At 64.8% G+C, this 51,063-nt stretch carries 47 protein-coding genes and 1 other RNA gene (1 of these 48 only partly in view); 28 read left to right on the top strand and 20 right to left on the bottom strand.

Features of this window, described 5'->3' with window-relative positions:
* From D2N39_RS23680 to lexA, 8 genes are all read left to right on the top strand, one after another.
* Positions 1-158: integrase core domain-containing protein (locus D2N39_RS23680; protein WP_147373464.1), on the top strand; the 158-nt coding region annotated here is incomplete at its 5' end.
* A 299-nt stretch (positions 159-457) separates the two neighbouring features.
* Positions 458-1,039, top strand: coding sequence for an anthranilate synthase component II (locus D2N39_RS10275; protein ID WP_119134705.1), 582 nt, complete (start codon positions 458-460; stop codon positions 1,037-1,039).
* The gene (gene trpD, locus D2N39_RS10270; protein ID WP_119134671.1) at positions 1,036-2,049 is read left to right on the top strand and encodes an anthranilate phosphoribosyltransferase; all 1,014 of its coding nucleotides are present in this window, start codon (positions 1,036-1,038) and stop codon (positions 2,047-2,049) included. Before D2N39_RS10275 ends, trpD begins: the two co-directional genes overlap by 4 nt.
* Positions 2,046-2,687 (top strand): uracil-DNA glycosylase, encoded by a 642-nt coding sequence (locus D2N39_RS10265; protein WP_119134670.1) that lies wholly within the window; start codon positions 2,046-2,048, stop codon positions 2,685-2,687. Before trpD ends, D2N39_RS10265 begins: the two co-directional genes overlap by 4 nt.
* 53 nt (positions 2,688-2,740) lie before the next feature.
* Entirely contained in the window at positions 2,741-3,553 is an 813-nt protein-coding gene (gene trpC / locus D2N39_RS10260; RefSeq protein ID WP_119134669.1) for an indole-3-glycerol phosphate synthase TrpC, read from the top strand.
* Position 3,554: 1 nt separating this feature from the next.
* On the top strand, positions 3,555-4,034 hold the full coding sequence (moaC, locus tag D2N39_RS10255) for a cyclic pyranopterin monophosphate synthase MoaC (protein ID WP_119134668.1): 480 nt from the start codon (positions 3,555-3,557) through the stop codon (positions 4,032-4,034).
* A complete protein-coding gene (locus D2N39_RS10250; protein WP_119134667.1) occupies positions 4,031-5,194 on the top strand; it encodes a molybdopterin molybdotransferase MoeA in 1,164 nt (387 codons plus the stop codon). The genes moaC and D2N39_RS10250 overlap by 4 nt, the downstream gene beginning before the upstream one ends.
* 79 nt (positions 5,195-5,273) lie before the next feature.
* A complete protein-coding gene (gene lexA / locus D2N39_RS10245) occupies positions 5,274-5,966 on the top strand; it encodes a transcriptional repressor LexA (RefSeq protein ID WP_119134666.1) in 693 nt (230 codons plus the stop codon).
* On the opposite strand, the gene D2N39_RS10240 is transcribed toward lexA, so the two are convergent.
* Positions 5,960-8,134: a ComEC/Rec2 family competence protein gene (locus tag D2N39_RS10240; RefSeq protein WP_119134665.1), complete on the bottom strand. Its 2,175-nt coding sequence runs from the start codon at positions 8,132-8,134 to the stop codon at positions 5,960-5,962. The two genes, lexA and D2N39_RS10240, sit on opposite strands and share 7 nt — an antisense overlap.
* Between D2N39_RS10240 and gltX the strand changes: the two genes are divergently transcribed.
* From gltX to D2N39_RS10225, 3 genes are all read left to right on the top strand, one after another.
* Positions 8,133-9,533, top strand: coding sequence for a glutamate--tRNA ligase (gltX, locus tag D2N39_RS10235; protein ID WP_119134664.1), 1,401 nt, complete (start codon positions 8,133-8,135; stop codon positions 9,531-9,533). The genes D2N39_RS10240 and gltX overlap by 2 nt on opposite strands.
* A 77-nt stretch (positions 9,534-9,610) precedes the next feature.
* On the top strand, positions 9,611-10,906 hold the full coding sequence (gene gltA, locus D2N39_RS10230; protein ID WP_119134663.1) for a citrate synthase: 1,296 nt from the start codon (positions 9,611-9,613) through the stop codon (positions 10,904-10,906).
* Between the two features lie 82 nt (positions 10,907-10,988).
* Positions 10,989-11,708, top strand: coding sequence for a heparan-alpha-glucosaminide N-acetyltransferase (locus tag D2N39_RS10225; RefSeq protein WP_158589803.1), 720 nt, complete (start codon positions 10,989-10,991; stop codon positions 11,706-11,708).
* On the opposite strand, the gene aguB is transcribed toward D2N39_RS10225, so the two are convergent.
* Positions 11,705-12,577, bottom strand: a complete 873-nt coding sequence (aguB, locus tag D2N39_RS10220; RefSeq protein ID WP_119134661.1) for an N-carbamoylputrescine amidase — start codon at positions 12,575-12,577, stop codon at positions 11,705-11,707. The two genes, D2N39_RS10225 and aguB, sit on opposite strands and share 4 nt — an antisense overlap.
* A 107-nt stretch (positions 12,578-12,684) precedes the next feature.
* On the opposite strand from aguB, the gene D2N39_RS10215 reads away from it, so the two are divergent.
* On the top strand, positions 12,685-13,161 hold the full coding sequence (locus D2N39_RS10215) for a PaaI family thioesterase (RefSeq protein WP_119134704.1): 477 nt from the start codon (positions 12,685-12,687) through the stop codon (positions 13,159-13,161).
* On the opposite strand, the gene D2N39_RS10210 is transcribed toward D2N39_RS10215, so the two are convergent.
* The 3 genes from D2N39_RS10210 to D2N39_RS10200 form a co-directional block, all read right to left on the bottom strand.
* Positions 13,151-14,230: a DUF2235 domain-containing protein gene (locus tag D2N39_RS10210; protein ID WP_119134660.1), complete on the bottom strand. Its 1,080-nt coding sequence runs from the start codon at positions 14,228-14,230 to the stop codon at positions 13,151-13,153. The genes D2N39_RS10215 and D2N39_RS10210 overlap by 11 nt on opposite strands.
* Entirely contained in the window at positions 14,217-16,484 is a 2,268-nt protein-coding gene (locus D2N39_RS10205) for a xanthine dehydrogenase family protein molybdopterin-binding subunit (RefSeq protein WP_119134659.1), read from the bottom strand. Before D2N39_RS10205 ends, D2N39_RS10210 begins: the two co-directional genes overlap by 14 nt.
* 98 nt (positions 16,485-16,582) lie before the next feature.
* Entirely contained in the window at positions 16,583-17,728 is a 1,146-nt protein-coding gene (locus tag D2N39_RS10200) for a type III PLP-dependent enzyme (RefSeq protein WP_119134658.1), read from the bottom strand.
* A 214-nt stretch (positions 17,729-17,942) separates the two neighbouring features.
* Between D2N39_RS10200 and D2N39_RS10195 the strand changes: the two genes are divergently transcribed.
* Positions 17,943-18,374 (top strand): Lrp/AsnC family transcriptional regulator, encoded by a 432-nt coding sequence (locus D2N39_RS10195; protein ID WP_054301830.1) that lies wholly within the window; start codon positions 17,943-17,945, stop codon positions 18,372-18,374.
* 75 nt (positions 18,375-18,449) lie between these two features.
* Here the strand turns inward: D2N39_RS10195 and D2N39_RS10190 are convergent, their stop codons facing one another.
* Positions 18,450-19,085, bottom strand: a complete 636-nt coding sequence (locus D2N39_RS10190; RefSeq protein ID WP_119134657.1) for a winged helix-turn-helix transcriptional regulator — start codon at positions 19,083-19,085, stop codon at positions 18,450-18,452.
* Positions 19,086-19,176: 91 nt separating this feature from the next.
* Between D2N39_RS10190 and D2N39_RS10185 the strand changes: the two genes are divergently transcribed.
* The 3 genes from D2N39_RS10185 to D2N39_RS10175 all read left to right on the top strand — a co-directional run bounded on the left by D2N39_RS10185 (position 19,177) and on the right by D2N39_RS10175 (position 23,506).
* Positions 19,177-19,545: a DUF1428 domain-containing protein gene (locus tag D2N39_RS10185; protein WP_119134656.1), complete on the top strand. Its 369-nt coding sequence runs from the start codon at positions 19,177-19,179 to the stop codon at positions 19,543-19,545.
* Positions 19,542-20,294 (top strand): VOC family protein, encoded by a 753-nt coding sequence (locus tag D2N39_RS10180; RefSeq protein ID WP_119134655.1) that lies wholly within the window; start codon positions 19,542-19,544, stop codon positions 20,292-20,294. The genes D2N39_RS10185 and D2N39_RS10180 overlap by 4 nt, the downstream gene beginning before the upstream one ends.
* Positions 20,295-20,398: 104 nt before the next feature.
* Positions 20,399-23,506, top strand: a complete 3,108-nt coding sequence (locus D2N39_RS10175) for a valine--tRNA ligase (RefSeq protein ID WP_119134654.1) — start codon at positions 20,399-20,401, stop codon at positions 23,504-23,506.
* A gap of 107 nt (positions 23,507-23,613) precedes the next feature.
* On the opposite strand, the gene D2N39_RS10170 is transcribed toward D2N39_RS10175, so the two are convergent.
* The gene (locus tag D2N39_RS10170) at positions 23,614-25,242 is read right to left on the bottom strand and encodes an MFS transporter (protein WP_407645551.1); all 1,629 of its coding nucleotides are present in this window, start codon (positions 25,240-25,242) and stop codon (positions 23,614-23,616) included.
* A 118-nt stretch (positions 25,243-25,360) separates the two neighbouring features.
* Between D2N39_RS10170 and D2N39_RS10165 the strand changes: the two genes are divergently transcribed.
* The gene (locus tag D2N39_RS10165; RefSeq protein WP_119134652.1) at positions 25,361-25,693 is read left to right on the top strand and encodes a DnaJ family domain-containing protein; all 333 of its coding nucleotides are present in this window, start codon (positions 25,361-25,363) and stop codon (positions 25,691-25,693) included.
* Positions 25,694-25,730: 37 nt separating this feature from the next.
* Entirely contained in the window at positions 25,731-26,840 is a 1,110-nt protein-coding gene (locus D2N39_RS10160) for a pyridoxal phosphate-dependent aminotransferase (RefSeq protein WP_119134651.1), read from the top strand.
* Here the strand turns inward: D2N39_RS10160 and D2N39_RS10155 are convergent, their stop codons facing one another.
* A complete protein-coding gene (locus tag D2N39_RS10155) occupies positions 26,841-27,230 on the bottom strand; it encodes a DUF4177 domain-containing protein (protein ID WP_119134650.1) in 390 nt (129 codons plus the stop codon).
* 155 nt (positions 27,231-27,385) lie between these two features.
* A complete protein-coding gene (gene gatB, locus D2N39_RS10150) occupies positions 27,386-28,897 on the bottom strand; it encodes an Asp-tRNA(Asn)/Glu-tRNA(Gln) amidotransferase subunit GatB (RefSeq protein WP_119134649.1) in 1,512 nt (503 codons plus the stop codon).
* Between the two features lie 167 nt (positions 28,898-29,064).
* On the opposite strand from gatB, the gene D2N39_RS10145 reads away from it, so the two are divergent.
* A complete protein-coding gene (locus D2N39_RS10145; RefSeq protein ID WP_233557107.1) occupies positions 29,065-29,676 on the top strand; it encodes a transglycosylase SLT domain-containing protein in 612 nt (203 codons plus the stop codon).
* Between the two features lie 78 nt (positions 29,677-29,754).
* Here the strand turns inward: D2N39_RS10145 and pepN are convergent, their stop codons facing one another.
* The 7 genes from pepN to D2N39_RS10110 form a co-directional block, all read right to left on the bottom strand.
* Complete coding sequence (gene pepN / locus D2N39_RS10140) at positions 29,755-32,310, bottom strand: aminopeptidase N (protein ID WP_119134648.1); 2,556 nt, start codon at positions 32,308-32,310, stop codon at positions 29,755-29,757.
* Between the two features lie 51 nt (positions 32,311-32,361).
* Positions 32,362-32,583, bottom strand: coding sequence for a ribbon-helix-helix domain-containing protein (locus D2N39_RS10135; RefSeq protein ID WP_119134647.1), 222 nt, complete (start codon positions 32,581-32,583; stop codon positions 32,362-32,364).
* Between the two features lie 86 nt (positions 32,584-32,669).
* The gene (locus tag D2N39_RS10130; RefSeq protein WP_119134646.1) at positions 32,670-32,900 is read right to left on the bottom strand and encodes an N-(5'-phosphoribosyl)anthranilate isomerase; all 231 of its coding nucleotides are present in this window, start codon (positions 32,898-32,900) and stop codon (positions 32,670-32,672) included.
* 46 nt (positions 32,901-32,946) lie between these two features.
* A complete protein-coding gene (locus tag D2N39_RS10125) occupies positions 32,947-33,132 on the bottom strand; it encodes a DUF4169 family protein (RefSeq protein ID WP_119134702.1) in 186 nt (61 codons plus the stop codon).
* A gap of 166 nt (positions 33,133-33,298) precedes the next feature.
* Entirely contained in the window at positions 33,299-34,693 is a 1,395-nt protein-coding gene (gene fumC, locus D2N39_RS10120) for a class II fumarate hydratase (protein ID WP_108128293.1), read from the bottom strand.
* Positions 34,694-34,821: 128 nt separating this feature from the next.
* Entirely contained in the window at positions 34,822-35,283 is a 462-nt protein-coding gene (locus D2N39_RS10115; protein WP_119134645.1) for an SspB family protein, read from the bottom strand.
* 83 nt (positions 35,284-35,366) lie between these two features.
* Positions 35,367-36,602, bottom strand: coding sequence for an aminotransferase class V-fold PLP-dependent enzyme (locus D2N39_RS10110; protein WP_119134644.1), 1,236 nt, complete (start codon positions 36,600-36,602; stop codon positions 35,367-35,369).
* Between the two features lie 238 nt (positions 36,603-36,840).
* Here D2N39_RS10110 and D2N39_RS10105 point away from each other — a divergent pair, with 238 nt between their 5' ends.
* From D2N39_RS10105 to D2N39_RS10085, 5 genes are all read left to right on the top strand, one after another.
* Entirely contained in the window at positions 36,841-37,887 is a 1,047-nt protein-coding gene (locus D2N39_RS10105) for an extracellular solute-binding protein (RefSeq protein ID WP_119134643.1), read from the top strand.
* A 70-nt stretch (positions 37,888-37,957) separates the two neighbouring features.
* Positions 37,958-38,311, top strand: a transfer-messenger RNA (tmRNA) gene (gene ssrA, locus D2N39_RS10100).
* 128 nt (positions 38,312-38,439) lie between these two features.
* The gene (gene purQ, locus D2N39_RS10095) at positions 38,440-39,108 is read left to right on the top strand and encodes a phosphoribosylformylglycinamidine synthase subunit PurQ (protein ID WP_119134642.1); all 669 of its coding nucleotides are present in this window, start codon (positions 38,440-38,442) and stop codon (positions 39,106-39,108) included.
* A gap of 50 nt (positions 39,109-39,158) precedes the next feature.
* Positions 39,159-40,922 (top strand): sensor histidine kinase, encoded by a 1,764-nt coding sequence (locus D2N39_RS10090; RefSeq protein ID WP_119134641.1) that lies wholly within the window; start codon positions 39,159-39,161, stop codon positions 40,920-40,922.
* A 7-nt stretch (positions 40,923-40,929) separates the two neighbouring features.
* Positions 40,930-42,255: a sigma-54-dependent transcriptional regulator gene (locus D2N39_RS10085; protein ID WP_119134640.1), complete on the top strand. Its 1,326-nt coding sequence runs from the start codon at positions 40,930-40,932 to the stop codon at positions 42,253-42,255.
* A gap of 3 nt (positions 42,256-42,258) precedes the next feature.
* Here D2N39_RS10085 and D2N39_RS10080 read toward each other — a convergent pair whose 3' ends face one another.
* A complete protein-coding gene (locus D2N39_RS10080) occupies positions 42,259-43,230 on the bottom strand; it encodes a M10 family metallopeptidase C-terminal domain-containing protein (RefSeq protein ID WP_119134639.1) in 972 nt (323 codons plus the stop codon).
* A gap of 438 nt (positions 43,231-43,668) precedes the next feature.
* On the opposite strand from D2N39_RS10080, the gene D2N39_RS10075 reads away from it, so the two are divergent.
* On the top strand, positions 43,669-46,512 hold the full coding sequence (locus D2N39_RS10075; RefSeq protein ID WP_119134701.1) for an Rne/Rng family ribonuclease: 2,844 nt from the start codon (positions 43,669-43,671) through the stop codon (positions 46,510-46,512).
* Between the two features lie 59 nt (positions 46,513-46,571).
* On the opposite strand, the gene D2N39_RS10070 is transcribed toward D2N39_RS10075, so the two are convergent.
* Complete coding sequence (locus tag D2N39_RS10070; protein ID WP_119134700.1) at positions 46,572-46,835, bottom strand: sulfurtransferase TusA family protein; 264 nt, start codon at positions 46,833-46,835, stop codon at positions 46,572-46,574.
* A 136-nt stretch (positions 46,836-46,971) separates the two neighbouring features.
* On the opposite strand from D2N39_RS10070, the gene D2N39_RS10065 reads away from it, so the two are divergent.
* The 3 genes from D2N39_RS10065 to D2N39_RS10055 all read left to right on the top strand — a co-directional run bounded on the left by D2N39_RS10065 (position 46,972) and on the right by D2N39_RS10055 (position 50,453).
* On the top strand, positions 46,972-47,727 hold the full coding sequence (locus tag D2N39_RS10065; RefSeq protein WP_119134638.1) for a cytochrome c biogenesis CcdA family protein: 756 nt from the start codon (positions 46,972-46,974) through the stop codon (positions 47,725-47,727).
* 93 nt (positions 47,728-47,820) lie between these two features.
* The gene (locus D2N39_RS10060; protein WP_233557106.1) at positions 47,821-49,077 is read left to right on the top strand and encodes a hypothetical protein; all 1,257 of its coding nucleotides are present in this window, start codon (positions 47,821-47,823) and stop codon (positions 49,075-49,077) included.
* The gene (locus tag D2N39_RS10055; protein ID WP_119134637.1) at positions 49,074-50,453 is read left to right on the top strand and encodes a cytochrome P450; all 1,380 of its coding nucleotides are present in this window, start codon (positions 49,074-49,076) and stop codon (positions 50,451-50,453) included. The genes D2N39_RS10060 and D2N39_RS10055 overlap by 4 nt, the downstream gene beginning before the upstream one ends.
* A 94-nt stretch (positions 50,454-50,547) precedes the next feature.
* Here D2N39_RS10055 and purS read toward each other — a convergent pair whose 3' ends face one another.
* A complete protein-coding gene (gene purS / locus D2N39_RS10050) occupies positions 50,548-50,787 on the bottom strand; it encodes a phosphoribosylformylglycinamidine synthase subunit PurS (RefSeq protein ID WP_119134636.1) in 240 nt (79 codons plus the stop codon).
* Between the two features lie 12 nt (positions 50,788-50,799).
* Positions 50,800-51,063, bottom strand: partial view of a phosphoribosylaminoimidazolesuccinocarboxamide synthase gene (locus D2N39_RS10045; RefSeq protein ID WP_119134698.1) — the final stretch only. 513 nt of this gene lie beyond the right edge of the window; 264 of the gene's 777 nt are visible here — the last part of the coding sequence; its start codon lies beyond the right edge, outside the window — the gene reads right to left on this strand; the stop codon is at positions 50,800-50,802.

Below are 51,063 nucleotides of genomic sequence, written 5' to 3'. Positions count from 1 at the left end.
GCACCCTCAAGGAGCAATGCGTCCATCGCAAACGCTTCGACAGCATCCAGCACGCAACACGCGCCATCGGCGACTGGATCAGCTTCTACAACAACCGCCGACCTCATCAGGCCCTTGCCATGCGCACGCCTACAGAGGCATTCAGATTAGCGGCTTAACCTGAGCAGATTCCGCTGGGTCATTACATGACAGCGTTTGATGCTGTCGTCAATGCCCGCACTCATTGCGACACTCTCCTTTGTAACATGAGCAGATCCTCTCTCGGTCAATGCGGGCGCTTGACTTCGTGGCAGCCGCCGGTTGCCCTCTGTGGGCAGATGCGCGATAAGCAAGGCAACATTCCACGGGGGCCGAAGTCGGTTAGACAGGGTATCAGCGAAAAAGCGGGTATTTCTGCGGGTATCACGGCAAAAGACCACAGATGGAATCCAAGCACTATCAATGGGTTGCAACCGCCATGCTGCTTCTGATCGACAACTACGACAGCTTTACCTACAACCTCGTGCATTATCTGGGCGAGCTGGGTGCCGATGTGGTGGTGAAGCGCAACGATGCGCTGGATGTGCAGGCCGCCATGGCGCTGCATCCTGATCTGATCGTGCTGAGCCCCGGTCCTTGCGACCCGGCGCAGGCGGGCATCTGCCTTGCCCTGACCACCGCTGCCGCAGAGGCGAAGATCCCGCTGCTGGGTGTCTGCCTTGGACACCAGACCATTGGCGAGGCGTTCGGCGGCAGGGTCGTGCGCTGCCACGAAATCGTGCATGGCAAGATGGGCACCATGCATCACAACGGACAGGGCGTGTTCAGCGGCCTGCCCTCGCCCTTCCTTGCCACCCGCTATCACTCGTTGGTGGTGGAACGCGACAGCCTGCCCGATTGCCTTGAGGTCACCGCCTGGCTGGAGGATGGCACCATCATGGGACTGCGTCACAAGACACTGCCCATCGAGGGCGTGCAATTTCACCCCGAAAGCATCGCCAGCGAGCACGGGCACCAGTTACTGAAGAACTTCCTCGACCGCGCACAGGTGCCGGCATGAGTGACCGGCTGAAGCCGCTGATCGGCACCGCCGCCACCCGCGCCCTGACCCGCGCCGAGGCGGAAACCGCCTTTGCCGCGCTGTTCGAAGGCGAGGCGACACCCGCGCAGATGGGCGGCTTCCTTATGGCGCTGCGCACGCGGGGCGAGACGGTGGATGAATATGCCGCCGCCGCCAGTGTGATGCGCGCCAAATGCCACAAGGTCCGTGCGCCCGAAGGGGCCATGGACATCGTGGGCACCGGCGGCGATGGCAAGGGCACACTGAACATCTCGACCGCGACGGCCTTTGTCGCGGCAGCGGCGGGTGTCGTGGTGGCCAAGCACGGCAACCGCAACCTTTCGTCCAAATCAGGCGCGGCGGATGCGCTGTCGGAAATGGGGCTGAACGTGATGATCGGGCCGGAGGTGGTGGAACGCTGCCTGCATGAGGCCGGGATCGGCTTCATGATGGCGCCGATGCATCATCCGGCGATGCGCCATGTCGGGCCGGTGCGCGCCGAACTTGGCACGCGCACCATCTTCAACATCCTCGGGCCGCTGACCAACCCCGCCGGGGTGAAGCGGCAGTTGACGGGCACGTTCAGCGCCACGCTCTTGCGCCCGATGGCGGAAACCCTGCTGACACTGGGGTCGGAAACGGCCTGGCTGGTCCACGGTTCCGACGGGACCGATGAAATCTCCATCGCCGGGCCGACCTCTGTGGCCGCGCTGGAAAACGGTGCAATCCGCGAATTCGAGGTCAGCCCCGAGGATGCGGGCCTGCCCGTTCATCCGTTCGAGGCGATCCTTGGTGGCACGCCGCAGGAAAACGGCGCGGCCTTCCGCCGTCTGCTGGAGGGCGAGGAAGGCGCTTACCGCGATGCCGTTCTGCTGAACTCTGCCGCTGCGCTGGTGGTGGCTGGGCGCGCGACCGGCCTGCCCGCAGGCGTGGAAATGGCGCGCGAAGCCATCGACAGCGGCCGCGCACTGCAAAAGGTCGAGGCGCTGGTGGCGCTGACCAACGGGTGAGCGGCCTCGACATTCCGGCAAGCTGGGCGGATCTGCCATTCTTCCAGGACGGCTGGCCCGCCCTGGCAGATCGCCTGCGCGCCACGCCCGACTGGCAGCCCCGATCGCCGTTCCGTGCGCTGGACCTGACGCCACGCGACAAGGTGCGCGTGGTGATCCTCGGCCAAGACCCCTACCCCACGCCCGGCCGCGCCACCGGCCTCGCCTTCAGCTTTCCGCCCGGTGCGGCACCACAACATTCGCTGAAGAACATCCTGACCGAGTTGCAGGACGATCTGGGCATCACCAAGCGCGACGGCGATCTGACCGGCTGGGCCGAACAGGGTGTGCTTCTGCTGAACGCGGTGCTGACTGTGCCGCTGGGTCAGGCGAATGGCCACAAGAGATGGGGGTGGGAGGCTCTGGTGGGGCAGGTGCTGGCCGCCACCGCAGCCGACGGGCCGCGCACCTTTGTCCTTTGGGGCGGGCCTGCACAAAAGCTCTGCACGAAACTGCCGCGCGACAAACATCTGTTCGTTGAAAGCGCCCATCCCTCGCCCCTTTCGGCCTATCGCGGCTTTTTCGGCTCGAAACCGTTCAGTCAGGTAAACCGTTGGCTTGTGTCAAACGGCAGCACGCCGATTGACTGGTCGGCCTGAGCCGGGTTTTCAACGCGGGCCCGGCGCGCTAAGTCACAGGGAAGGAGATCGCCATGACCACCATTCTCGACCGTATCAAGGCCTACAAGCTGGAAGATGTTGCCGCGCGCAAGGCGGCGCGCCCGCTGGCCGAGGTGGAAGCCGCCGCCAAGGCCGCCCCGGCCCCGCGCGGCTTCGCCCGCGCCCTGCGCGATGCAGCGACATCCGGCTATGGCCTGATTGCCGAAATCAAGAAGGCCAGCCCCTCCAAAGGGCTGATCCGCGCCGATTTCGACCCGCCCGCCCTTGCCCGCGCCTATGAAGAGGGCGGCGCCACCTGCCTTTCGGTGCTGACCGACGGCCCGTCCTTTCAGGGCGACGACAGCTATCTGACCGCCGCGCGCGAGGCCGTGAAACTGCCCTGCCTGCGCAAGGATTTCCTCTATGACCCTTACAGCGTCGTCGAATCCCGCGCGCTGGGGGCCGATTGCATCCTGATCATCATGGCCTCGCTCGATGATTCCGAAGCGACGGATCTGGAACAGACGGCCTTCGGCCTTGGCATGGATGTCCTGATCGAAGTGCATGACCGGACCGAGCTTGAACGGGCGACGCGGCTGAAATCGCCGCTTCTGGGCATCAACAACCGCAACCTGCATACCTTCGAAACCACGCTGGACACGACGCGCGATCTGGCGCGGCGGGTGCCAGCCGACCGGCTGATCGTGTCGGAAAGCGGCCTTTATACGCCCGAGGATCTGTCCGACATGGCCCGCTACGGCGCACGCTGCTTCCTGATCGGCGAGGCGCTGATGCGGCAGGCCGACGTGACCGCCGCGACACGAGCGCTGCTGGCAAATCCGCTGAAATCCGAAGGGGGGATGTGACATGTCCGGCCTGACGCATTTCGACGCCAAGGGCGACGCACATATGGTCGATGTCTCCGACAAGGCGGTGACTTCGCGCCTTGCGGTGGCCCGCGGCGCGGTGCGGATGACGGCCGAGACCCTTGCGCTCATCACCGAGGGCCGCGCCGCCAAGGGCGACGTTCTGGCGGTGGCACGTCTGGCGGGCATCATGGGGGCAAAGAAAACCGCCGATCTGATCCCGCTCTGCCATCCGCTGCCGGTGACCAAGGTCGCGCTCGATCTGACACCCGACCCCGCGCTACCCGGCATTCAGGTCGAGGCGACGGTCAAGACCACCGGCCAGACCGGGGTGGAGATGGAGGCGCTGACCGCCGTGTCTGTCGCCTGCCTGACCGTCTATGACATGGTAAAGGCAGTCGAAAAGTCCATGCAGATCGAAGGCATACGCCTGATCCTCAAGGAAGGTGGCAAGTCGGGCCGCTTTGAGGCCACGCCATGATTTCGGTCGAGGAGGCGCTCGCCCGCGTTCTGGCCCTTGCCACCCCGACGCCGGCGGAAACCGTGCCGTTGGCGGCCGCGGCAGGTCGTTGGATGGCCGAAGCGGCCGAAGCCCGCCGCACCCAGCCGCCCTTCGCTTCCTCCGCCATGGATGGCTATGCCGTGCAGGGCCCGGCCGCAAAAGGCGCGCGTTTCCGCGTGATCGGGGAATCCGCCGCCGGCCACGGCTTTGCGGGTTCGGTGGGTCCGGGCGAGGCCGCGCGCATTTTCACCGGCGCGCCGGTGCCCGAAGGCGCCTCTCAGGTCGTCTTGCAAGAAGATGTCACCCGCGACGGCGATAGCATCGTGATCGACACCGCCTCGGCCAATGCCAATATCCGGCCCGCCGGCGACGATTTCTCTGCGGGTTTTCGCCTGCCGCCGCGCCGGTTGTCTGCCTCGGACGTGGCGCTTCTCGCCGCAATGAACCTTGCCGAAGTGCCCGTCCGCCGCCGCCCGGTTGTCGCCATCATTGCCACCGGGGACGAACTGGTGATGCCCGGCGAAACTCCTGGCAAAGATCAGATCATCGCCTCGAACTCTTTCGCGATCAAGGCTTTGGCCGAAGGCGCCGGGGCCGAGGCGCGACTTCTGCCCATCGCCCGCGATACCGAGACCAGCCTGCGCGCCGTCTTTGCGCTGGCCGAAGGGGCCGATCTGGTGGTCACCATCGGCGGCGCCTCGGTGGGTGACCATGACCTCGTGGCGAAGGTTGCCGCCGATCTTGGCATGGAGCGCGCTTTCTACAAGATCAGCATGCGCCCCGGCAAACCGCTGATGGCGGGGCAGCTGAACGGCATGCCGATGCTGGGCCTGCCCGGCAATCCGGTTTCGGCCGTGGTCTGCGCGCATCTCTTCCTGCTGCCGCTGCTGCGGGCCATGCAGGGCGATCCTGCACCGGCCCCCGCGCCGCGCCGCGCCGTGCTGGGCGCGGATGTCACCCCGACCGGGCCGCGCACCCACTACATGCGTGCCCGCGTGCAGAATGGCATCATCACCGCCTGCGACCGTCAGGATTCTGCCCTGCTGAGCGTTCTGGCCGACGCCAACGCCCTGTTGATCCGCCCCTTGGGTGATGGGCCGCGCATCGTCGGTGAAGCCGTCGAGTATCTGCCGATCTGACGGAAAGGCTTGACACAAATCGGGAACACGGGCAGAACATAATGCAAACACCCCTGACCCCGGCGGAAGGAATTGCCCGATGCTCACGCGCAAGCAGCTGGAATTGCTGGATTTCATTCGCACCCGCATGGATAGGGACGGCGTCCCCCCTTCCTTCGACGAAATGAAAGAGGCATTGGACCTGCGGTCGAAATCCGGCATCCACCGCCTTATTACGGCGCTTGAGGAACGGGGTTTCATCCGCCGCCTCGCCCATCGCGCCCGCGCCATCGAAATCGTCAAACTGCCCGAGGCGATGGAAAAACCGGGGTTCACACCGCGTGTCATCACGGGCGACAGGCCATCGGCCCCGCCGCCGTCGGCGGCCATTCCGGTGCAGGTTGCACATGCCGTGGAACTGCCCGTCATGGGCCGTATCGCCGCCGGTGTGCCGATCGAGGCGATTTCCGAAGTCTCCCATCATGTTGCCGTGCCCGGTGGGATGCTGGCCGGCAATGCCCAGCATTACGCGCTGGAGGTGAAGGGCGATTCCATGATCGAGGCCGGGATCAACGATGGCGACATCGTGGTGATCCGTGAACAGACCACAGCCGAGAATGGCGATATCGTCGTGGCCTTGGTGGAGGACAGTGAAGCCACGCTGAAACGCTTCCGCCGGAAGGGCAACATGATCGCGCTGGAAGCGGCAAACCCGCTTTACGAAACGCGGGTGTTCCCCGACCATATGGTGAAGGTGCAAGGACGGCTTGTCGGCTTGATCCGCAGCTACTGACCCTTGGCCAGAAGGCGGCGCGGCCTGTCGAGCCACCGCTGTATGGCAGGTTCGGCCCGCCTGCCATGCCAAAGACGCGCCGTGTCGCGGGCCGGTTGCAGATAGAGACGCCCTTTGACGGGTATGATTGCCAATGCGCCATTACGCTGCAATTGGCCGAGGTCGATCAGGTTGCAGCCCTCGGGCGGTGCCCGGACCGTGCTGGATATGATCACCAGATCGGCCGTCGCGCAGGCGGCGCCCAATTTTGCCTCAGCCGTCTTGCCGCGCAGATGCACCCCGTGCCAACCCGCCAGCTCGAAGCGCCTTTCGCTCGCGGGGCCTGAAAACCCCGCCCTTCGTGCAGCTGCTTCCTGTGTGACAAGGTCGCCGTCATTCTCCAGCCAGTTCTGCGCCGCGAAGCTTGCGCCACGCGGCACCGAAAGGGCCCGCCCTTCTGCCCCCATCATCCCGACCAGCAACCCGTCAGGCGAGACCAGCAAATCCGGCCGCGCCGTCTGTGTCCAGAACGCGAGGCCAAGCGCCATCAGCGCCACGCCGGGTAGCCGGAACCAGCGCCGACCGACCGCGAGCCAGATACCGCCCAGCGCGATCAGGGGCAGAACCGCCGGGCCGGGGGACGGAACCGGCGTGACGGCCCCTTCCCACCCCGACACCAGATGTGCCACATGCAAGATCCAGCGTGTTCCCCAACCCATGAGAGTCAGCGGCAAGTCGGCCAACCCGAATGGCGCCAGCAAGGCTGCAATAGCCCCGGCCGGCATCACAACCGCCCCCATGACCGGCACGGTCAGGATATTGGCCAGCAATCCATAATCCGCAATACGGTTGAAATGCGCGGCGGCGAAAGGCGCGGTTGCCACCCCGGCCAAAGCCGACGACAACACCAGCGTCAGCACCGGCATCGCCCAGCGCGGCACCCGGCCACTGGTCAGCGCGCCCTGCATGGCCCCGAAGCCGGCCACAAGTGCCGTGGTTGCGGCAAAGGACATCTGAAACCCCGGTGTCAGCAGGGATTCGGGGCGCAGCACCAGCAGGATGGTCGCTGAAATCGCCACGGACCGCAGTGACAGTGCGCGTCTGTCCAGCAGGACGGCCCCCAGCATTACGCAGATCATGATGCAGGCGCGTTCGGTTGCGACATTCGCGCCCGAGAGCAACAGATAGAATACCGCCACCGGCAGCGACAGCGCCGCCGCGATCTTCTTCGTATTCAGCCGCAACGCGATGGCCGGCACCAGCGCCAGTCCGCTACGGATCAGCGCAAAGACAAAACCGATCAGAAAAGCCATGTGCATCCCTGAAATCGCCAGAAGATGCGCAAGGCTGGAAGCGCGCAGATCCTCCACCGCCTCGCGGCTGAAGCCCGTGCGGTCCCCGGTCATGACCCCGGCGGCGAAGGCCCCCGGATCATCCCTGATCCGGCTTTGGATCGCGCCGGAAAGTTCGGCGCGCAGGCGGTTCAGCCATTGCTCTCTAGGTGCGGGTGGGGCCAGCAACAGCAGGGGATGGCGCGAATACCCCACCGCACCGAGGCGCTGAAACCAGGCCATGCGGCGGAAATCGAAGCCGCCCGGCTCCACCGGGTCGCCGGGCGGAGCAAGATGCGCCGTGATCTGCACCCGTTGCCCCGGCGCAGGATCGAAGCGCGGCGGTCCCTGCAAGGCGATGCGCACCCGATGTGGAATACGCCCCGGTGCCACATCGGACAGCGATACGCGATCCAGCGTCAGACGCAGTGCATCTGATTGTGATCTGTCCAGCGCGACGATCCGGCCTTCCACCGGGCCGTAATAACGAAACTGCAGCACTGGTGCGGCAACCAGATGCGCACGCACACCGGCCGCGATACCGCCCATAGCCAGACAGGCCAGTGCAACCCAGAGCGGTTGCGCCACCTCTGGCCCGAAACGCCAAAGCACCGCCATGACCCCCACGAAGCCCGCCGCAGCAAGGTAGGTCTCTGGCCCCGGTTCGACTGGCAGGGCAAACCACAGGCCGATGCCGGTGCCAAGGAACACTGGCACCCAGGGGAACAGGATGCCCCGCGCCTCCGCCAGCCGCCCGAGGATGCCCCAGCGCACCGCCACCTTGTTTCCGGCCCTCCGCTCGCCTATCAGAAGCCCCAACGCTAGCGCGCCACTGGTTTCCGAAAGGTTAAGACGCATGACCGAACAAGTCGTCACCCGCTTTGCCCCCTCGCCCACGGGCTATCTGCATATCGGCGGCGGGCGGACGGCGCTGTTCAACTGGCTGTTCGCGCGCGGCCGGGGCGGCAAGTTCCTGCTGCGGATCGAGGATACCGACCGCGAACGCTCTACCCCCGAGGCGACAGCGGCGATCCTGCGTGGGCTGGAATGGCTGGGCCTCGACTGGGACGGCGATGTGATCAGCCAGTTTGAACGCCGTGACCGCCATGCCGAGGTTGCCCATGCGATGCTGGACAGGGGCACCGCCTACAAGTGCTTCAGCACCAAGGAAGAAATTGATTCCTTCCGCGCAGAGGCCGAGGCGCGCGGCAGCTATGCCGTGTTTCAAAGCCCGTGGCGCGATGCCGATCCGGCGACTCATCCAGACCGGCCCTTTGCCATCCGCATGAAGGCCCCGCGCGAGGGCGAGACGGTGATCGACGATCAGGTGCAGGGCCGTGTCGTCATCAAGAACGAGACGCTGGACGACATGATCGTGCTGCGCTCGGACGGGACGCCGACCTATATGCTTGCGGTCGTCGTGGACGACCACGACATGGGCGTGACCCATGTGATCCGTGGCGATGACCACCTTGTGAATGCGGCCCGCCAGCAGATGATCTATGACGCGATGGGCTGGCTGGTGCCGGTCTGGGCGCATATCCCGCTGATCCACGGGCCGGACGGCAAGAAATTGTCGAAGCGCCATGGCGCGCTTGGTGTCGAGGAATATCAGGCCATGGGCTACCCCGCCGCCGGCATGCGCAATTACCTGACCCGACTGGGCTGGGCGCATGGCGATGCCGAGTTCTTCACCAGCGAACAGGCAATGGAATGGTTCGACCTGAAGGGAATCGGCCGCGCCCCGGCCCGGCTGGATTTCAAGAAGCTGGAGAATCTGTGTGGCCAGCATATTGCCGCCACACCGGATGCTGCATTGCTGCATGAACTGGAGGCCTATCTGGCAGCCTCGGACCGGCCAGCCCTGACGGAACAGCAGCGTGACCGGATGCTGGCGGGGATGCCCAGCCTGAAGGAACGGGCAAAGACCTTCCAAGAACTCATTGAAAAAGCGAGATATATCCTGACGGATCGGCCCGTCGCGCGCGATGATGCTGCCGAAAAGGCACTGGATGCGGTATCCCGTGGTATACTGAATTCATTGACGCCGCGCCTGCGAAATGCTAGCTGGACGAAGGAAGATCTTGAGGCCATTCTGACCGGGGCTGCCGCCGAACACGGGCTGGGCTTCGGCAAGTTGGCCGCACCGCTGCGCGCGGCGCTTGCCGGGCGCACGGTCAGCCCCAGCGTCTACGACATGATGCTTGTCATCGGTCAGGACGAAACGATTGCGCGGCTGGAGGACGCCGCGGCCTGATCGCCGCACCCTCCGCGCCCGAGGATTTGGCCACGGCGCCGTCACGGTGCCGGGCAGCAACGCAGAGGGACGTAGAGATGGCAGAGACAAACAGGACCGCGACGCTGACATTCGATGACAAGGTCATCGACCTGCCGATCCATTCCGGCACCATCGGCCCCGATGTCATCGACATCCGCAAACTCTATGGTCAGGGCGACGTGTTCACCTATGACCCCGGCTTCACCTCCACCGCCGCCTGCGACAGCGCCATCACCTATATCGACGGCGACAAGGGCGAGCTGCTGCACCGTGGCTATCCGATCGACCAGCTGGCCGACAAATCGCATTACCTTGAAGTCTGCTATCTGCTGCTGAACGGTGAACTGCCGAATGAAGCGCAGATGAAGGATTTCGAGAACCGCATCACCCGCCACACCATGGTGCATGAACAGATGCACTATTTCTTCCGGGGTTTCCGCCGCGACAGTCACCCGATGGCGACCATGGTGGGCGTGGTTGGCGCGATGTCGGCGTTCTACCACGACTCGACCGACATCAATGACCCGTGGCAACGCGAAGTGGCCGCGATGCGGCTGATCGCCAAGCTGCCGACCATCGCGGCGATGGCCTATAAATATTCGATCGGCCAACCCTTCGTCTATCCGAAGAACAGCCTCGATTATGCGTCGAACTTCCTGCACATGTGCTTTGCGGTGCCGTGCGAGGATTATGTGGTCAGCCCGGTTCTGGCGAAGGCCATGGACCGCATCATGATGCTGCATGCCGATCACGAACAGAACGCTTCCACTTCGACGGTGCGTCTGGCCGGGTCGTCAGGGGCCAATCCCTTCGCCTGCATCGCGGCCGGCATCGCCTGCCTCTGGGGCCCGGCCCATGGCGGCGCGAACCAGGCCTGCCTTGAAATGCTGCGTGAAATCGGCACCGTGGATCGCATCCCGGAATTCGTGGCCCGTGCCAAGGACAAGAATGATCCGTTCCGCCTGATGGGCTTCGGTCACCGGGTCTACAAAAACTTCGACCCGCGCGCCAAAGTGATGAAGGAATCCGCCGACGAGGTGCTGGGCCTTCTGGGAATCGAGAACAACCCGACCCTGCAAGTCGCCAAGGAACTGGAGCGCATCGCGCTGGAAGACCCCTATTTCGTGGAAAAGAAGCTCTACCCGAACGTGGACTTCTATTCGGGCATCATCCTCGACGCTATGGGCTTCCCCACCTCGATGTTCACCCCGATCTTCGCGCTGTCGCGCACCGTCGGCTGGATCAGCCAGTGGAAAGAGATGATCTCGGACCCGACCGGCAAGATCGGTCGTCCGCGTCAGCTTTATACCGGCCCGAAACTCCGCGATTATGTGGATGTGCATCACCGCTGACGTCGGCGAAAAGCGAAACAGGGGGCGGCCTTCGGGCCGCCCTTTCGCTTGCGGGAGCGCGCGCGGCGCGCGACAAGGGGGCATGAGACCGACGCCCCGCCTCTGGCTGATCGACAGCGCCCGCACGCTTGCCCTGCTGGGCATGGCGGCCTTTCATCTGGTGTTCGACCTGCAAATGTTCGGCTTCGTGCCGCCCGGCACCGCCGTCACCGGCTTTTTCTACTATCATGCGCGGATCGTGGCGGGGTCTTTCCTGTTCCTTGCGGGAATGGGGCTGTGGCTTGCGCATGGGCAGGGCATCCGTTGGCCCGCCTTCTGGCGCCGCTGGGGCATGATCGTGCTGGCGGCGGCCCTGGTGTCGCTGGCAACCCGCATCGCCATGCCCGACTACTGGATCTTCTTCGGTATCCTGCACAGCATTGCGGCCGCGAGCCTGCTGGGCCTCATGTTCCTGCGCCTGCCGGGGATGGTGAACCTTGCGCTTGGCCTTGTCGTTATCTGGGCCGCGTGGCCGCTGCCCGCACTGCTGGAATGGCAGGCACCCGCGTTGCGCTTTCTGGGCCTGACCACCCTGCCCACCTATACGATGGATTTTGAACCGCTGGTCCCGTGGTTCGGCCCCTTCCTCGCCGGGATGGGCATTGCCCGGCTGATCACCCCTGCGCTGCCCCGGCTGGCACAGATCGCGCCTGCGAGGCTGGGCTGGCTGGCCTGGCCGGGGCGGCACAGTCTGGCGGTCTACCTGATCCATCAGCCCGTGCTGATCAGCCTGGTCTGGCTGGCATCGCAGTTCCTGCGTTAGCCGCGCCCGTCCAGCGACATCAGCGGCGCGTAAAGCCCCGGCCTGCGATCGCGGAACAGCCCCCAACTGGCCCGCAGTGCGGCGATTTCCGCCAGATCTACCGTCGCCGTCAGGATTTCCTCGGTGTCACGGTCGGCCTTGGCCAGCAATTGCCCGCGATGGTCAGAAATGAAGCTTGATCCATAAAAGGTCACATCCACCCCTTCCGGCGCGGTTTCGGTGCCGATGCGGTTAGAGGCGACCAACGGCAAGATATTCGCCGCCGCATGACCGCGCATCACCATTTCCCAATGCGGCTGGCTGTCATAGCCCGGTGCGGGCGGTTCCGACCCGATAGCGGTCGGGTAAAGCAGCACCTCGGCCCCCATCAATGCCATGGCGCGCGCGCATTCGGGGAACCATTGATCCCAGCAGATACCGACACCAAGCCGCCCCGCCGCCGTCTCCCACACCCGGAAGCCGGTATCGCCGGGCGAGAAATAGAACTTCTCCTCATAGCCCGGTCCCTGCGGGATATGGCTTTTGCGATAGATGCCCAGCACCTTGCCATCGGCGTCGATCATCGCCAGCGAATTGAAGAAGGCCTGCCCGGCGCGTTCGAAGAACGACAGTGGCAGCACCACCCCCAACTCGCGCGCAAGCGCCGAAAACCGCGCGATCAGCGGATGTCCCTCAGCCTCGGCGGCGAGGGCGAAATATTCGGGACGTTCGGTGATGCAGAAATAGGGGGCGGCGAATAGCTCTTGTATCAGCACGACGCCAGCGCCCTGCCCGGCCGCCTGCCGCACCAGCGCCTCGGCCCGGTCGGCATTGGCTGGCAGATCCCAGGAACAGGCGAACTGCGTCGCGGCGAGGGTGAGTGTGGTCATCGCAGCCTCTTTGATCAAATTTCACATCAAAGTGACGCAGCGTCGCGCGACACGCAAGCCCCCTCGACAGCCCGGCCGCAGCTTGCCAGAACTTGCGCATGACCGATATGCCCCCCATCGCCCGCACCGCCGCCGATCTTCCCAGCCGCGAAACCCTGCTGTCGATGTCGGGGCTGGACTTCATGCAGAAGATGCTGGCGGGCGAATTGCCGCATCCGACGATCGCCGCCCTGACCGGCTATCGCATCACCCATGTCGAGCAAGGCCGTGTGCTGCTGCGCGGCACAGCCGGGTTCCAGCACACCAACCCGTTTGGCGGGGTGCATGGCGGCTGGTATGGCACGGTTCTGGATACCGTTCTGGGCTGCGCGGTGATGACAGGCGTGCCCAAGGGACGCTGGTATACGACACTGGAATACAAGGTGAATATCACCCGCGCCCTGCCTGTTGGCATGGAAGTGGAGGCCGAGGCTTTGCTGGATCACGCGGGCCGCTCTACCGCCGTCTCGCATGGCACGATCCGCGGGGTTGAGGATGGCCGGGTCTATGCCACCGGATCGACGACCTGCATCATCATGGCGTGAAAGCCCGGCGCCAGAAGCCCGCGCGCTTTGGCACCGATGACAGCGCCGTCGGGTGAACCCTTTCCGATCTGTCGCGCCCGATGATCCGGGGGCGACGCAACAGGAAAGCCCCACCGAAACCGCGCCATGTGCCCACCATCGGTGCTGCCGGATCACAGGGAAACCGCGCGCGCCAGTCGAGCGGCAGCGCCAGTCCGCAAGCCTCTGCCCGTTCCAGCATCCAGACCAGCGGGATATTGGCAAGCGGGCGCGCGGCCTCGAAATCGCCGATCTGCCCGCCGATGTCGCCATGGCTGCCGCGAAACCAGACCTGTTCGACATTGCCCTCCCATCCCGGCGGGCAGGTCCAGAGCACCGGCTCGAACACCTCGCGCGTTTCATTCAGCGCCAGCGCGTGAAAGCCGTGACGGACAGAGGCCCCAAGCTGGTGGTTGTGGAAGGCGTGGCGGTGTTCGGTCAGCATCCACAGCCCCGGCAACCGCAGGCCCAGCGCCTTGACCGTATCCCAGACCCCGAGCATCTGGATCGGAGCCGCAGAATGGCAGAAGCGGGTCACGAAGGCGCGTGACGCCGCGCTGTCCGGCCCGCGTTCATAATGGCGATAGGCCAGCGTCACATTGCGCTCGGTCGCGTTGTCATGGGTCAGCAGGCCCACCCGGTCGATCACCCCCGCAAGGCTGCGCACCGCATAGGCGCCGCGGGAATAGCCCATCAGGAAGATACGGTCACCGGGGCGGTAGTGGCTGGCCAGATAGCCATAGGCGCGGCGGATTTGCCGGTTGATACCGCGCCCCTGCATCACATCCAGCGTCTGCCGCCAGTTCTGCCATTGCAGGCCGGGTTCATAATAGACTGATCGGCGATTGCCCGGCGCCGGTTCGCGCAGCAAGAGATAGGCGAAGCCCGCATTGCTGTGTCTGTCCGGCTCCAGCGAGGCGAGCGTGCCGTCAAGGATGATCACATGGTCCACCACCCCACGCCGTGCACCGGGCGGCGGCGGGTCAGGTGGATCGGTCTGCACCACCGGATGACGACGCAGCCAGTGGCGCAGGCGGTCAATCAGACGCATCGCGCGCCTCCGCCAGCGCGGCCCAGATCCGCGCGGGGGTAAACGGCATTTCGACCCGCGCGCCCAGCGGTGCCAGCGCATCGGCCACCGCATTGGCGATCACCGGCAGGGCACCCACCGTCCCTGCCTCGCCACAGCCCTTCATTCCCAACGGGTTGGTGGCCGTTGGTGACGGTTCCGAGACGAAGCGGATGAACGGCAGGTCCGAGGCACGTGGCAGCGCGTAATCCATAAAACTGCCGGTCAGCAACTGCCCCTGCGCGTCGAAAACCGTCTCCTCCATCACCGCCTGACCAAAGCCCTGTGCCACCCCGCCCTGCACCTGCCCCAACACCAGCTCCGGCGTGATCAGTGTGCCGAAATCGTCAACCGCCGTATAACGATCCAGCCGCAGCGCGCCGGTTTCGGGGTCAATCTCCACCTCGGCGGCATGGGCGCCATTGGGAAAGCTGCGCCCCTCCAGCCTGGTCGTCGCGGAATGGCGCAGCAGGTCGGCCCGACCTGCGGCGCGCGCCTGATCGGCAACTTCGATCAGAGTGAAGGCAAGGTTGCGCCCCTCGGCCTTCAGCACGCCATCGGCATAGCGGAACGGCACGCCTTCGCGTTCGGCCAGCCAGGCCGCAAAAGCATCGGTCATGGTGGTGACCGTCGCCCGCATCGCCGTGCCCTGCACGGTGACCGAGCGGGAGCCGCCGGTCCCGCCCCCGCGTGCGATGCGGTCGCTGTCGCCCTGCACCACGGTAATGGCGCTTTCCGGCAGGCCGGTCAGATCGGCCAGCATGCGGGTATAGACCGTTTCGTGCCCCTGCCCATTCGACTGTGTGCCAACGTAAAGGATCACCCCGGTTTCGGTGAATTCCACCATGGCGGTTTCCTCAGGCGCGCCCATGATCGCCTCGACATAAAGCGCCATGCCGCGCCCGCGCAGCAAGCCGCGCGCCGCCGAATCCGCCCGCCGAGCGGCAAACCCGGTGGCATCCGATTCCGCCGCCAGCCGCGCCAGCAAACGCGGGAAATCGCCGCTGTCGATCACCTCGCCATTCCAGAAGCTGTAAGGGAACTGCCGGATCACATTGCGTGCGCGCAGATCCTCGGGTGACAGGCCAAGCTCCCGCGCGGCGGCATCCATGGCGCGTTCCAGCGTCAGGATCGCCTCTGGCCGCCCCGCGCCGCGATAGGCATCGACCGGGGTGGTGTTGGTATAGATCCCCTCCGCCCGCAAATGCACCGCCTGCACGTCGTAGACCCCGCTCAGCACCTTGGCAAACATCTCCGATTGAACGCCCTGCCCGAATTGCGAGTTATAGGCGCCAAGGTTTGACACAAGATTGACGCGGCAGGCCACCAGCCGGAAATCGGCGTCGAAACCCAGTTCCGAGGTCGCCTCCAGATCACGGCCCGCATTGTCGGACAACATGGATTCGCCACGATCCGCCATCCAGCGCACAGGACGGCCCAGTATCCGCGCGGCGGCACCAAGGCAGATATATTCCGGGTAGGGCATGGCCTTCATGCCGAAGCCACCGCCGACATCGGGGTTGGTCACCCGCACGGCATCCGCCGGCAGGCCAAGCTGGCGGGCAAGCTCTGCCTTCTGGCCCCAGACGCCCTGCCCGTTCACCGACAGATGCAGCCGGGTGCCATCCCATTCGGCCCAGGCACCGCGCGGCTCCATCGACGCCGGGGCAATACGGTTGTGGCGGGTGGTAAACCGGATGCGATGCGCGGCGGCAGCCAGTGCCGCCTCGACCGCCCCGCCATCGCCCTGCTCGTGGGTGAAGGCATGGTTGCCCGGTGCCTCAGGGTGGATGGTCGGCCCGCCCTCGGGGAAAAGCGCAACCGGCAGATCGCGCAGGTCGGCCTCGATCATCTCCACCGCGTCGCGCGCCTGATCGGGGGTTTCCGCGACCACCATGGCCAGCGCCTCGCCGACATGCCGCACCCGTCCCAGCGCCAGAACCGGCCGCTCCGGTCCGGCGCCCTTGCTGCCGTCGGGCTGCGCCACGCGATAGCCGCGCATGCCCAGAACGACTCCCGCCCCGGCCAGCCGCTCTGCCGTCAGGACCAGCGCAACCCCCGGCGCCGCCTCTGCCGCCGTTACATCCAGCGACCGGATTTCCGCATGCGCCACCGGGCTGCGCAGGAAGGCCACCCACAACGCGCCTTCGGGCACGATGTCATCGACATAGCGCCCCGCGCCGGTCAGAAACCGTTGATCCTCCAGCCGCCCCTGCGCCTTGCCAAACATCGTCATCCCCTTGTGCTGTCAACGGAATGGTAAACGCCCGGCGGGACAAGTCCAGCCGGGCGCGCGATGTTTTGAAAAACCGTCCTGAAAGACAGCGGCAGCCATCAGACCTTCAGCGACAGCACCGTCGCAATGGTCAGTTCGCCAAAGCCGTTGAAGCGGGTGTTGGTGGCCAGCGAATAGGCACCCATGCCGTGAATAACCAGATAATCGCCCTCGGCGATGTCTTCGGCCAGCATCAGCTCGCCCGGAATCCGGTCCACCGAATCGCAGGTCGGGCCAAAGACGATGCGCGAGGCCAGTTCGCTGTCACGGCGCTTGCCGACGGCATCCACCACCTCGATCCGGTCGATCACGCCCACCAGCGGCAGCTCGGCCAGCGCGCCATAGACCCCGTCGTTCAGGAACACATGCTGCCCGTCGCGCACTGCCTTGACCTTGGCGATATGCGTGAAGGCATCGCCACAGAGGCCCCGGCCCGGCTCGCACACCAGCATCGGGCGCTGGTCGCCGAAAGCCTCGGTCGCCACGCGGTCGATCAGATCAAAGGTTTCCTCGATCTGCGGCACGACAGCTTGCAGACGGTGGTTCGGGAAGCCGCCGCCGACGTTCAGCCGCGCCACGGTCACGCCAGCCTCCTGCGCGATCTCGGCTGCAGAGCGAATATAGGCCTCCCACGCATGCGGATCGGTGCATTGCGTGCCGGGATGGAAGGTCAGCGAGGGGATGAACCCCGCCTCGGCCGCCCGCTTCAGCAGTTCCGCCGCCAGTTCCACCGTCGCGCCGAACTTCGCGCCGAAGTTATAGGCCGCGCCCGCCACGGGCAGCTTGAAGCGCACCGAGATTTCACAGCCTTCGGCCGGAACCATCTCGATCAGCTTCTCCAGCTCCGAGGACGAATCGACGGAATAGCTTTTCACCCCCATCTCGACCGCCACCGCAATCTCGGCGCGGGCGCGCACGGGGTTGTTGTAATGCATCGCCGCATCCGGCGCGATGCGCCGCACCAGCCGCATCTCGTTCGGGCTGGCCACGTCAAAGCCACGCACCCCGGCGGCCGAGAGATTCTCGATCACCACATCGGCGGGGTTGGTCTTGACGGCATAGGTCACCATGCCCGGAAAGCCGTCGATGAACCGGCGTGCTGCCGCCTGCAACACGGCAGGCGAGAAAAACAGCACCGGATTCTCCGGCTGAACGGTGCGGATATATTCGGTCGGGTTGGACCAGATCGTTTTGGAAAGTCCCATCGGCGTGTCCCTTCTGCCAACAGAACGCAAGCGGCCATTGCCCGGTTCCCACCGGGAGCCAGCACCTGCGCGGTCATTACAACCAGGCCAGGTGCGTATGAGCCGCCCTTTTCCTGAAAACGTGGAATGCGCATATGGGGCACAACTTCACCGATGAAAACTACAAAAACTTAGTGTATCGGTGACAGAATGACGAAATAGCCGGGCGAATTGCATGGACGAACTGGATCGCAACATAATCGGGCTGCTGGGGGCGGATGCCCGCATGTCAGTGGCCACACTGGCCCGGCGCATGAAGGTAGCGCGCTCCACCGTGCAGGCCCGGCTGGAGCGGCTGGAGACCACGGGCGTCATCGCCGGATATACCCTGAAACTGGGAGAAGCGGCGCGGCAGGGCCGGTTGCGGGCCAGCGTGCTGCTGACCATCGAACCCCGCGCGCAGGCGGCGATTCTGACCCGGCTGAAGTCGATTGCCGAAATCGAACGGGTCTTTACCACCTCGGGCCGCTATGACCTGTTGTTGCAGGTGGCCGCGCCTTCGACGCAAGTGCTTGATCAGGTGCTCGACCAGATCGGGGCGCTGACCGGTGTGGTCAGTTCCGAAAGCCTGATCCATCTGTCCACAAAATTCGACCGGGCGGTGTGACGACGGCTGTGCCTGACGCAAATTTCTTTCCGAAGAAATTTGCAAAAGTTTTCCTGAAAACTTTTGCACCCAGCCTCAGCGGAGTGCGAACAGGTCGAAGAAGGCCTGTCCTTCCTCCGGGTCGCCCTCGAACCCGATCAGGCCCTGCGCCGTGACAGTCAGTGGCTGCGGGCCATAGACCGCTGCCGCCATCGCATTGGTGCCGCCGCTGAACTGCAAGGTGGCGGGGCCATTACCGCGCTCCACCTTGAAGCGGCCCGGCCCGGTGCGGATGGTGAAGCTCTCCTCCCCCAGACGCATCGCCACCCGGTGCTCGGCCGCCCGCGCCCTTGCGCAGGTGGCGCGCATCGACAGCATCAGCGCGCTCGGGCTGATGAACAGGCGCGGGTCGTGCCCCGGCTGGCGCGCGCCCCAGATGCACAGCGCCCGCAGCACCGGCCAAAGACCAAGCCCCGCCTCGGTCAGCCGGTAAAGCTGCACCTTTGCGGGTTCCGGCATCTGTTCGCGCGCGACCACGCCTGCCGCCTCCAGCCCCTCAAGCCGCTGGGTCAGGACATTGGCGCTGATCCCCGGCAGCCCCTCGCGCAAAGCACCGAAGCGGCGCGGGCCCAGCATCATCTCGCGCACCACAAGCAAGGCCCAGCGATCCCCGATCAGATCCAGCGCATGCGCCGCGATACAGCCTTCCTCATAGCTTCGCCCCGATGACATCGCGCCTCTTGGTTAGTTTATATAACTTTTAGTTGCTTTTCATAACTACACCCGCCACCCTTGGCCCTGCAAGTGTCTGGAGGGTGCACGCATGGCTTACATTGACGGTTTCGTCATTCCGGTCAAAACCGAAGACCGCGAGATCTACCGCGACCACGAAGCGAAATGGTGGCCTTACTTCCGCGATGAAGGCGCGCTGTCGCTGGTCGTCGGCTGGGGGGATGATGTGCCGCCCGGCAAACAGACCGATTTCCTGCGCGCGGTCGAGGCCAAAGAGGATGAAACCGTGGTGCTGTGCTGGATGATCTGGCCCGACAAGGAAACCCGTGGCCGCGCCTACGAGAAGATGATGAAGCTGGCCGAGGAAGATCCGGCCGAATTCGCCAATATGCCCTTTGATGGCAAACGCATGATCTTCGGCGGCTTTACCCCGCTGCTGATGGAAGGAGCCACGAAATGAACACACATGGCGCCCCCTGCTGGTATGAGCTGACCACTGGCGCGGCCGCCCGGTCGCAGGCGTTTTACGGCCCGCTTCTGGGATGGGACTTTCAGGATGCCGGGATGGAAGGGTTTTCCTACATCCTGGCCCTGCGCGACGGTGCCATGGTGGCGGGCATGATGGAACCCGACACGCCGATGCCGGAATTCTGGATGGTCTATTTCGCGGTCAAGGATTGTGCCGCTGCCTGCGACAAGGTGACCGCGCTCGGCGGCAAGGTGTTCCGCGCGCCCGAGCCGATCCCCGGCACCGGCACCTTTGCCATTGTCGTCGATCCGCAGGGCGCCGCCTTCGGCCTGCTGCAACCGCTGGAGGGGCAGCAGGGCGCGGCCTTCGATCAGATGAAGCAAGGCCACGGCAACTGGCACGAATTGCACAGCACGGACCCCGAGGCGGGCCTTGCCTTCTATACCGCACTGCTGGGCTGGACGCCTTCAACCGCCATGCCGATGGGCGAAATGGGCAATTACCAGCTTTTCGCCCGCGAGGGCCGCGACATTGGCGGCATGATGCGGCTGCAAAGCGAGGGGGTGCCCTCGCACTGGCTGCCCTATTTCGGTGCGCCTTCGATCAAGGCCGCGATGACACAGATTACCGAACTGGGCGGCCAAGTGCTGCATGGCCCGCAAGAGGTGCCCGGCGGCGCCTTCATCTGCATGGCGCAGGACAGCCGCGGCGCGCATTTCGCGCTGGTCGGCGGCGCCTGAGCCACAGCCGGAAAACGCGCGCGGCGGCCGGAACCGGCCGTCGCGCCCCTTCCCCTCGGGCGGCGCATTGGCTACATCCCTTGGCAACGAAAAGGGGAACGATCATGCCGATGGAAAAGACCTTCAACGCCACCGAGGCCGAAGCGCGCATTTCAAAGCAATGGATCGACGGCAAGGCCGGACGGGCCGGTGCCAATGCCAAGCCGGGTGCGCCTGCTTTCTCCATCATGATCCCGCCGCCCAACGTGACCGGCAGCCTGCATATGGGTCATGCCTTCAACAACACGTTGCAGGACATCCTGACCCGCTGGCACCGCATGCGTGGCGATGACACGCTCTGGCAACCCGGCACCGATCACGCGGGTATCGCCACCCAGATGGTGACAGAACGCGAAATGGCGAAGAACCAGGAACCCTCGCGCGCCGAAATGGGGCGCGAGAAGTTCCTCGAACGGGTCTGGCAGCAGAAGGTCAAATCGCGCGGCACGATCATCGGTCAGTTGCAGCGGCTTGGCGCCTCGTGCGACTGGGACCGCGAAGCCTTTACCATGTCCGGCGCACCCGGCGCGCCCGAAGGCGAAGCCGGCAATTTCCACGATGCCGTGATCAAGGTCTTTGTCGATATGTATCGCAAGGGCCTGATCTATCGCGGCAAACGCCTCGTGAACTGGGACCCGCATTTTGAAACCGCGATTTCCGACCTTGAGGTCGAGAATATCGAGGTCGCGGGCCATATGTGGCATTTCAAATACGAACTCGCGGGCGGCGAGACCTATGAGTATGTCGAGAAGGACGAAGACGGCAATGTGACCTTCCGCGAGAAGCGGAACTACATTTCCATCGCGACAACCCGTCCCGAAACCATGCTGGGTGATGGCGCGGTGGCGGTGCATCCTTCGGATACGCGCTATGCCCCCATCGTCGGCAAGATGGTGAAACTGCCGCTGTGCGACCGTCTGATCCCGATCATCACCGATGAATACCCCGATCCGAACTTCGGCTCGGGCGCGGTGAAGATCACTGGTGCGCATGATTTCAACGATTATCAGGTCGCAAAGCGCGCGGGCCTGCCCTGCTACCGGCTGATGGATACCCGTGGCCGGATGCGCGCCGACGGGGCGCCCTATGCCGAGGCGGTGATCCGCGCCCGCGAAATCGCGGCCGGTTCGCCCACCAATGAATCCGAAGTGGACAGCCTGAACCTCGTCCCCGAGAAATATCGCGGCATGGATCGGTTCGAGGCGCGCAAGGCGGTGATCGCCGACATCAATGCCATCGGCCTTGCTGTCACCGTGATGATCCGCGAAACCGACCCGGAAACAGGATCGGAGCATCTGCGGCTGGAACCGGTGGTCGAGAACAAACCGATCATGCAGCCTTTCGGAGATCGCTCGAAAGTCGTGATCGAGCCGATGCTGACCGACCAGTGGTTCGTGGATACCGCGAAGATCGTGGAACCCGCGCTGGAGGCGGTGCGCTCGGGCAAGGTCAAGATCATCCCGGAATCGGGCGAAAAGACCTATTACCATTGGCTTGAGAATATCGAACCCTGGTGCATTTCGCGTCAGCTCTGGTGGGGTCACCAGATCCCGGTGTGGTATGGGCTGGATGTCTGGCCGACCGGCTTCCGCGATGACGAGGGCGACAATGCGCTGGACGAGGTGGAGCTGTTCCGCCTGCTCGCCGATGGCGCCTTCAACCATGCCGATCCGGTCTATCACTGCGCCCATGACCTTCAGGCCGTGGCCCAACGCTTCATGGATGACCTTGCCCCCCTGCCCGCGCCGCTGAACCACGCCCGCGTGGTCGAGGTGGAAAACCGCGATGCGGCGGTCGAGGCGCTGGCGAAAGCTTTGGCCGATTACAACCTGACGCAAGACCCGACGCATCTGGTATATCCGGTGTGGCGCGATGCCGATGTGCTTGACACCTGGTTCTCCTCCGGCCTCTGGCCCATCGGCACACTGGGATGGCCCGAACAGACCCCGGAACTGGCGCGCTATTTTCCGACCAGCGTTCTGGTCACCGGCCAGGACATCCTGTTCTTCTGGGTCGCCCGCATGATGATGATGCAATTGGCGGTGGTGGAGGACATCCCCTTCCACACCGTCTATCTGCATGGCCTCGTGCGCGACGCCAAGGGCAAGAAGATGTCCAAATCCTTGGGCAACGTCATCGACCCGCTGGAAATCATCGGCGAATACGGCGCCGATGCGCTGCGCTTTGCCAATGCCGCCATGGCCTCGCTTGGTGGCGTTCTGAAGCTTGATACCCAGCGCATCGCCGGTTACCGCAACTTCGGCACGAAGCTTTGGAACGCCTGCCGCTTCGCCGAGATGAACGGCGTCTGGGATGGCCACGCGACGCAAACCGCCGCCCCGCAGGCCAGTGCCACCGCGAACAAGTGGATCATCGGTGAAACCGCCAAGGCGCTGGCCGAGGTCAACGCGGCGCTGAATGATTTCCGCTTCGATCAGGCGGCAGACGTGCTTTACAAATTCGTCTGGGGCAAGGTCTGCGACTGGTATGTCGAATTCGCCAAACCGCTGTTCGACGGCGATCAGGCGGCCGAGACGCGCGCGACAATGGGCTGGGTGCTGGATCAGTGTATGATCCTCCTGCATCCCTTCATGCCTTTCATCACCGAGGAACTCTGGTCCACCACCGGCCTGCGCGACGGCATGCTGATCCATGCCGACTGGCCGTGCTTCGGCGCCGAACTGATCGACACTGACGCCGACCGCGAAATGACCTGGGTCACCGGGCTGATCGACGACATCCGCTCGGCCCGCACGCAGATGCATGTGCCGGTCGGGCTGAAGCTCGACATGCTGGCACTGACCATGGATGCCGCCGCCCGCGCGGCTTGGAATCGCAACGAAGTGCTGATCAAGCGCCTCGCCCGCATCGAAAGCCTGACGGATGCCGCCACCGCCCCGAAAGGTGCGCTGTCCATCGCGGCCGAGGGCGCCAGCTTTGCCATCCCACTGGAAGGCATCATCGACATCGGCGCCGAAAAGGCGCGGCTGGTGAAGGCGCTTGAGAAACTCCAGAAAGAAATCGCGGGGCTGAAGGCGCGGCTCGACAATCCGAAGTTCATCGCCTCCGCCAAGGAAGAGGTGGTGGACGAGGCCCGCGCCAATCTGGACGCCCGCGAAGACGAGGCCGCCAAGGTCGCCGCCGCCGTCGCCCGTCTGGCTGAGATCGGCTGAGGCATTTTCTGTCGGAAAATATCCTCAGGGGGTGAATGCGCCGCAAGGCGCAGAGGGGGGCAGACAGCCCCCCTTCCCTTTTCACGCAACCAGTTCCCCCACCGCCGTCACGGCAGATCCGGCCCCGGTTTCAACACCATCTCTCCCGGCTGCGGGATGCTGTGCCGCTCGATCATCCGATGCACCACCGGCTTGCCCGGTCCGCGATGCAGGCCATGCAGCCGCTCCAGATTGGCCAGATCGGCCTTCGTCCGCCGCTCGATATGCCGGATATATTCGACCCATGTGGCAACGTGATAGCTTTCGACCCAGATGTCCGGATCTTCCAGATCACGCAGCAGCGCCCAGGCCCGCGCACCATCCCGACGCCGGATGCGCCGCCGTTCCTGCATCACCGCCAGAAACTCCGTCACATCCTCTTCGGCAATGCGATAGTCGATCATCACCATGATCGGCCCCGACCGCCCGCGCAGATCCAGCCGCAGGGGCGGCGCGTTGAACGGTCCCACGGGATCAAGGCTAAGCCCACCGAACTCGCCCACCGCCAGCCACAGACCCGACAACGCGGCCAACACCAGTGCGCCTGCCGCGATGTAAAGCGCAAGGCTGACGCCGCCTGCATCCGCGACCGCCCCCCAGACCCAGGCGCCCACCGTCATGCCGCCAAAGGCAGCCGTCTGGTAGAAGGACAGCGCCCGCCCCACCACCCAGCGCGGCGAGGACAGCTGCACCGTCACGTTGAACAGCGACAGCGCCATCACCCAGGCACCGCCGCAGATCAGCAGCGCGGGCGCGGTCAGCCACAGGCTGCGGCTCAGCCCCAGCGCGACCAGCCCCAAGGCAAAGACCAGACAGCCACCGCGCACGATGCTTTCATTCCTCAGCCTCGCCCGCAGCGGCCCGTTCAGCATCACCCCGCCAATGGCACCCAAGCCGAAAGCGCCCAGCGTGATACCATAGGTCAGCGCGGTGCCGTGCAGCAGGTCACGCGCCACCATCGGCAGCAGCGCCAGCACCGCGCAGGCCCCAAAGCCGAACAAACCGGCCCGCGCCATGGCCCGCATCAGATTCGGAGACATGGCCACATAACGCAGCCCCGAGGACAGCGCCGCCCGCAGGGATTCGCGCGGCAGCCGCCGTTCGGGATAGGCCGGGCGCCAGCGCATCAGCGCACCCAGCAGCGGCAGATAGCTGGCGGCATTCAACGCGAAAGCCGCCGCCGCACCGAACGCCGCCACCACCGCCCCCCCGATGGCCGGCCCGACCGAACGCATCATGTTGAACCCCATGGAGTTCAGGCTGACCGCCTGCGGCAGATCCTCGCGTTCCACGATATCGCCCATACTGGCCTGCCAGGACGGGTTGTAAAGCGCCGTGCCGCAGCCGATCAGGAAGGTGAAGGACAGCAGAAGCCAGGGCGTCATCGTGCCCCAGAAGGCCACGACCGACAGCGCCACCGAGGCGGTGAACAGAAAGACCTGCGCCCAGATCAGGATGATGCGGCGCGGAAAATTGTCCGCCAGTGCCCCTGCGATCAACGACAGCACCATGATCGGCAGTGTGTTCGATGCCTGAACCAGCGCGATCAATTGATGTGACGAGGTCAGCGAGGTCATCAGCCACCCCGCCCCGACCGTCTGGATCAGCCCGCCCAGTTGCGAAATCACCGTCGCGGTCCACAACAGGCGGAAGTCGGGGTTGGCGAAGGGGGCGAAAGTCGGTCTGCGTTCGATCACGGGCACGCCTCGGGCAACGGGTTTCCGGGGATGCCGCCATATCGCCCCCATTCGGCGCCGGGTGCAACCCTTTGTCGCAGCCCTTGCCTTCACGGCCGTGCGTGTGCAGATTCGGCCTATGTCATGGTTGAACCGCATTGCTGAACGGATGATGCTGAAAGCCCGGGCCGAGGGGCAGCTTTCGGGCCTGAAGGGCGAGGGTCACCCTTTGCCTGAACGTCCCGGCGATGCCTTCGTTTCCGCGGGCGAGGCCGTGGGATTTCGTATCATGGCCGAGGCCGGTGCGCTGCCCGAAGAAATCACCCTGAAAAAGCAGGTGCTTGCACAGCAGGCGCATCTTGCCAGCCTGACGGATGCGGACGAACGCAAGGCGGCGATGCGGGTGCTGGCCGATCTGCAAATGCGGCAGGCCATGGCAGAAGAGGCGCGGCGCGCTTTCCTGAAAGGCTGATCTTGCGGGGCGGCCGGTTTCCGGCTGATATGCCGCCATGACCCAGACCCCGCGTTACACCCCGCTCGTCCAGTCGCTGCCTGCCACCGTGCCCTTCGTCGGCCCGGAAACCGCAGAACGTGCCTCGGGCCACCCCTTCACCGCGCGCCTTGGTGCCAATGAAAGCGCCTTCGGCCCCTCGCCCCGCGCCATCACGGCCATGGCGGCGGCGGCGCGGGAGGTCTGGATGTATGGCGACCCGGAAAACCACGATCTGCGCGTGGCGCTGGCGGCGCATCATGGCGTGACGCCGGATCATATCGTGGTGGGCGAAGGGATCGACGGGCTGCTAGGCTATCTCGTGCGGCTGGTCGTGGAACCTGGCGATGCCGTCGTCACCTCGGGCGGCGCTTATCCGACCTTCAACTTTCACGTCGCGGGCTATGGCGGGGTGCTGCACAAGGTGCCCTATACCGGCAACCACGAAGACCCCGAGGCGCTGCTGGCCCGCGCGTCGGAGGTTCAGCCGAAACTGCTGTATATCGCCAATCCCGACAACCCGATGGGCTCGCACCACCCCGGCGCCGTGATTGCCGATATGGTAACGCGGCTGCCCGAGGGCGTCTTGATGGTGCTGGACGAGGCCTATATCGACCTCGCGCCGCCGGGGACCGAGGCACAGATCGACGCCGATGACCCGCGTGTGATCCGGTTCCGCACCTTCTCAAAAGGATACGGGATGGCCGGGCTGCGTGTCGGCTATGCCATCGCGGCGCCGGGGCTGATCTCGGCCTTCAACAAGGTGCGCAACCATTTCGGCATGGGCCGGATTGCGCAGGCCGGGGCGCTGGCGGCGCTGGCCGATCAGGACTGGCTCGCCCATGTGCGAACCGAGGTCTCGGCGGCGCGCGCCCGGCTGGCCGATATCGCGCGCGCGAACGGCCTGACCTCCCTGCCTTCGGCCACCAATTTCCTGACCATCGACTGCGGCGCCAATGGCGATTTCGCCCGCGCGGTGGTGCGCGAACTGGCGGCGCGCGGCGTTTTCATCCGCATGCCCTTCGTCGCACCGCATGACCGGTGTATCCGTGTCAGTTGTGGCCCGGCGACGATGCTGGAGACTTTCGCGGCCGCCCTGCCAGAGGCATTGGCCGCCGCGCGCGGCTGATCACTCGGCCGCGATTTCGGTCTTTTCGGCAGGCTTTTCCTCGCCCCGCGCCGGGCCGACGACGGGGGCACGCCCCTCTTGAACCTGCGTGCTCAGCCGGGCCGGGCTGGCGGCGGCTACCTCGGCCACTTCGGGCAAGGCGGTCACGACCTCGGCCGCCACGGGGCGGCGGAACACGAGCATGTTGTGGAAGTTGGTGGCTTTGCCGGTCAGGCCCACCCGTTCATCACAGGGCAGGACATCGGCGCGGACGTAATCCCAGCCCTCGGCGCCCAGCCGGTTCATCAGCTGCATCAGCGCATGGGCGAAACGGTCCTCGACCGATTTCAGCCCCTTGACCTTGTCGGCCTTGCGCGGTGCCGGAATGACCTTGAATTCATACTGCTGCATGCGTGCCTCCCGCAAACTTCGCGCAGAATGTCAGATTCCGCGCGCAACTCCAAGCAATTCAAAGAGAATCCGGCACAAAGCAGCCGATGGCTGTGATCGAAAAGCAAAAGGGGCGGATCTGGTATCCGCCCCTTTCCAATCTACCAGAACTTGCGTCAAAGCCCGAGCTTTTTGGCCACCATCTCGTTCACCACCGCCGGATTGGCCTTGCCGCCGGTCGCCTTCAGCACCTGGCCGGTGAACCAGCCGGCAAGCTTGGCATTGACCTTGGCCTTTTCGACCTGCGCCGGGTTGGCCGCGATCAGATCGTCCAGCGCCTTTTCGATGGCGCCGGTATCGGTGACGGCCTTCATGCCACGCGCCGCCGCCACCTCGGCCGGATCGCCGCCTTCGGTCCAGAGGATTTCAAACAGATCCTTGGCCATTTTCGACGTGATATCGCCCTTCGACAGCAGGTCGAGCATACCGCCCAGTTGCGCAGCCGAGACCGGGCTGTCGCCAATGGCATGGCCTTCCTTGTTCAGTCGGCCGAACAACTCGTTGATGACCCAGTTCGCCGCCAGCTTGCCGTCACGCCCCTGCGCCACGGCCTCAAAGAACGCTGCCGAATCCAGTTCGGCGGTCAGGACGTTCGCATCGTAATCAGTCAGACCGAAATCGCCCATGAAGCGCGCTTTCTTGGCGTCCGGCAGTTCCGGCATCCGCGCGGCGATGTCATCGACCCATGCCTGCTCGATTTCCAGCGGCAGCAGGTCCGGGCAGGGAAAATAGCGATAGTCATGCGCCTCTTCCTTGGAGCGCATCGACCGGGTCTCGCCCTTGTCAGGATCGTAAAGCCGGGTTTCCTGCGTGATCGAACCGCCATCCTCCAGAATGGCAATCTGGCGCCGGGCCTCGTAATCAATCGCGGCCTGGATAAAGCGCAGCGAGTTCATGTTCTTGATCTCGCAGCGCGTGCCCAGATGCGAGAAATCCTGCGTTTCCTGATACTTCTCATACTGACCAGGGCGGCAGACCGACACGTTCACATCGGCGCGCAGATTGCCGTTCTGCATGTTGCCGTCGCAGGTGCCCAGATAGCGCAGGATCTGGCGCAGCTTGGACACATAGGCCGCCGCTTCCTCGGGTCCGCGGATGTCAGGGCGGCTGACGATCTCCATCAGAGCCACGCCGGTGCGGTTGAAATCGACAAAGGACATGTTCGGGTCCATGTCATGAATCGACTTGCCGGCGTCCTGCTCCAGATGGATGCGCTCGATCCGCACCAGACGTGCCACGCCCGGCCCCATTTCCACCAGCACTTCGCCCTCGCCCACGATCGGGTGATAAAGCTGGCTGATCTGATAGCCTTGCGGCAGGTCCGGGTAGAAGTAATTCTTGCGGTCGAAGGCCGAGCGCAGGTTGATCGCGGCCTTGAGGCCCAGCCCCGAGCGCACCGCCTGTTCCACGCAATATTCGTTGATCACCGGCAGCATGCCCGGCATGGCGCAATCAACGAAGCTGACATTGCTGTTCGGTTCCGCCCCTACGGCGGTGGAGGCGCCCGAGAACAGCTTGGCGTTCGAGGAAACCTGGGCGTGAATCTCCATCCCGATCACCAGTTCCCAGTCGTGTTTCGCCCCGGCGATCACCTTCGGTTTCGGCGCTTCATAGGTCAGGTCGAGCATCGGTTTCCCCTTGCAATCTTGCCCCCTTCATAGGCAGCGCCGCGCAGCGCGGCAAGGCGCTGCGGGCGGATTTTCGCGCATGTCAACACGCCGCGCTTGCCCGAAGGGCAGTTGCGCAGGCAAATAGCGTCTGTCGCCGCTGGGGGCGATGCCACCTTGGGCAAGGGATGCTGGGGAAAACTGCGATCATCCGGGGCATGCAGGGCGCTTTTGTTGCGCTGGCTCTGGCAGGCTGCACGACCGAAGCCGCACAGATGGTCTCGCGCGCAGCCACGCCACCTCCGATGCGCTGGGATCACCGTCCCGAAGCCGCCGAATGGACCGCCAACACCCTGCTGGCGGTGGCTCAGGAGGACAAGGCTCTGGCAGACCGCGTGCCCTCCGACATCGACAACTGGTGCCCCGCCTATGCCGACGCGCCTGTGCCGCAGCGCCGCGCTTTCTGGGCCGGGTTGATTTCGGCCGTCGGCAAATATGAAAGCAGCCACAACCCTGCTGCGGTCGGTGGCGGTGGCAAGTATTTTGGCATCATGCAGATCTCGCCCCGCTCGGCGCGCAACTACGGCTGCGATGCCACCTCTGGTGCCGCGCTGAAGAATGGCACCGCCAATCTCGACTGCGCGGTGGAAATGATGGCCTATCATGTCGAACGTGACGGCATGGCAGTCGGCGGGGGGAACCGCGGCATTGGGCGCGACTGGATGCCGTTCCGCAAATCCGACAAGCGCGCCGAGATGCGTGACTGGATCAGCCAGCAGATCTACTGCCAAAAAGGTTGATCCGGCCTCAGGGGGGCTGCCTGCCCCCCCTTATGCGGCGTTCCGCACCCCCATAGGGATATTGGGGTCAGTATGAAATCAGCCCGCCATCCGCATTGCCATCTCGCCCAGATCGCGGCTGAGACCGGGGGCGGCAAGGATGCGGGCCAGTTCGGCCCGGATCAGCCCCTGACGTCCCGAATCGTAGCGTCGCCAGGTTTCGAAGGCGGTGGACATGCGCGCCGCTGTCTGCGGGTTTTTCGGGTCCAGCCGAAGCAGCCAGTCGGCCAGTAGCCGGTAGCTCGCGCCATCCCGATAATGGAAGCCCGCGTGATTGGCGCTGAGCGCACCGATGACCGCGCGGAAGCGATTGGGGTTCTTCCAGTCGAAATCGGCGCGCGCGGTCAGGCGTTCGACCGTTCGCGCAGTCTGGTCAGGTGCCGCATGCAGCACCTGCACCATGAACCATTTGTCCATCACCAGCCGGTCATGACGCCAGCGCGCCTCGAAGGCGTCAAGCTGCGGCTGACCCCGGCCAATTTCCAGCAATGCGGCAAGCGCGGCAAGGCTGTCGGTCATGTTGGTCGCAGCGGCAAAGGCCGCCTCGGCGGCCGCGCCACCGTCACACAGGGTTTGCAACGCAAGGCAGGCATTGTGCAGCGCCCGCTTGCCCGCCTGAACCGCATCGGGCGAGAAGACTCCGGTGATCCGTGTCGCCTCCATCAATCTGGGCAGGGCTGGGGCCAGTGCCTCGGCCAGAGCCGCCGCCATGCGGCGCCGGGCGGTATGGAGTGCTGCCGGGTCGGGCTGTTTGCCCGCGGCCGCCAGGGTCGCGGCCATGTCATCCTCCCCCGGCAGGCGCAGCGCCAGCGCACGGAACGCGGGATCAAGACTGTCGTCCTGAACCAGCCGCACCAACGCCTCCAGCCAGTCGGGGCCAACAGCCGGAGCTCCCTCCGCCAGATCGGCCAGCACCTCTTTCGCCAGCGCGCGCCCGGCCTCCCACCGGTTGAACGGGTCGGTGTCATGCGCCAGCAGAAAGGCACGTTCGGCCGTGCTGACAGCGCGGTCCAGCACCACCGGCGCCGAAAAGCCGCGCAAGATCGAGGCGACAGGACGGCTGGCAAGCCCCTCGAAGCGGAAGCTCTGCCGTGCTTCGGTCAGTTCAAGCACCTTCGTCGGCAGCACCTCGTCGCCATTCGGGTTCAGCAGGCCCACCGCCACAGGAATGACCTTGGGCGCCTTTTCCGGCTGCCCCGGCGTCGGCGGCAGATGCTGTTCCAGCGTCAGTGAATAAAGACCGTCTTTCCACTCCTCCTCCACCGTCAGGCGCGGGGTGCCCGCCTCGGTATACCAGCGCTTGAACTGCCCGAGGTCGCGGCCGGTCGCATCCTCGAACACCTTCAGCCAGTCTTCAATCGTCGCCGCCTCGCCATCATGGCGCGCAAAGTAAAGATCCAGCGCACGGGCGTAATCCGCATCCCCCACCAGACGCTTGAGCATGCCGATGACCTCGGCCCCTTTTTCATAAACGGTGGCAGTGTAGAAATTGTTAATCTCGACAAAACTGTCAGGCCGCACCGGATGGGCCAGCGGCCCCTGATCTTCGCGGAACTGGCGCGCGCGCAGTGCCTGCACATCCTCGATCCGCTTCACCGCATGCGACCGCATGTCGCCCGAGAACTGCTGATCGCGGAACACGGTCAGCCCTTCTTTCAGGCACAGCTGAAACCAGTCGCGGCAGGTGATGCGATTTCCCGTCCAGTTATGAAAGTATTCATGCGCGATCACGGCCTCGATCCGTTCATAATCGGTGTCGGTCGCGGTTTCGGGACTGGCCAGCACCAGCTTGGAGTTGAAGATGTTCAGCCCCTTGTTCTCCATCGCGCCCATGTTGAAATCGTCCACAGCGACGATGTTGAACACGTCCAGATCGTATTCACGACCATAGACCTGCTCATCCCAGCGCATCGAGCGTTTCAGCGCGTCCATCGCATAGGCGCAACGCGATTCGTCGCCCGCGCGCACCCAGATGTTCAGCGCGACCTCACGGCCCGAGGCCGTGAGGAAGTGATCAGGCAGCGCCACCAGATCGCCCGCGACCAGCGCGAACAGATAGGCAGGTTTGGGCCAGGGGTCATGCCATTCCGCCCAGCCCGCTCCCTGCCCCGCCGGATTGCCGTTTGACAGAAGCACCGGCAGATCGCTTTCGATCCGCACATGAAACCGCGCCATGACGTCCGGGCGGTCGGGGTAATAGGTGATCTTGCGAAAGCCTTCCGCCTCGCATTGCGTGCAATACATGCCGTTCGACATGTAAAGCCCCTCCAGCGCGGTATTGCCCTCGGGCGCAATCTCGACCTCGGTTTCCAGCACGAAGGGCGAGGCGGGCAGAAGCGCGGCGGGCAGCGTCAGGCCGGTGTCATCGGGCTGGCAATCCAGTTGGGTGCCATCCAGTGCAAGCCGGATCAGCCGCAAACCTTCGCCATCCAGCCGCAAATCCGCGCCGGGGCTGCGCGCCGGATCGGGGCTGAAATGCAGACGCGCCCGCACCCGCGTCGCCTGCGGGTCCAGCCGGAAGGTCAGCTCCACCTGGTCGAGCGGATGGCTGTAGGGGCGGTAGTCGGCCAGATAAACGGTGGTCTGCTGCGTCATTTCGGTCTCCTTCCCGGCGGAGGCTAACGCATGACGCGGCAGGTGCAACCATCAGCCGCGATCGCGGTAATACCGCAACACCGCCAGCCGGATGGCCGAGGCAAGGCCGATATCACCCTCGCGCCCCGCGTCGATTTCCGCCGCCAGTTCATTGAGACCCATCTCCCGCACGCTGGCAAGCTCGCGGAACCCCTGCCAGAACTCGGCCTCCAGCGAGACACTGGTGCGATGCCCCCGCAGCGTCAGGGAATGCTTGGCAGGACGGGCGGACATCACGGGCACCTCGGGGCTTGGGACAAATCTTTTGCGGCAAAAGATTTGCAAATTTCTTCGCAAGAAATTTGCGCCCGGTTGCGCGGTCAGTGCAAGAGCCGGATCGGGTCGCGGTTGCAGAAGATCACGAATTGCCCGGCGTTTTCCACCAGCCGGTAACCGCGTCGTCGCACCTCGTGCAGCAGGCGGTCACGGCCGATCAGCCGGTCCACATCGGCGGCACTGCGACGGATGATGCCGCCTTCCGCCACCGCACGGGCAGAAAACAGCTGCACGATCCATCGGTCGGCGTCTGGGGCAATGCGGGTCAGGATCATCGGGCACCTCCGCCACCGATCCTCTCAGACCTGATTTAATGCGGGGTTAATCCTGATCCGTCTCGCGCTTCTTGCCATCCAGTTCGGCCCGCGCCCGTTCGGCGTCCGCCGCCTCGCGCGCCTTCTGCGCCTTGCTGCGGCCAAACTTCACGGCATTGGCATCAGCGGAATCGCGGGCTTCGGCGCGGGCCTTGGCCTTGCGGAAGCGATTGAGGTTCACGACTTCGGCCATGGTTTCCTCCTGACAGGGCCGGGGCATGGCCCCGGCTCCATTTTCTCGCGGTTCGCGTGGAATGCAAGGCGCTCCGCCCTATCCACGCCCGGCCCGCGCGGGCGTCCGAACCTAAAAACGCTCCACCGGAGCGTTTTCGCCGGACGCTCGCGCGCCCGGCCGGTCCTCAGCCTTTCGGCGAGATCATGTCCTCGGGGCGCACCACACGGTCAAAGGTTTCCTCGTCCACGAAGCCCAGCGCGATCGCCTCTTCCTTCAGCGTCGTGCCGTTCTTGTGCGCGGTCTTGGCAACCTTGGTGGCATTGTCGTAACCGATGGTCGGTGCCAGCGCCGTCACCAGCATCAGGCTTTCCTTCATAAGCTTGTCGATGCGCGCCACATTCGCCTGCGTGCCCACCACCATGTTGTCGGTGAAGGCCGAAGCCGAATCGCCCAGAAGCTGCATGGATTGCAGCACGTTGTAGGACATCATGGGGTTGTAGACGTTCAGTTCGAAATGCCCTTGCGAACCTGCGAAACCAACGGCGGCGTCATTGCCCATGACGTGGGCGCAGACCATGGTCAGCGCCTCGGCCTGTGTCGGGTTCACCTTGCCCGGCATGATCGAGGAGCCCGGCTCGTTCTCAGGCAGGATCAGTTCGCCCAGGCCAGAGCGCGGGCCCGAACCCAGCAGCCGCAGGTCGTTTGCGATCTTGAACAGGCTCGCCGCCACCGTCTTCAGCGCGCCCGAGAACATGACCATCGCGTCATGCGCTGCCAGCGCCTCGAACTTGTTCGGCGCGGTGACGAAGGGCAGCCCGGTGATTTCCGCGATCTGCGCGGCGACTCGGGTGTCCCAGCCCACGCGGGTGTTCAGCCCGGTGCCGACGGCGGTGCCGCCCTGCGCCAGCTCATAGATATGCGGCAGGCACATCTTCACCCGTTCGATCCCGCGCTCCACCTGCTTGGCATAGCCCGAGAACTCCTGACCCAGCGTCAGCGGAGTCGCATCCTGCGTATGGGTGCGGCCGATCTTGATGATGTCCTTGAATTCCTCGGCCTTGGCAGCCAGCGCGGCATGCAGCTTTTCCAGCCCCGGCAGCAGCACGTCACGCGCCAGCATCCCGATGGCGACGTGCATCGCGGTCGGGAAGGTGTCGTTCGAGGACTGGCCCATGTTGCAATGATCGTTCGGGTGAACGGGTTTCTTCGACCCCATCACGCCGCCCAGCATCTCGATCGCGCGGTTCGAGATCACCTCGTTCGCGTTCATGTTCGACTGGGTGCCCGAGCCGGTCTGCCAGACCACCAGCGGGAAGTTGTCGTCGAACTTGCCCTCGATCACCTCGGTCGCGGCGGCGGCAATGGCGTCGGCCAGTTCGGCAGGCATGTCGCCCTGCGCCTTGTTCACCAGCGCGCAGGCCTTCTTGATGACGCCCAGCGCCCGGATGATCGGCACCGGCTGACGTTCCCAGCCGATCGGGAAGTTGATAATGGAACGCTGCGTCTGGGCGCCCCAGTATTTGTCAGCGGGAACTTCCAGCGGGCCAAAGCTGTCGGTTTCGGTACGGGTGGCGGTCATGGGCAAGCCTCCTTGAAAGGTTGGCTTCTTCTAGGCGGCACCGCGCATGAAATCAATTGGTATACGGATGTATACCGCTAACAGACCGGAATTTCCGGCCTGCCGGAGAGCAGGGACAAGAGGATGGATTACTTGCGGAACTTGTCGAGGCTGACAACCTCGGCCTCGCGCGGGCGTTCTTCCGGCGCGGCGGCTTCTTCCTCGCCGTCTTCCTCGTCCTCTTCGTCGTCTTCGTCCTCATGCGTTTCAAAACGCAGGCCGAATTCGACCGACGGATCCACGAAGGTCCGCACGGCGTCGAAAGGGATGATCAGCGGTTCGGGGCTGTTGCCGAAGTTCAGCGTGACGGAAAAGCCGTCGGGCGTGACCACGAGGTTCTCGAACCAGTGTTGCAGCACCACGGTCATTTCGTCAGGGTAGCGCGCGCGCAGCCAGTCGGCGATTTCGACTCCGGGATGATTGGTGTCGAAAGTGATGAAGAAATGATGCGCTCCGGGCAGGCCATGCTCGGCCACATCCTCCAGAACCGTCTGGATCAGCCCGCGCATCGCGCGATGCATCAGGTTGCCATAATCGATCGTGCGCGCCATTCGGTCCCCTCTTGTCTTGCCCCCACCATAGGGCCGGGTCGCGCGGTTGGAAAGGGGCTTGCCTGCCCCTTTCCCTGCAGGCGTCAGAGCACGCGGTCCAGCGCGCCCATCAGCTTCGTCACCTCGGCGGCGGTGGTGTAGTGCACGAAGCTGAGCCGGAGCACCCCGCGCGACAGATCAACGCCCAGGGCCTCCAGCGGCCGGACGGCATAGAAATCGCCACCCCCCGCCATGATGCCATGCGCGGCCAGCGCAGCCGCCACCGGCTCGGCCGGGCGATCCAGCGCGACGGCGACGGTGGGCGCGCGCCCCTCTGCCTGACGCGGGCCGATCAGCCGAAGATCGTTGCGGGCCGCCAGATGATCCAGCAGCGGCTGCAACACCGCCTCCTCATGCACGCGCATCAGCGCATGCACGGCATTGTTGCGGGCCAGCGGCGTGGCATGGGCCGCTTCGCCGTGATGATGACTGTAAAGCGCGTCGATATAGTCGGCCATGCCAGCACAGGCCGCCACCTGCGCATGATCCGGCCCCGCCGGGGTGAAGCGCTTGTAAAGCGTGCCGCCGTTGAAGAAATGGGCCTGATTGGGCAGGGTTTCCCCGAACTTGCGGCGGATGACCATGATGCCCTGATGCGGGCCATAGGTCTTGTAGGCGGAAAACAGGTAAACATCCGCACCCAGCGCCGCCATGTCGGGAAAGCCGTGCGGCGCGTAACTGACGCCATCGACACAGGTGAAGGCGCCGGCCGCATGCGCCATCGCACAGATTTCGGCCACCGGATTGATCTCGGCCACCACGTTGGAACAATGCGGGAAGCAGACCAGCTTCACGCGACCGTCCTCCAGCAGCGGCGCAAGCGCGGCCGGCTCCAGATGCCCGGTCTGCGGGTCGATCCGCCATTCCCGCACCTCGATCCCCTCGTCCACCAGACGGCGCCAAACGCCGCTGTTGGCCTCGTGATCCTGATTGGTCACCACGATCGCGGCCTTCTTGCCACGCAACCATTGCCGCACCGCATTGGCCAGCACGAAGGTATTGGCGCTGGTCGAGGGACCGAAGGACAGCTCGTCCCGCTCTACCCCCATCATGGCGGCCAGTCGCGCGCGAGCTTCGTCCATCTCGGCCCCGCCCAGATGGCTGGCCTCGTAGGGCGCGTAGGGCTGCACCTTCCGGTCATGATAGAAGCGGAACAGCCGGTCGATCACCGGCTTGCAGGTATAGGAACCACCCGCGTTTTCGAAAAACGCCTGCCCCTGAAGCGCAGGGCTTTCAAAGGCTGGAAACTGGCGGCGCACGAAATCAATGTCCAGCGGCATGGTATCCTCTTGCTGATGGTCCGGCGCGATCCTGACCCAGAGCCGTGGAGGCCGCAAGCGGTGTGGGTGCCGCCCCGCGCCCGTTGAAGATGATTTTTTGATCAAAATGCGCAATTTTTCGCAACCCTCGTCCCCGGAAGCGGAATTTCTGCTTGAGACACCGATTCCCCTCGCTTAGCTTCATTCCCGACATGGCCGCTTGGGGGAGTGGGCCGTGACCAACAGCCGAGGAAAACCGATGACCCTTCGTAGCCTGATCCTGTCCAGTGCCGCCGTCCTGCTGGCCGCGCCCGCCCTTGCCGCGGACCCTGAATTCACCGTGCTCGACTGGGCCGGCTGGGAAATCGACGGCGTGCTGACCGATTATGTCGCCAAGAATGGCGCCCATCCCACCTACAGCTTCTTCGCCGATGACGACGAGGCATTCCAGAAAGCCTCGTCCGGGTTCAAGACCGATGTGGTCCACCCCTGCGCGGCCCATGTCGGGCGTTACCGCGAGGCCGACCTTATCGAGCCGTGGGACCCGGCGAAGATCCCGGAATTCGGCAATATCGCGCCGCGCCTGCTGAACTCGCCCATCTTCAAGGATGACGCGGGCGTGTGGTTCATCCCGACCGATTACGCCTATACCGCCATCGCCTATAACACCACGCAAGTGCCCGAGGCCGATGTTGCCTCGCTTCAGGTGTTCAAGGATCCGAAATACGCAGGCCGCATCTCGCTGCCCGACAGCACCGACGACGTGTGGTCGCTGGCTTTCCTCGCCACCGGCCTGACCCAGTGGGACAATGTGACGGACGAGCAGTTCAAGGCCGCCGCCGACTGGCTGCGCGAGGTGCATCCGAATGTCCGCGCCTACTGGTCCGACCCGGCCGAAATGGCGCAACTGATGGCCACGGGCGAGGTTCTGGTGGCCTGGTCCTGGAACGATGGCGTGGCGACGCTGAAGGCCGAGGATTTCCCGGTGGGCTTCCAGCGCACCCCCACCGAAGGGGCGACGACCTGGTTCTGCGGTTACGTCAACATGAAGGACGCGCCCGGCAAGGAAGAGAAAGCCTATGACTTCATCAACAGCCTGCTCGCGCCGACCTCGGCACAGGCGCTGCTGGACGAACTGGGCTATGCGCTGTCGAATGACGCCGCGATGAAGGAAATTCCGGCGGATGCGCTGAAGGCGGCCTACGTCGATCCGGTCGAGGGGCCAATTCTGGCGCAGACCCCGGTCTCGTCGGAAATGCGCAGCAAGATGATCGAGGAATTCGAGGCGATCAAGGCGGGCTTCTGATCCGCCCCCCTTGTAAAAAAGCCCACCCTTGCGAAAGGCCCGGTGCATGCGCCGGGCCTTTTTCATTGCGCCGCTTGCACCCCCGCCTTGCCCCGCCTATATCTGGCGCGTTCGGGTTCGCCCGGACTATGGCGATAAACGCACCTGTAATAAACGGATCGGACCCGGGGGCGGTACCCGGCGGCTCCACCATTCACCGCTCGTTGGGCGTGGCGGGGGCCGAAACAGGATCGACGGACGTCTAAAGAGGCCAGCTTTCGCTCGGTGAGGTACCACCGTTATCGGTCCAAAAGTACAGTTGCCAACGACAACCGTGCTCCGGTCGCTCTGGCTGCGTAAGCAGCTCGGGTAACCGAAACCTAAGTCCTTACGCTTAGCCGCCTAAGGCGGGGCCCGCCGGAGCCTGGCAACAGAATCCGGCACCTTCCCCCTTTCATTTCGGCCGCCCCCCGCGAAGGGGCTGGAAGCGGCAGGGGCTTTGCGCTATGGGCTGCGCATCCTCGGCCGCCGCGCTTCTGCTGCCCAGCGGCCTGCCCCTGAAAGGATCGCCCGATGAAAGCCGCCGTCATCACCTTCCCCGGTTCCAACTGCGACCGCGACCTTGCCGTCGCCTTCGAAAAGGCTGGGGCCGAGGTCGTGCGCATCTGGCACAAGGACAGCGAACTGCCTGCGGGCGTCGATGTCGTGGGCGTGCCGGGCGGCTTTTCCTTCGGCGATTACCTGCGCTGCGGCGCCATCGCCGCGCAATCGCCCATTGCCCCCGCTGTCAAGGCGCATGCGGACCGGGGCGGCTATGTCATCGGCATCTGCAACGGATTTCAGGTGCTGACCGAAATGCACCTGCTGCCGGGCGCGCTGATGCGCAATGCGGGGCTGAAGTTCATCTGCAAGCCGGTCGAGATGACCGTGGCCACCACTGACAGCGCCTTTACCGCAGGCTACAGCGCCGGGCAGATGGTCAGCTTCCCGGTCGCACATCACGATGGCAATTATACCGCCGATGCCGAAACCCTGGCGCGTCTGAAGGGCGAGGATCGCGTCGCCTTCCGCTATACCGCCAATCCCAACGGCTCGATGGACGACATCGCCGGTATTCTCTCGGCCAATCGCCGTGTGCTGGGCATGATGCCCCACCCCGAACGTGCGGTCGAGGCGGCACAGGGCGGGACCGATGGGGCCGCACTGTTTGCCGCGCTGGTCGGCAAGATGGCGCTGGCCTGACGCGCTGCGGCCTTGAGGCCCCCCGGCGCCGCGCCTAGACTGCGCCGATCATGCAGGACGCCGCACCCGAGCCCGAGATGAAAGCCGAAAACGCCGGGATTTCCTGGCGGCTGAAGCTTGTCGTGCTGCTGCTGGTCATCTTCGGCGCGGTTGTGGTTCTGGTCACCAACCGCTGGCTGTCGGAACGCTTTACCGAAGTCACCCGCAACCGGGCCGAACTGCGGCTGGCACTTTACTCCGGCAACATGATTTCGGAGTTGCAGCGCACCTCGGTGGTGCCGCTGTTGCTGGCGCGCGACCCCGAGCTGATCGGGGCGTTGACGCGGAAGGAATATTCCGCCACCTCCGCCCGCCTCATCTCGTTTCAAAGCGAGATCGGCGCCGCCTCCATCATCCTTCTGGATGCCGAGGGGCGCATCGTCGGTGCGACCAACCGCAACCAGCTTGGCGCCAACCTGCGCAGCGCGCCCCAGTATATCGAGGCGCAGCGGGCGAAGGACACGATCTTCACCGTCGCCCCGCGCGAAACGCCGGGCTTCGATTTCACCTATTCCCGCGCGGTCCGATCCGACAATCAGGTGCTGGGCGTCATCGTCGTCGCAGTCGATCTGATGAAATACGAACGCGCCTGGGCCGGGTTGCAGGATGCGGTTCTGGTCACCGACAGCGAGGGCACGGTGCTTCTGGCCACCGAACCGCGCTGGCGCGGCCTGCCGCTGGCCAAGGCACTGGAGGCGCGCGACGCGCCCTCTGCCATCCGCCGCGCGCTGCAAGGCGCCGCCGACTGGGCGCAGGAACCGCCGGACGCCTATCTCAGCGGCGAGGCGGTGATGAAAACCGAAACCCGCGTGGCCTTCCGGGGCTGGCGCATCATCACCTATACCGCCTACGATTCGGTGCGCGAGCGGGTGAACGGCGTCATCGCGCTGGAGATCATGGGTTTTGCGATCCTGCTGGCCGTGACCTTCTACATGCTGTCGCGCCGCGCCTGGTCGCGCAGCGTCACATATCAGCGCGAAAGCGCGGAACTGCGGCTGCTGAACGCCCGGCTGCAACGCGAGATCGCGGAACGCGAGAAGGTGCAGAAGAACCTTGCCGTGGCGGAGCTGACGCTGGCACAATCGTCGAAACTCGCCGCCTTGGGCGAAATGTCGGCAGCGGTCAGCCACGAGCTCAACCAACCGCTTGCCGCGATGAAAACCTATCTGGCGGGCGCACGGCTGCTCTTGCAACGCAAGCGGCCGGAGGAGGCACTGTCTTCCTTCCAGCGCATCGACGACCTGATCGACCGCATGGGCGCGATCACCCGACAACTGAAATCCTATGCCCGCAAGGGCGGCGAGGCATTCGAGCCGGTGGACCTGCGCAACTCTGTCTCCAACGCGCTGGCGATGATGGAACCGCAGCTGAAGGCGCGCACCGTGCGCATCACCCGGACCCTGCCCCGCACGCCCGTCATGGTGATGGCCGACCGGATCCGTCTGGAACAGGTCATCATCAACCTTCTGCGCAATGCGCTGGACGCCACGAAGGAAACCCGGCAGCCGCAGATCGACCTGCTGCTGTCGGCAGGCGAAACCGCCATCCTGAACGTGCGCGACAACGGGCACGGGATCAAGGAACTCGAAAACGTGTTCGAGCCTTTCTACACAACCAAGAAACCCGGCGAGGGGGTGGGGCTGGGCCTTGCCATCTCCTCGGGGATCGTCACCGACCTTGGTGGCCGGCTGACCGCGCGGAACGCGGACGGCGGGGGGGCTGTATTCGAGATGCAGCTTCCCATATTGGCAGGCGAAGCCAGGGCAGCAGAATGAGGACCAAATGGCCCGTGCAATGAAAATCGCCATCGTGGATGACGAGGCGGACATGCGCCAGTCGATCAGCCAGTGGCTTGCCCTTTCCGGGTTCGACACCGAAACCTATGGCAGCGCCGAGGATGCGCTGGCCGCCATTACCGGCGATTTTCCGGGCGTGATCGTCTCGGACATCCGCATGCCCGGCATGGATGGCATGGCTTTCCTCAAGCGCCTGATGGGGATGGACAGCGCGCTTCCGGTCATCATGATCACCGGCCATGGCGACGTGCCCATGGCGGTCGAGGCGATGCGTCTGGGCGCCTTTGACTTTCTGGAAAAGCCGTTCAATCCCGACCGCATGACCGAACTGGCCAAACGCGCCACGCAGGCGCGGCGCATGACGCTGGACAACCGGGCGCTGCGCAAGGAACTGTCCGACGGCACCACCATCATGAAAAAGCTGATCGGCGCCTCCCCGGCGATCGAACGGCTGCGCGAGGATATCCTCGATCTCGGTCAGGCCGACAGCCATGTGCTGATCGACGGTGAAACCGGCACCGGCAAGACGCTGGTCGCCCATGCGCTGCATGCGGTGGGGCCGCGGGCGTCGAAGAAATTCGTCACCGTCTCCTGCGCGGCCTGGTCCGAGGATCAGCTTGCGGCCAAGCTGTTCGGCCCCACCGAAGATGGCGTGCCGCTGGTGGAAGAGGCGCGCGGCGGGACGCTGTGTCTGGAAGACATTGAAAGCCTCAGCCACGCGCTGCAATCGCGCCTGCTGACCATGATCAACGATCAGGGAACGCCACCAGAAACCCGCGTCATCGCCATCTGCAATGAACATGCCCCCGACAAGACGCTGGAGCAGCTTCTGCGCAGCGATCTGTTCTACCGACTGGGCGCCATGACCATCGTGCTGCCACCCCTGCGCGCGCGCGGCGAGGACATTCTGACGCTGTTCACCCGCATGTCGGAACAATTCGCCGAGGAATATGGCTGTGACGCCCCGCCCGTGACCGCGCAGGAGGCCGCGCAACTGTTGCAAGCCCCCTGGCCGGGCAATGTGCGGCAACTGGTCAACATCGCCGAACGGGCGGTGCTGCAAAACCGGCGCGGCTCGGGTTCCATCGCTTCGCTTCTGATGGCGGATAACGAGGCGGCAGGTCCGGCGATGACGACCGAGGGCAAGCCGCTGAAGGAATATGTGGATGCTTTCGAGCGGATGCTGATCGACAACACCATGCGCCGCCACAAGGGCAGCATCGTCGCGGTGATGGAGGAACTTTGCCTGCCGCGTCGCACGCTGAACGAAAAAATGGCGAAATACGGGCTTCAGCGCTCGGATTATACCTGAGCGTTACAGCAGAAGATTGTCGGCACTCAGCCCGGTGACGGCAAGCAGACGGATTTCCAGATCCGCCGCCCCGTCACCGGTGACATCGGCCCGCAGCAGGGTATCGGCGCCATCGGTGTCGAACCAGACGGCGCCGGGTCCGAAATGCAGGGCCTGATTGCCCGGCAGGTCAGGGTCGGCGTCGATCCGGCGCAGGTCGATCACGTCGCGGGCAGGGTCGAACCAGCGCAGGCTGTCGGCCGCGCCCACCGCGCTGTCCGACACGGCATCCAGCACCACGACATCGCGCGCGGCGTCGCGGCCAAAGCCGATCACATCCGCCCCGGCGCCCCCCGTCACCACATCGGCACCGCGCCCGGCGCGCAGCACATCCGCGCCCGCCCCACCCGACAGCGTATCGGCCCCGCCCGAACCCACCAGCGTATCCGCGCCCGCTGCCCCCATCAGACGATCGCGTGCAAGGCCGGCACGAATCACGTCGTTCCCGGCAGTTCCGGTGACATCCAGCGACAGGCCACGCCGCAAGTCGCCGTCGATCTCTACGCCAAACAACACGTTGCGACCAAAGCCCGGAAAGGCGGTCAACCCCACGTCCCCAAACTTCGCCGACCAGTCGCGCCCGTCCCCGATGATGTAAAGCAGGGTGCGGATATAGGAATTGCTATTCTGCTCGGTCAGGAGGAAATCGGTCCCGGCGCCGCTTTCAGCCAGCGCATCGCGCAGCTTCGTCAGCAACTCCCAGACATGCGCGCCATCCTGCGCGGGGCGTAGCGGCAGTGGTCGGCGACCGTAGGCCTCGCCCGCCTCGGGCAGGTTGTGCGGCTGGTCCGACGGACGGAAATCCCAGTTGCCCCAGTTCAGAAATCCCTGCGGCTGCACCTCGATTTCGATCCATTCCCCCGCTACCCGTCGCAGGATCTGCAAGTGGCCATTGTTGGCGACCACCTGATCCCCCGCCACGAACAGTTGCACCATCGCCCGCCCTCCGCTGTCGCCCGGTTCGAATCCCCGGCAATTTTGCCATTGTATTTTGAGCCCGGCTCCCCTTATTGTCACGCGACGGGTGCCATTTCGTTACATGCGAAGCCCCGCAAACCAGTTTCGCTGCCGGAAGCGCGGGTCGGGCCAAGGGTCCGACAGTGCTGATCCCCGCAGAAATCACTGGCCGAAAGGCCGCCAATTCGCCGGTCGTCCCCCAGATGCCCGGCGCCTTATTTGGGTGCTCTGGCACCTGGGACTAAGAACCGCGATGAGCCGCGCGCCTGATGCACTGATGACCGACGGGGGGCTTTCGCGCCTGCCTGCGGCCTGCGCATGCCGCAGCCACGCCCTTACAAGCCGCCATCTGCCCGCCCTCATCTTCCACGGTACCCTCGACGGAGGGGTGGACGGGCCATGGCGCAATGGAACACCATGGCCAAGAAAATGCTCATCGACGCCACGCACCCGGAGGAGACCCGGGTTGTCGTGGTGGACGGAAACAAGGTCGAGGAATTCGACTTTGAGACGGTAAACAAGCGTCAGCTTCAGGGAAATATCTACCTTGCGAAAGTCACGCGGGTAGAGCCCTCGCTTCAGGCGGCCTTCGTCGATTACGGCGGCAATCGCCACGGATTTCTGGCTTTCGCCGAAATTCACCCCGATTACTATCAGATCCCCGTCGCAGACCGTAAGGCGCTGATCGAGGAAGAACGCGCCCTCGCCCGTGCCGAGGAAGAGGAAGAGAACCGCAGCCGCAAGCGGCCCTCCTCGCACAAACGCACCGCGCCCAAAGCCGAAGCCGCCGCGGCAGATCCCGTGCTGAGCGCCGAGGCGCCGCAGATTTCGGGCATGGATGTCGTCGATCTGGGCGAAGAAACCGGCGCAGACGCGCTGTTCGTCGTGACCGAAGCCAGCCCGGTCGAACTGTCCGACGACATCGAGGCCGTTGGTGAACCCGCCGCGCCGGAAGCAGAACCCGCTGAAGCCACAACCTCCTCCGACGATGATGTGGAAGCCGAGGCCGAAGCTCCGGTGGATGACGAGATCGAATCGGTTGCCGAAGAAGATGTGACCGAGGAAATCCGCGCGCCGCGCAAACCGCGCCAGCGCCGTTACAAGATCCAGGAAGTCATCAAGGTGCGCCAGATCATGCTGGTGCAGGTGGTGAAGGAAGAGCGCGGCAACAAGGGCGCCGCGCTGACCACCTACCTCAGCCTCGCGGGCCGCTACTGTGTGCTCATGCCCAATACCGCGCGTGGCGGTGGCATCAGCCGCAAGATCACCAATGCCGCCGACCGCAAGAAGCTGAAGGAAATCGCGGGCGAGATGGAGGTGCCGGAAGGCGCCGGCCTGATCATCCGCACGGCGGGCGCCAAGCGCACCAAGCCGGAAATCCGCCGCGATTACGAATATCTCATGCGCCTGTGGGAACAGGTCCGCGAGTTGACGCTGAAATCCATCGCCCCCGCCCCGATCTACGAGGAAGGCGACCTGATCAAACGCTCGATCCGCGACCTCTATAACCGCGAAATCGAGGAAATCCTGGTCGAGGGCGAAACCGGCTACCGCACCGCCAAGGATTTCATGCGCATGATCATGCCCGCCCATGCGCGGGTGGTGCAACGCTATACCGACCAGATGCCGCTGTTCGCGCGCTTCCAGGTGGAAAGCTATCTGTCGGGCATGTTCAACCCGGTCGTGCAGCTGAAATCCGGCGGCTATATCGTGATCGGTGTCACCGAGGCGCTGGTGGCGATCGACGTGAACTCGGGCCGGGCCACCAAGGAAGGCTCGATCGAGGATACGGCGCTCAAGACCAACCTTGAGGCGGCAGACGAGGTGGCGCGCCAGCTTCGACTGCGCGACCTTGCGGGCCTCATCGTGATCGACTTCATCGACATGGAAGAGCGGCGCAACAATGTCGCGGTCGAGAAGCGCCTGAAAGACAAGCTGAAAACCGACCGCGCGCGCATTCAGGTCGGTCGCATCTCGGGCTTCGGCCTGATGGAGATGAGCCGCCAGCGCCTGCGCCCCGGCATGCTGGAATCGACCACCCAGCCCTGCGCCCATTGCCATGGCACCGGCCTGATCCGCTCGGATGACAGCCTTGCGCTGACCATCCTGCGCGCGCTGGAGGAAGAGGGCACCCGCAAGCGCAGCCGCGAGGTGCTGCTGAAGGCGCCGGTGGCGGTGATCAACTATCTGATCAATCACAAGCGCGAGCATATCGCGCTGATCGAGGCGCGCTATGGCATGGCGGTCCGGCTGGAAGCCGACCCGCATCTGATCTCGCCCGATTACAGCATCGAGAAGTTCAAGACCGCCACCCGCATGGTGCCGGAACCTTCGGCCGTCATCTCTGGCAATGCCGCGCTGATGGGCGCCCCGGTGGACGAGGACGAGGACGATCCCGAACTGCCGCTGGATGAGGATCTGGAAGAGGCGGAAGCCGAAGCCGAGACCGAGGCCCGCGACGATGCGACCCCTGCCGCAGAAGGCGGCTCGAAGAAGAAACGCCGTCGCCGGTCGCGCCGCCGTGGCGGGGCAAAGAACAAGGAAGCCGGGGCCGAGACGGACGCCGAGGGTGATGACGCTGACGAGGCAGATGCCGAAGACGCGCCGGAAGCCGGAGACGCCGCCGAAGCCGAAGCGCCTGTTGCCGAAGCGGAAGCCGCTGCCGAGGTTGTGGCAGAAGAACCTGCGGTCGCCGAAGACCCTGCGGTCGAAGAAGCGCCCAAGAAGTCCAGATCGACCCGCAGCCGCAAGGCCCCTGCAAAGGATGCCACCGCACAGGATGGCGAGGCGAAGCCTGCCAAATCCACCGCCTCGCGCGGCAAGTCCAAGGCGAAGGCTGCCGATGCGGATGCCGCCGCCGAGGCCGATGCGCCTGTGGAAAGCGCCGAAGCCGGGGACAAGCCCGCGCCCAAGCCGCGCAGCACACGCTCGCGCAGCAAGCCGAAGGCCAAGACCGCCGAAGCCGAAGCCATCGTAGTTGAGGCTGTTGCAGCCGAGACCACCGAGGTCGCGGTTGCGCAGGTCGAGATCCTGGCCGTTGCGGAAGCCGCACCCGAAGCTGTGGCAGCCGAACCTGTCGTCGCCGAGCCTTCTGTCACCGAACCCGTGGCCCCTCAGGCACCTGATCTTCCCGCCTTGCAGGCTGATCCGGGCGAGATGGAAACCGCTGGCGCCGTGCAGGCAGACCCGGCCGAAGCGGATGCCGCAGAGGCCGATGACAACCAGCCCAAGCGGCGCGGCTGGTGGTCTGTCGGTCGCTGACCGGATGTAAAACGAGAAACGCCGGGCCAAGCGCCCGGCGTTTTTCATTTTCGCCCCGCTTATTCCATCCCGGACGACTGCGGCTCTGCCTGCGCCGCACCGCGCCGGATGAAATGTGCCACCGCCGCCCCTTCGGGCTTCGCCCCAAGATAGTGATGCCCGGCTCCCGCGCAGAAATGCGGCAAATCGACCGCCGCCATCCCGTCGGTCGCCCGCACCCGCAGCACCATACCCGGCACCAGTGCCATCAGCCGCTTGCGCGCCCGCAAGACCGGCAGCGGGCACAGCAGCCCCTCGCAATCCAGATCGACATCATAGTCCATGCGCCCGGCATAGACCCACGGGCGCATCCGCACCAGATGAAACGCTTCTGACGGCTTAGTGATGCACCGCGACGAGTCGCCCCGGTGACGAATGGGCGGCTTTGGTCTATCACCATCCCGACAGGACGGAGACCCCATGTTCGGCATCGACATATTTGACGCGGGCCTGTTGCCCGCCATGCTCGTGGCGCTGGCCGGGGGCATCCTGTCCTTCCTCAGCCCCTGTGTGCTGCCGATAGTGCCGCCCTACCTTGCCTATATGGGTGGCATTTCCATGCCCGAACTGCGCGAAGGCCAGGCCGCCGCGCGCCGCCGCATCATTCTGCCCGCGCTGTTCTTCGTGCTGGGCCTTTCGACCGTGTTCCTGTTTCTGGGCTTCACCGCCTCGGCCTTTGGCGCATTCTTCCTGAAAAATCAGGAGCTTTTCGCCCGTATCTCCGGCGCGGTGGTTATCGTGCTGGGCCTGCATTTCCTCGGCCTGTTCCGCATCCCGATCCTTGACCGCGAGGCGCGGCTGGATGCGGGCGACCGGGGCGGCTCGGCAGCGGGCGCCTATCTGCTGGGCCTCGCCTTCGCCTTCGGCTGGACGCCCTGCATCGGCCCGCAACTGGGTGCCATTCTGTCGCTGGCCGCGAACGAGGCCAATCTGGCACGCGGCACCGCGCTACTGGCGGTCTATGCGCTGGGTCTGGGCCTGCCCTTTCTACTGGCCGCGCTTTTCATCGAACGCGCCATGGGGGTGATGACCCGGCTGAAACCCTACATGAAAACCATCGAGCGGCTGATGGGCCTGCTGCTGGTCATCGTAGGGCTGGCGCTGGTGACGGGCGCACTGTCGGATTTCTCGTTCTGGCTGCTGGATACCTTCCCCTTCCTCGCCACACTGGGCTGATCCGCCCTTCCCGCCGGGCTTGGCCTTTGCCCTGCCTGCCGCTACCCTAATTTCGCCAGATTGGCCCGGCAGGATGTCCGCCGGAGGAAGCGGATGCGCGACATGCAGGATGATCACGACAGCGGCCCTGAGGGCGGCGGGCCCTTCCGCCGCCGCGTATTCTATATCCCCGGCTACGATCCGATCCATCCCCGCCGTTACCGCGAACTTTACCGCAAGGAGGGCGCGGCGCAGGCTACCCTCTCGGGTTATACGCTGGAGCTGAAGCCCAAGCGCGTGCGCGGCCCCTATGGCTGGCAGGTGCGCGCCACGGTCGAAGGCCGGGCGGTGGAAACCGATGTCGAGGTGCTGGTCTGGTCGGACATCGTGCGCCATTCGATGCACAATTCGATCCCCGCCACCTATGCGCAACTTGTGCACACTGCATGGGCCTATATCGGTTCCGGGGCGCTGTTCCGGCTGATGCGGCTGCGCAAGGGGCCGATCATTGCGGCGCTTTACCCGATCTTCGCGCTGCTGCTGCAACTGGTGCTGGCACTGGCCGTCGGGGGCGCTCTGTGGTGGATCACCCGCACCACCCTGCCCGGCTGGCCGGGGCGGATCGGCGGCTTCGCCCTTGGCCTTGCCGTGGCCGGCCTGATCCTGCGTTGGTTCAAGCGCAAGGATGGCAAATTCTATGCCTATTACCTCATGCACGACTACGCCTTCTCGGCCCGGTCGAAAGGTGCCAACCCGCCCGAACTTGAAGCGCGGATGACCGCCTTTCGCCACACCGTCACCGAGGCCCTGACCGGCCCCTATGACGAGGTGCTGGTCGTTGGCCATTCCTCGGGCGCGCATCTCGCGGTGTCGATCCTCGCCGATCTGATCCGCGAGGGGCTGCCCGAACCGCGCCCGGCGCTGTCTTTCCTGTCGCTGGGCCAGGTGGTGCCCATGGTCAGCTACCTGCCCGAGGCGAAGCGCCTGCGCGGCGATCTGGCCTTCCTGTCCACACGACCGGAACTGACATGGATCGACGTCACCGCGCCGGGCGATGGCTGCGCCTTCGCGCTCTGCGATCCGGTGGCGGTATCGGGCGTGGCACCCGAAGGCCAGATCTGGCCGCGCATCTATTCCGCAGCCTTCACGCAGACCCTGAAGCCCGAAACATGGGAGGCGCTGAAGCGGCGCTATTTCCGGCTGCATTTCCAGTATCTCTGCGCCTTCGACAACCTGCCCGGCGCCCCTTGGGATTACGACTATTTCCGCGTCACCGCCGGGCCACTGACATTGGCTGAACGCTTTGCCGGGCGGCCCGAGTCCAAAGGCCGCATTGACCGCGCTGCCAACCGCTTTACCACTGTGGCATGACCGCCACCCCGCCCCTGCCCCCGAAACCGCCCGCCCGCCCTGACCGGGTGTCGCTGTGGCGCTATCTGCGGCTGTTCCGGCGCGACATCCTGTCGGCCCAGCCCGCACGGCTTTACCGGGCATGGATGGCAGAATTCCGCACCCCGTTCTTTCGCAGCTACATGTGTAACGACCCGGCGCTGGTCGATCTGGTGTTGAAGGAACGCCCCCGCGATTTCCCGAAATCCAACCGCATCCGCGAGGGGTTGACCCCGCTTCTGGGCAATTCTGTCTTCGTCACCAATGGCGAGACGTGGGAACGCCAGCGCCGCATCATCGACCCCGCCTTCGAAGGTGGACGCCTGCGCGATACCTTCCCCGCCATGCGCGCCGCAGCCGAGGCGATGGTGGCCCGGCTCGCCCCCCGCGCCGATGGCAAGCCGGTGGAAATGGAGTTCGAGGCCAGCCACGCCGCCGCCGATGTGATCTTCCGCACGCTGTTCTCGCTCCCCATTCAGGATGAAACTGCCAGCGCGGTGTTCCATGAATTCCGACGGCACCAGCAGGAGCAGCCGATCCTGAACCTCGCAGCCTTCCTACCGCTGCCGCGCTGGATGCCGCGCTTTCACAGCCGCACCACCCGCCACACCGCCGCCCGCATCCGTCAGTTGATCGAGCACCTCACCGCCACCCGCGCCACCGAAATCGCCACGGGCACCGCGCCGGACGATCTGGCAACCAAGATCATGACCTTCCCCGACCCGCAGACCGGCGCGCGCTTCAATACCGCCGAAATGGTGGATCAGGTGGCGATCTTCTTTCTGGCGGGGCATGAGACCTCGGCCTCTGCCCTCGCCTGGGCTCTTTATCTGCTGGCGACACACCCCGACTGGCAGGAAAGACTGGCAGCCGAAGCACAGGAGCAACTGGGCGAAACCGCGGATTTCACCGTGATGGGGCGGCTGAAACTCGCCCGCGCCGTCTTCCGCGAGGCGATGCGGCTTTACCCGCCGGTGCCGATGATGGTGCGGCAAACCCGCTGCCCGGTGCGCCTGCGTGACCGCGCGGCGCCGAAGGGCGCGCAGATCGTGCTCTCCCCCTGGCACCTGCACCGCCATGAACGGCTGTGGGACAATCCTGACGGTTTCGACCCCGCCCGATTTGACACGGAAAACGGCCGCGCGGGGCTGCGCCATGCCTATATCCCCTTCTCGGCCGGGCCGCGCGTCTGCCCCGGCGCGGGCTTTGCCATGGTGGAAGGGCCGCTTCTGCTGGCGATGCTGCTGCGCGATTTCCGGCTGACTGCCCTGCCCGACCGCGTGCCGGTGCCCGCCGCGCATCTTACGGTGCGGTCCGCCACTGGCATCTGGCTGAAACTGGAACGGCGCACGAGCTGACCGCCCGCGCGCCGCAAATCTTTTCCTGAAAAGATTTGCAAATTTCTTCAGAAAGAAATTTGCGCCTCCCCCGACCGTCAGGTCGGAACGGAGATCAAATCAGCTCGACCGAATATTTCTCGATCACGGTATTGGCCAGCAGCTTTTCGCACATGGCCTTGACTTCATCCTCGGCCTTGGCACGATCCGTCGCGGTCAGGTCCAGTTCGATCACCTTGCCCTGACGCACCGCTTCGACCCCTTCGAAGCCAAGCGTGCCCAGCGCGCGGCGCACCGCCTCGCCCTGCACATCCAGAACGCCGGTTTTCAGCATCACGGTCACACGCGCTTTCATCGTCAGGGCCTTTCAGTTGATGAGGGTCGGCTTGGTGGTATGGGTCACGTTGGAGGGCAGAACACCCAGCCGCCGCGCCAGTTCGGTATAGACATCGTTCAACGGGCCAGGCTCGCGCACCTGGCCTTCGCGGTCCGGGGTTTCCAGCCCCCGCAGATCCCACAGGCGGCAATTGTCGGGGCTGATCTCGTCGGCAACGATCAGGCGCATGTAATCGCCTTCCCAGATCCGGCCGACCTCGATGCGGAAATCCATCAGCCGGACGCCGACGCCCAG

This window comes from Gemmobacter lutimaris, assembly GCF_003570715.1.
GTDB lineage: Bacteria > Pseudomonadota > Alphaproteobacteria > Rhodobacterales > Rhodobacteraceae > Gemmobacter > Gemmobacter lutimaris.
Note: the sequence above shows the minus strand (reverse complement) of the source record. Positions and strands in the feature narration are given on the sequence as shown.

Bases quoted from the DNA above. Each gene is read 5' to 3' on its own strand.
- D2N39_RS10275 (WP_119134705.1), top strand. From the start codon at position 458: ATGCTGCTTCTGATCGACAACTACGACAGCTTTACCTACAACCTCGTG.
- trpD (WP_119134671.1), top strand. From the start codon at position 1,036: ATGAGTGACCGGCTGAAGCCGCTGATCGGCACCGCCGCCACCCGCGCC.
- trpC (WP_119134669.1), top strand. From the start codon at position 2,741: ATGACCACCATTCTCGACCGTATCAAGGCCTACAAGCTGGAAGATGTT.
- moaC (WP_119134668.1), top strand. From the start codon at position 3,555: ATGTCCGGCCTGACGCATTTCGACGCCAAGGGCGACGCACATATGGTC.
- D2N39_RS10250 (WP_119134667.1), top strand. From the start codon at position 4,031: ATGATTTCGGTCGAGGAGGCGCTCGCCCGCGTTCTGGCCCTTGCCACC.
- lexA (WP_119134666.1), top strand. From the start codon at position 5,274: ATGCTCACGCGCAAGCAGCTGGAATTGCTGGATTTCATTCGCACCCGC.
- gltX (WP_119134664.1), top strand. From the start codon at position 8,133: ATGACCGAACAAGTCGTCACCCGCTTTGCCCCCTCGCCCACGGGCTAT.
- D2N39_RS10240 (WP_119134665.1), bottom strand. From the start codon at position 8,134: ATGCGTCTTAACCTTTCGGAAACCAGTGGCGCGCTAGCGTTGGGGCTT.
- gltA (WP_119134663.1), top strand. From the start codon at position 9,611: ATGGCAGAGACAAACAGGACCGCGACGCTGACATTCGATGACAAGGTC.
- D2N39_RS10225 (WP_158589803.1), top strand. From the start codon at position 10,989: ATGAGACCGACGCCCCGCCTCTGGCTGATCGACAGCGCCCGCACGCTT.
- aguB (WP_119134661.1), bottom strand. From the start codon at position 12,577: ATGACCACACTCACCCTCGCCGCGACGCAGTTCGCCTGTTCCTGGGAT.
- D2N39_RS10215 (WP_119134704.1), top strand. From the start codon at position 12,685: ATGCCCCCCATCGCCCGCACCGCCGCCGATCTTCCCAGCCGCGAAACC.
- D2N39_RS10210 (WP_119134660.1), bottom strand. From the start codon at position 14,230: ATGCGTCTGATTGACCGCCTGCGCCACTGGCTGCGTCGTCATCCGGTG.
- D2N39_RS10205 (WP_119134659.1), bottom strand. From the start codon at position 16,484: ATGACGATGTTTGGCAAGGCGCAGGGGCGGCTGGAGGATCAACGGTTT.
- D2N39_RS10200 (WP_119134658.1), bottom strand. From the start codon at position 17,728: ATGGGACTTTCCAAAACGATCTGGTCCAACCCGACCGAATATATCCGC.
- D2N39_RS10195 (WP_054301830.1), top strand. From the start codon at position 17,943: ATGGACGAACTGGATCGCAACATAATCGGGCTGCTGGGGGCGGATGCC.
- D2N39_RS10190 (WP_119134657.1), bottom strand. From the start codon at position 19,085: ATGTCATCGGGGCGAAGCTATGAGGAAGGCTGTATCGCGGCGCATGCG.
- D2N39_RS10185 (WP_119134656.1), top strand. From the start codon at position 19,177: ATGGCTTACATTGACGGTTTCGTCATTCCGGTCAAAACCGAAGACCGC.
- D2N39_RS10180 (WP_119134655.1), top strand. From the start codon at position 19,542: ATGAACACACATGGCGCCCCCTGCTGGTATGAGCTGACCACTGGCGCG.
- D2N39_RS10175 (WP_119134654.1), top strand. From the start codon at position 20,399: ATGCCGATGGAAAAGACCTTCAACGCCACCGAGGCCGAAGCGCGCATT.
- D2N39_RS10165 (WP_119134652.1), top strand. From the start codon at position 25,361: ATGTCATGGTTGAACCGCATTGCTGAACGGATGATGCTGAAAGCCCGG.
- D2N39_RS10160 (WP_119134651.1), top strand. From the start codon at position 25,731: ATGACCCAGACCCCGCGTTACACCCCGCTCGTCCAGTCGCTGCCTGCC.
- D2N39_RS10155 (WP_119134650.1), bottom strand. From the start codon at position 27,230: ATGCAGCAGTATGAATTCAAGGTCATTCCGGCACCGCGCAAGGCCGAC.
- gatB (WP_119134649.1), bottom strand. From the start codon at position 28,897: ATGCTCGACCTGACCTATGAAGCGCCGAAACCGAAGGTGATCGCCGGG.
- D2N39_RS10145 (WP_233557107.1), top strand. From the start codon at position 29,065: ATGCTGGGGAAAACTGCGATCATCCGGGGCATGCAGGGCGCTTTTGTT.
- pepN (WP_119134648.1), bottom strand. From the start codon at position 32,310: ATGACGCAGCAGACCACCGTTTATCTGGCCGACTACCGCCCCTACAGC.
- D2N39_RS10135 (WP_119134647.1), bottom strand. From the start codon at position 32,583: ATGTCCGCCCGTCCTGCCAAGCATTCCCTGACGCTGCGGGGGCATCGC.
- D2N39_RS10130 (WP_119134646.1), bottom strand. From the start codon at position 32,900: ATGATCCTGACCCGCATTGCCCCAGACGCCGACCGATGGATCGTGCAG.
- D2N39_RS10125 (WP_119134702.1), bottom strand. From the start codon at position 33,132: ATGGCCGAAGTCGTGAACCTCAATCGCTTCCGCAAGGCCAAGGCCCGC.
- fumC (WP_108128293.1), bottom strand. From the start codon at position 34,693: ATGACCGCCACCCGTACCGAAACCGACAGCTTTGGCCCGCTGGAAGTT.
- D2N39_RS10115 (WP_119134645.1), bottom strand. From the start codon at position 35,283: ATGGCGCGCACGATCGATTATGGCAACCTGATGCATCGCGCGATGCGC.
- D2N39_RS10110 (WP_119134644.1), bottom strand. From the start codon at position 36,602: ATGCCGCTGGACATTGATTTCGTGCGCCGCCAGTTTCCAGCCTTTGAA.
- D2N39_RS10105 (WP_119134643.1), top strand. From the start codon at position 36,841: ATGACCCTTCGTAGCCTGATCCTGTCCAGTGCCGCCGTCCTGCTGGCC.
- purQ (WP_119134642.1), top strand. From the start codon at position 38,440: ATGAAAGCCGCCGTCATCACCTTCCCCGGTTCCAACTGCGACCGCGAC.
- D2N39_RS10090 (WP_119134641.1), top strand. From the start codon at position 39,159: ATGCAGGACGCCGCACCCGAGCCCGAGATGAAAGCCGAAAACGCCGGG.
- D2N39_RS10085 (WP_119134640.1), top strand. From the start codon at position 40,930: ATGGCCCGTGCAATGAAAATCGCCATCGTGGATGACGAGGCGGACATG.
- D2N39_RS10080 (WP_119134639.1), bottom strand. From the start codon at position 43,230: ATGGTGCAACTGTTCGTGGCGGGGGATCAGGTGGTCGCCAACAATGGC.
- D2N39_RS10075 (WP_119134701.1), top strand. From the start codon at position 43,669: ATGGCCAAGAAAATGCTCATCGACGCCACGCACCCGGAGGAGACCCGG.
- D2N39_RS10070 (WP_119134700.1), bottom strand. From the start codon at position 46,835: ATGGACTATGATGTCGATCTGGATTGCGAGGGGCTGCTGTGCCCGCTG.
- D2N39_RS10065 (WP_119134638.1), top strand. From the start codon at position 46,972: ATGTTCGGCATCGACATATTTGACGCGGGCCTGTTGCCCGCCATGCTC.
- D2N39_RS10060 (WP_233557106.1), top strand. From the start codon at position 47,821: ATGCGCGACATGCAGGATGATCACGACAGCGGCCCTGAGGGCGGCGGG.
- D2N39_RS10055 (WP_119134637.1), top strand. From the start codon at position 49,074: ATGACCGCCACCCCGCCCCTGCCCCCGAAACCGCCCGCCCGCCCTGAC.
- purS (WP_119134636.1), bottom strand. From the start codon at position 50,787: ATGAAAGCGCGTGTGACCGTGATGCTGAAAACCGGCGTTCTGGATGTG.